The following is a 54873-nucleotide window of genomic DNA, read 5'->3' on the forward strand; positions in this document are numbered from 1 at the left end:
CGCGAAAACCATCTCGTCACCGTCTGCGAAGAGGCGGGCTGCCCAAATATCGGCGAGTGCTGGTCGAAGAAGCACGCCACCATGATGATCATGGGCGATACATGCACGCGCGCCTGCGCCTTCTGCAATGTGAAGACGGGACTTCCCGGCGCGCTCGATCCGCATGAGCCCGAAAATGTCGCCAATGCCGTCGAGAAGCTCGGCCTTCAGCATGTCGTCATTACATCGGTCGATCGCGACGATCTCGAGGATGGCGGCGCCCAGCATTTCGTCGATGTGATAGGCGCGATCCGGCGCCGCTCGCCCGCAACAACGATCGAAATCCTGACGCCGGATTTCCTGCGCAAGGAAGGCGCGCTCGAAAAGGTCGTGGCGGCGAAGCCAGATGTCTTCAACCACAATCTGGAAACCGTGCCGCGGCTCTATCTCAACATTCGTCCGGGTGCGCGCTATTTCCATTCCATGCGCCTTCTCCAGCGCGTGAAGGAGATCGACCCCACGATCTTCACCAAGTCGGGCCTGATGGTCGGACTTGGCGAGACGCGCGAGGAAGTGCTGCAGGTCATGGACGATATGCGCTCGGCCAATGTCGACTTCCTGACGATCGGGCAATATCTGCAACCGACACGGAAGCACGCCGCCGTCGAGCGCTTCGTCACGCCGGATGAATTCAAGTCATATGAGGGGATCGCGCGCGCGAAGGGCTTCCTGCTCGTCTCCGCGAGCCCGCTGACGCGCTCGTCCTATCACGCCGATGCGGACTTCGCGCGGCTGCGCGCCGCCCGCAATGCGCTTCACGCCCAGGGTCAAGGATAGACATGCCCGCCACTCACCAGACGCAGGATGTTCCCTACGCCGCGGATGAGATGTTCGCGCTTGTTGCGGGCGTCGAGCTTTATCCCGAATTCCTGCCCTGGTGCGCCGGGGCGCGCATCCGCCGCCGCGAGGCGGACGGCCAGAACGAGGTTCTGATCGCCGACCTCATCGTCTCCTACAAGGTCTTCCGCGAACAGTTCACGAGCCGTGTGGTTCTCGACCGGGCGACCCGTACGGTCGATGTCCATTATGTGCAGGGGCCGTTTCGTCACCTGGCGAACAAATGGCATTTTGAGCCCTTGCCGGAAGGCGGCACGCGCATCCACTTCTTCATCGATTTCGAGTTCCGAAGCGCGACGCTGCAAAAACTGATGAACGGTGTCTTCAGCAAGGCCTTTGCGCGGATGATGCAGGCCTTCATCGACCGGGCGGACGCAGTTTACGGCAAGCCCGCGCCTGCGCTGGCGGCGGTTGCGCCGCTGCCGGAAGCGGAAGACCGCACGCAAGCAGGCTGAACGGTCAGATCATCCGCCGCAGGAGATCGAGCGCGACCTCGACGCTCTTGAGGCGGATTTCCTCCCGCCCGATATCGCCGAAGCGCTGCACCTCGTGAATGATGTTGCGGCCGCGCCGCGCCGCGCCGAAATGCACGAGCCCGACGGGCTTCATCGCCGTTCCGCCGCCGGGGCCGGCAACGCCGGTGACCGAAACGGAAATCTGCGCGCGGGAATTGTTGAGCGCGCCTTCGGCCATGGAGCGTGCCACCTGCTCGCTCACCGCGCCGAAATCGGCGATGAGATCGCCGGGCACGCCCAGCGCGTCGCGCTTGGCCTCGTTGGAATAGACGACGAAGCCGCGCTCCACCACATCTGACGAGCCCGGAATTTCGGTGAGCAGCGCGGCGATGAGGCCGCCCGTGCAGGATTCCGCCGTCGCGATCTTGAGCTTCGCGTCCCGGCAATCGGCGAGGAGGAGTTCAGCGCGTTGCAGAAGCGGACGGGGAAAGAGCGACATCACAGAACCTCGGTGAAGTTGCGGCAGATGAGGATGACGAGGATCGCATAGAGCGCGGCGACCATATCATCGGCCATGATGCCAAGCCCGCCCTTGAGCCTGCGATCGGCAAGGCCCACGGGCCACGGCTTGATGACATCGAAGCAGCGGAAGAGAAGAAACCCGGCAAGCCATGCAACTGGCGTGAGAGGCAGGATCGCCAGCACCAGCCACAGCGCCGCTACCTCGTCGATGACGACTTCGGAAGGATCGTCCTTCGCCGCCGCGGCCGCATAGCTGGCGGCGGCCCAAAGACCGAGCGCGAAGGCGAGGGCGGCACCTGCGACAAGCGCCCATGGCCCGCCGAGCCAGGCGAGGGCGAGGCCGGGCGGCAGCGCCGCAAGCGAGCCCCATGTGCCAGGCGCCCTGGGCAGAAGCCCCGAGCCGAACCAGGTTGCGGCAAGGGCAGCCGGATCGCTGAGGCGGAGGGAACCGGGGAGGGGAGTAAGGAAACCCATCGGCCGCGCTCCCGTCAGCCGAAGCTCAGTGTCGCGAGAGCCTGCGCCGCAAGCCCCTCGCCGCGCCCCGTGAAGCCGAGCCCTTCGGTCGTCGTGGCTTTGACGCTCACGCGGGACAGGTCGATCTCGAGAATGCCGGCGATGCGCGCGCGCATGGCATCGGCATGGGGACCGATCTTCGGCTGCTCGCAGATGAGCGTCACATCGACATGGACGATCCGGGCGCCGGCCTCATCGGCGAGGCGCGCGGCATGCGCGAGAAAGCGGTCGGAGGATGCGCCCTTCCATTGCGGATCGCTCGGCGGAAAGTGCCGTCCGATGTCGCCATTGCCAAGCGCGCCGAGAATGGCGTCGGTGAGCGCATGAAGACCGGCATCGGCGTCCGAATGTCCGACCAGCCCATGCGTATGCGGAACGCGGACGCCGCAGAGCATGACATGATCGCCGGGGCCGAAGCGGTGAACGTCGAAGCCCGAGCCTGTCCTGCTTTCGCGGCCTGCCGCGAGAAGGCGCCCGGCGCGCGCGAGATCCTCCGCGCTCGTGATCTTCATGTTGGTTTCGTCCCCCTCGATCGTCGCGACCGCCATGCCCGCCGCCGCCGCCACGGCGACATCGTCGGTCAGCTCGCCGCCCGCCGCCTTGCGGTGCGCATCGAGTATCGCATCGAAATGAAAGGATTGCGGCGTCTGCGCGCGCCAGAGACCGTCGCGGGGAACGGTCTCGCCCGCCATGCCATCGGATACGCGGCGGATCGTATCCGTCACCGGCACGGCGACGAGCGCGCCCTTGTGGCGATCGAGCGCCTGGATGCTCCGCGAGATGATGTCCGGCTTCACCAGCGGCCGGGCGCCGTCATGGATGAGAACCCGGCCGGGCTTGTGAGCGGCGAGCGCCTCGAGCCCGCGCAGGACCGAGGCCTGCCGCGTCGGCCCGCCTTCGCAAGCGGGTGCGAGCCGGGGAAGGCCGGCCGAGGCGGCCTCATAGGCTTCCCGGTCATCGGGATGGATCACCGCCATGACGAGGTCGATTTCGGGATGAAGGCAGAAGGCCCGCAGCGTCCGCCGCAGCACGGGCTCGCCGGCAAGCTGACGATATTGTTTGGGAGCGCCCGGCCCGGCGCGCGTGCCCCGGCCAGCCGCAACGATGAGTGCCACGACGGTCATGGCTTGGTTTTGCATGAGCAGGCTCGTTACGGAAAGCGGAATCAAGCGTCTTGCAGCTTATAAAGCATGCGACTAAACTGACCAATGATTAAGCATTTCCGGAAAGTGCCTAAATTTTGTCCATAGATATCGGCCCTCATCGCCTCAGGACCAACGTGCTCCTCGCGCCCATGGCGGGCATCACCGATCTGCCGTTTCGCCGCATTGCCCATGAGCTGGGCGCGGGGCTCGTGGTTTCGGAGATGGTCGCAAGCGACGAACTGGTGAGGGCGCGTCCCGATGTCGTGCGCCGCGCAGCCGGCGCGGGCGAGGTCGAGCCGCTGACGATCCAGCTTGCCGGGCGCGAGGCGCGCTGGATGGGCGAGGGCGCGCGCATTGCCGAGGCCGCCGGCGCGGACATCATCGACATCAATATGGGCTGCCCGGCGAAGACCGTGACCTCCGGCCTTTCCGGCTCCGCCCTCATGCGCAATCTCGATCACGCGCTGAGCCTGATCGAGGCGACGATCGCCGCCGTTTCCGTGCCCGTCACGCTCAAGATGCGCACGGGCTGGGACGAGGGGACCCGCAATGCGCCCGAGCTTGCACGCCGCGCCGAGGAGGCCGGCGTAAGCATGGTGACGGTTCACGGGCGCACGCGCTGCCAGTTCTACAAGGGCCGCGCCGACTGGGGTTTCATCGCCCGGGTGAAGGAGGCGGTGTCCATTCCCGTCATCGGCAATGGCGATGTGACGAGCCTTGAAGATGCGCGCGCCATTCTCGATGCCTCGGGAGCCGATGGCGTGATGGTCGGGCGCGGCGCGCAAGGCCGCCCCTGGTTTCTCGCGCAGGTCGCCCATTTCCTCCAGACCGGCGAGCGCGTTCCCGATCCGTCATGGGACGAACAGAAGCGCATCGTCATCAGCCATTATCGCGGCATGATCGAGCATTACGGCGTCGCGCTCGGCGTGCGCGTCGCCCGCAAGCATCTCGTCTGGTATCTGGAGCACGCCGCCCGTTTCTTGCCCGAAGAAGCGATCGCGGCGAAGAACGCGCTCGTCCGCCTCAGCGATCCGGAGGAGGTGCTGGCCGTCATTGCCCGCTTCTACGAGACGGCCGCCGCAAGGTCCGATGCGGCAGCCAGAGAGGCCGCATGATGGCAAGCGCCGCAGGCTCCGCGCAGGTCGCAAGAAAGCCGGAGGCGGCAGCCATTCTCGACGCGCTTCCACATCCCGTCATCATGATCGATCGGGATTTGCAGATCGGCTATGTGAACGACAGCGCGGAGCAGTTCTTCGCCGCGAGCGCCGCCGTTCTGCTGCGCCACCGACTCAGCGATTTCGTCGCCTTCGGAAGCCCGGTTCTCTCGCTCATCCAGCAGGTGCTGGAGGATGGCGCATCGGTCAACGAATATGGCATCGAGGTGGGCACGCCGCGCGGCGGCGACCGCGCCGTCGATATTCAGGTCACGCCCGTCGGCGAATATCCTGACCATGTGCTGCTGATCCTTCAGCTCCGCACCATGGCGCACAAGATGGATCGGCAGCTCACCCATCGAAGCGCCGCCCGCTCCGTGACCGGCATGGCGGCGATCCTCGCGCATGAGATCAAGAACCCGCTTTCCGGCATTCGCGGCGCGGCGCAGCTTCTCGAACTTTCAGCCCCCGCCGAGGACCGGACGCTGACGCGCCTCATCTGCGACGAGACGGACCGCATCTGCAAGCTGGTCGATCGCATGGAGGTCTTTTCCGACGAGCGCCCCGTTCCGCGCGAGCCGGTGAACATCCATCTCGTGCTCGGCCACGTGAAGCAGCTCGCGCAGACGGGCTTTGCCCGGGGCATCAGGATCGTCGAGGAATACGACCCCTCGCTTCCGCCCGTTCTGGGCGACAAGGACCAGCTCATCCAGGTCTTCCTCAATCTTGTGAAGAACGCCGCCGAAGCCACGACAACAGAAGGCGAAATTCTCTTGACGACAGCCTACAGGCCGGGCGTCCGCCTCTCCATGCCCGGCAGCCGCGACAGGGTGAGCCTGCCGCTCGAAATCTGCGTCATCGACGACGGGCCGGGCGTGCCCGAGGACCTGCTTCCGCATCTCTTCGATCCGTTCGTGACGACGAAATCCAGCGGCACGGGCCTCGGCCTTGCGCTGGTGGCCAAGATCGTCGGCGACCATGGCGGCATCGTGGAATGCGAGAGCCAGCCGCGCCGGACGGTGCTGCGCGTCCTGTTGCCGATGCATACCGGCGAGCCCGAGTAAGAGGAGCCAATGCCAAGCGGAACGATACTTCTGGCCGATGACGATGCCGCCATCCGCACCGTGCTCAATCAGGCGCTGGGGCGGGCCGGCTACGATGTGCGGGCGACGAGCAACGCCGCGACGCTCTGGCGCTGGGTGAGCCAGGGCGATGGCGACCTCATCATCACCGATGTGGTCATGCCGGATGAAAACGCCTTCGATCTCATTCCCCGCATCAAGCGGCTGCGGCCCAAGATACCGATCATCGTCATGAGCGCGCAGAACACGCTCAAGACGGCGATCACCGCCGCCGAACGGGGCGCCTATGAATATCTCCCCAAGCCCTTCGATCTGAACGAGCTGATCCGCGTCGTCGATCGCGCCATGAAGGCGCAGCGCGAGGGGGCATCGCCGCTTCCGGCCGCGCATGAGGACGAGAATATCCCCCTTATCGGCCGCTCGCCGGCGATGCAGGACATCTACCGCGTGCTGGCGCGGCTGATGCAGACGGACCTGACCGTGATGATCTCGGGCGAAAGCGGCACCGGAAAGGAACTCGTCGCCCGCGCGCTTCACGATTACGGCAAGCGGCGCAACGGGCCTTTCGTCGCGATCAACATGGCCGCCATCCCGCGCGAGCTGATCGAGAGCGAGCTTTTCGGGCACGAGAAGGGCGCCTTCACCGGCGCGAGCCAGCGCGCGACCGGCCGCTTCGAGCAGGCGGAGGGCGGCACCCTTTTCCTCGACGAGATCGGCGACATGCCCATGGAAGCCCAGACGCGGCTGCTTCGCGTTCTCCAGCAAGGCGAATACACGACGGTCGGAGGGCGGACACCCATCAAGACCGATGTCCGCATCGTCGCCGCCACCAATCGCGATCTCCGGCAGCTCATCAATCTCGGCCTCTTCCGCGAAGACCTCTTCTATCGCCTCAACGTCGTTCCGATCCGCCTTCCGCCGCTGCATGAGCGGACCGAGGATATTCCCGACCTCGTGCGCCACTTTCTCGCGCAGGCCGAACAGGAGGGCCTGCCGCCCAAGACCATCGACAGTGAGGGCATGGAGCTTCTGAAGCGCTACCGCTGGCCGGGCAATGTGCGCGAGCTCGAAAATCTCGTCCGGCGCCTTGCCGCGCTCTATACGGAGGAAACGATCGGCGCCTCGATACTCGCGGCCGAACTCGCCGAGCCGGAGTTCGAGAATACGCTGGAGCAGGCGCCGGCCGACGAACCTCTTTCCGTCGCGGTCGAGCGCACGCTCACGCGGCTCTTCGCGGCCCATGGCGACGAGCTGCCGCCGCCCGGCCTCTATGACAGCATCCTTCGGGAGGTCGAGAAGCCGCTCTTCGGAATGGCGCTGGCGGCGACGCGCGGCAATCAGATCAAGGCGGCTCACCTTCTCGGCATCAACCGCAACACGCTGCGCAAGAAGTTGAAAGAACTCGATGTTCAGGTCATCCGCGGCATCAGATAGCTGCCACGAAGGTGATGTAATGCGGCAACATTGTTGTTGATTGGCCGCGCCCCTCACGCCAGAATGACGGTCCCGCCGCGCCTGCGTGGCGCATTGGGCACATAGCGACAATGACACCGGCGTCGGGAGGCGGATCGCGATCTCCCCCTGCCCGTCGCCAGGAAGAGGGCATGGCAACGAGCGACCGAATGGAGAGGGCGAGCTGGGACAGCCATCTGTGGGGACTGTTTTCTCGCCGCGGATTCTCGGGGACGCTCGCGATCGGCCTTGTGATGGCCGCGATCTTCCTCGGCTCCTTCACCTATATGATCCTGACCGGCCTGACGCCTCTGGCGCCGACGCGCGGGCTCGTGATCACGCTGCTCATCGGCAATCTGGCCGTCGTTCTGGTCCTGTTCGCGCTGATCGGCTGGCGCGTGGTGCGCATCATCATCGCCCGGGTGAGCGGCGTGGCGGGCGCGAAGCTCCATGCGCGGCTCATCGCCATGTTCGCGGTCGTGGCCGTCATGCCGGCGATCATCGTGGCCGTCTTCGCCGCCGTGACGCTCAATCGCGGCCTCGACTTCTGGTTCGGCCAGCGCACGCAGATCATCATCTCGAACGCCCAGACGGTCGCCGAAGCCTATCTCGATGAGCATCACCACGTCCTGCGGGGCGATGTGCTCGCCATGGCGACCGACCTCGACCGGGCGGCCCCCTATCTGGCGACGAGCCCTGAGCGTTTCCAGCAGCTCGTGGCGACCCAGGCCGCGCTGCGGTCACTGCCGGCGGCCTATCTCATCAATTCGGAAGGGCGCATCCTTGCCAAGGTCACGGCGAGCGTCGCGCCCGATATGGGGCTCCCCACGGCCGAGCAATTCACGCAGGCCCAGAAGGGCGAGGCGGTGCTCTGGACCGTTCAGGCCCACAACCAGATCAGGGCGCTGGTGAAGCTCGGTGCCATCGAGGACACCTATCTCTATGTCGGCCGCTTCGTGGATGCCCGGGTTCTCCAGCATCTGGCGCAGACGCGCGAAGCGGCGGACGAATATCGAAGCCTAGAGCAGCGCCGCATCACCTTTCAGGTGACCTTCGCCCTCATCTATGTCGCCGTCGCGCTCGTCACATTGCTTGCGGCGATCTGGCTCGGCCTCTGGGCGGCGAACCGCATCGTCGATCCCATCACCAAGCTCGTCCAGGCATCGGAGCGCATCACCATCGGCGATCTCGGGGTGCGCGTCGAACCGGGGGAGACGGGCGACGAACTCGACGTTCTGAGCAACGCCTTCAACCGGATGACGAGCCAGCTCGAAAGCCAGCGCAACGAGCTGGTCGCCGCGAACCATCAGCTCGATCTGCGCCGCCAGTTCACCGAGGCGGTGCTTTCAGGCGTGAGCGCGGGCGTCATCGGCCTCGACAATGAGGGACACATCAACCACGCCAACCGCGCGGCGCTGCGCTTCTTCGGCAAGAGCGAGAACGAACTGGTCGGCCACGACATCTTCGTCGCCATTCCGGAAATGGCCGAGGTCGTGCACGAGGCGCAGAACCACCCCGACCGCCGCGCCCAGAGCCAGAGCGTCATCATGCGCGACGGGCAGGAGCGCACATTGAGCATCCGGGTGACAAGCGAGGTCCGGGATTCGGGCGTCGGCGGCTTCGTGCTCACCTTCGACGACATCACCGAACTGGTGCGGGCGCAGCGCACCTCCGCCTGGGCGGATGTCGCCCGGCGCATCGCGCATGAGATCAAGAACCCGCTGACGCCGATCCAGCTTTCGGCCGAACGCCTGCGGCGGAAATACGGCAAGGAGATCCTGACCGACCCCGAAGTCTTCCAACAATGCACCGACACGATCATCCGCCAGGTGAACGATATCGGCCGCATGGTGGACGAGTTCTCCTCATTCGCGCGCATGCCCACCGCCGTTATCAAGCAGGTCGAGATCAACGAGATCGTGCGGCAGGGCGTGTTCCTTCAGCGCGTGGCTCATCCCGATATCGACTATGCGAGCGACATGCCCGCCGATCCGGTTCTGATCGAATGCGACGGCAGGCTTGTGAGCCAGGCGCTGACCAACATTCTGAAGAATGCCGCCGAGGCCATTCGCGGCCAGCACGAGGCTCGCCTACTGGACGAGGGCGAGGAGGAGAGCGGCGCCGGAGGCATGATCGGACGTATTCAGGTGGCGCTTGAAGAAACGCCCTCAACCGTCGCGATCGTCGTCACGGATTCAGGCTGCGGCCTGCCGAAGACGGACCGCACCCGCCTGACCGAGCCCTATATCACCACGCGCACAAAGGGCACCGGCCTCGGGCTCGCCATCGTGAACAAGGTCATGGAAGACCATGGAGGCACGCTCATCCTCGAGGACGCGCCGGCCTCGGAAGGATGGGAGAGCGGAGCGCGCGTGAAGCTGATCTTTCCGCGCATGCGCGAAGGCACCGACGAGGCGCAGCAGACTAAGACGAGCAAGATAGACGAGGCGATGAATGGCATCTGACATTCTGATTGTCGACGACGAAGCCGATATCCGTGAGCTGGTAGCGGGGATTCTGAACGATGAGGGCTATGACACGCGCGTCGCAGGCGACAGCGACAGCGCGCTCGCCGTGATCGAAGCGCGGCGCCCCGGCCTCGTCGTGCTCGACATCTGGTTGCAGGGAAGCCGCCTCGATGGCCTGGAACTGCTCGATGTGGTGCATGAGCGCTATCCCGACCTGCCGGTCGTCATCATCAGCGGCCATGGCAATGTCGAGACGGCCGTCTCGGCGATCAAGAAGGGGGCCTATGACTTCATTGAAAAGCCCTTCAAGGCCGACCGGCTGATCCTCGTCGTCCGCCGCGCCATCGAGGCTTACAGGCTGCGGCGCGAGAATGACGATCTGCGCACGCGCATCGGCGACGACATGGCGCTGATCGGCTCGTCGCCGGCCATCGCGCATGTGCGCCAGACGATCGAGAAAGTGGCGCCAACCGGAAGCCGCGTTCTCATTTCCGGCCCTTCGGGCTCGGGCAAGGAGGTCGTGGCGCGGCTCCTTCACGCGCGCTCGCGCCGCGCGGAAAGTCCCTTCATCGCGATCAATGCGGCGAGCATGGCGCCCGAACGCATGGAGATCGAGCTTTTCGGCACCGAAGTCTCGTCCAACGGGCCGCGCAAGGTCGGCGTCTTCGAGCAGGCGCATGGCGGCACGCTCTTTCTCGATGAGGTCGCCGAAATGCCGATCGAGACGCAGAGCAAGATCCTGCGCGTGCTGGTCGATCAGACCTTCGAGCGCGTCGGCGGCGGTCCTCGCGTCAAGGTCGATGTGCGCGTCGTGTCCTCGTCGAGCCGTGACCTGACCGATGAAATCGCCAAGGGCCGTTTTCGCGAGGATCTGTTTCACCGGCTCAATGTCGTGCCGATCCAGGTGCCGCCGCTTTCCACCCGCCGCGAGGACATTCCCTCTCTCGTGGAATATTTCATGTCGCAGATTTCCAAGGCGACGGGACTGCCGCCACGGCGCATCTCGGAAGATGCGATGGCGGCCCTTCAGGCGCATGACTGGCCCGGCAATGTGCGCCAGCTTCGCAACAATGTTGAGCGGCTGCTGATCCTGACGTCTGGCGATCCCACGGCCGTCGTCACCGCGGACATGCTTCCGGCGGAAGTGGGCTCGTCGGCGCAGATCACCGTCAACGGTTCGGGCGGCGAGCACATCATGGCGCTGCCTCTGCGCGAGGCGCGCGAGACTTTCGAGCGCGAATATCTCGTGGCGCAGATCAGCCGGTTCGGGGGCAATATCTCGCGCACCGCCGCCTTCATCGGCATGGAGCGCTCGGCGCTTCACCGCAAATTGAAATCTCTGGGCGTCGCCACGGGCGGCCGGCCCGACATGCCCATGTGACATGAACTCCGGGAGGCCCGCTTGTCCCGCATCGCCTATGTGAATGGCCGCTATGTCCGCCATGCGGAGGCGTGCGTGCATATCGAGGATCGCGGCTATCAGTTCGCAGACGGGGTCTATGAGGTCTGCGGCATACGCGACGGCCGGTTCATGGATGAGGAACTCCATCTCGCCCGGCTCCGGCGCTCGCTCGACGAAAGCCGAATCGGCCTGCCCATGCCGCTCTCCTCGCTGCGCCATGTGCTGCGCGAGGTGGTGCGCCGCAATCGCATCGTGAACGGCCTTGTCTATTTCCAGGTGACGCGGGGCGTCGCGCCGCGCGACCATCCGTTTCCGTCCGCCAGCGTGAAGCCCGCTCTTGTCGTGACCGCCAAGAGGATCAACGAGGCGCGCGTCCGGAACGCCGTCGAGAAGGGCGTTGCCATCGTGACCATGCCCGATCAGCGCTGGGCGCGGCGGGACATCAAATCGGTGGCGCTGCTGCCGAACATCCTCGCCAAGCAGGCCGCGCGCGAGGCCGGGGCCTATGAAGCCTGGCTGCTGGACACGGACGGATATGTGACCGAAGGCTCATCGACGAACGCATGGATCGTCGATCAGCAGGGCCGCCTCGTGACCCGGCCTGCGGGCCACGAAATCCTGAGCGGCGTCACGCGCCATGTGCTGCTCGAAACGGCGCGGCAGGAAGGCGTGGAAGTGGTCGAGCGTCTCTTCACGGCGGACGAGGCGAGGGCGGCGCGCGAGGCTTTCATCAGCGCCTCGTCCGCGATCATCATTCCGGTGGTCCGGATCGACGATGCGGCGATCGGCAATGGCGCGCCGGGCTCGCTTACCATGCGTCTCAGGGATGCCTATCTGACATACGGAAAACTGACCTGAGCGGGCTTCGACATGGAAGGCCGGCGAAAATAGTGCGGATAACCTCTCCGGAATGAGATTTCGCACTTGCAGCATGAAGAAAAAAGAACAGATTGTATGAGGACCGTCTCCTTCGTCCGCGTCCGGGGCGGGGGCAATCCGTTTGGATCGGCCGGGCGGTCGGGCCGACCCGATCAAATTTGACAAATGGGGCTTACCCATGAGTGAGAAGACACATAACTTGCAGGACACTTTCCTGAACCATGTTCGCAAGAACAAGACAACACTGACCATTTTCCTCGTGAACGGTGTCAAGCTTCAGGGCGTCGTGACCTGGTTCGATAATTTTTGTGTGCTGTTGCGTCGGGATGGCCACTCGCAATTGGTCTACAAGCACGCCATATCGACGATCATGCCCGCACAACCCGTTCAGCTTTTTGAACCGGGAAACGGGGAGGAGGCTTGAGACCGTTTCTTGAGTGATCAGCACGATGGCGGCGGCGAGGACAGCCGCCGCGCACAACGCCGTTCCGCAAAGCCGACGTTCCAGGTGAACCCCAAGGAACCGACGCGCGCCTTTGTGCTCGTGCCCTGGCTGAAGACAGCCGAGCAGGACGCGCGGCGCCGTGGCAAGCCCTATCGCTCCCAGTCGGCGCGCATGGAGGAAGCGGTCGGGCTCTCAGGCGCCATCAATCTCAATGTCGTCGGCCAGCAGGTCGCCGTGGTCGCGGAGCCGCGCCCGGCGACGCTTATCGGGGATGGCAAGGTGGAGGAGCTGAAGGGCCTCCTCGCCGAACTCGAGGTCGAACTCGTCATCGTCGACGGGCATCTGAGCCCCGTTCAGCAGCGCAATCTCGAAAAAGCCTGGAATCTCAAGATTCTCGACCGGACGGGCCTCATTCTCGAAATCTTCGGGGAGCGGGCTCATACGAGGGAAGGCGCGCTGCAGGTCGAGCTTGCCCATCTGAACTATCAGAAGAGCAGGCTCGTGCGCAGCTGGACCCATCTCGAGCGCCAGCGCGGCGGTTTCGGCTTTCTGGGCGGGCCCGGCGAAACGCAGATCGAGGCCGACCGGCGCGTCATCCAGGAGCGCATCACCAAGATCGAGCGCCAGCTCGAAACGGTGAAGCGCACGCGCGAGCTGCACCGCAAGACGCGCCGCGAGGTGCCCTATCCCGTGGTCGCGCTGGTGGGCTACACAAACGCCGGCAAATCGACGCTCTTCAACAGGCTGACCGAGGCCGGTGTCTTCGCCGAGAACCTGCTTTTCGCAACCCTCGATCCGACCATGCGCGCCGTCTCGCTCCCGAGCGGACGCAAGATCATATTGTCGGACACGGTGGGCTTCATTTCGGACCTGCCGACGCATCTGGTGGCCGCCTTCCGCGCCACTCTGGAAGAAGTGCTGGAGGCGGAGGTCATTCTTCATGTGCGCGACGCTTCGCATGAGGAAACCGCGATCCAGAAGGCGGATGTCGAGGCCGTCCTCGCATCGCTCGGCCTTGCGGGCGAGAAGGCGACGGAGCCGCAGCGCCCCATCGTCGAAGTCCTGAACAAGATCGACCTGCTGCCCGACGAGAGTCATGACGCAGTGATGAACGCGGCGGCGCGGAACCCGCTCTCCGTTGCCGTTTCGGCGCTGACGGGCGAGGGCGTCGATGAACTGCTTTCGCTCATCGACCGCCTCGTCGTCGACCGAGGCATTCTCCTCCACGCCACGCTCCGCCCCGACGAGGGCGACGTCATTGCATGGCTCTATGAAAACGGGCAGGTTCGCAAGAGAGAGACGGGCGACGACGGCTCGACGACGCTCGATGTGAATCTGCCGGCTGCGGCGGCGGGTCGCTTCGAGAAGCGCTTCCCCGCTCTCAAGGGGCGCGTCGTCGCGCGGCTGGCGAAGGCAGCGGAATAGAAAATGGCCGACCTTTCCGAAGATGTGGCGGCGCTGATGGCCGAGGCGGCGGCGCGCGAAATCATGCCGCGCTTCCGCATGCTGCGCGAAGGCGAGATCGAGGAAAAGTCGAAGGGCGATTTCGTTACCATCGCCGACCGCGAGGCGGAGCTGTGGCTGACGCCTTATCTCGAGGCGCTCATTCCCGGCTCGCATGTGCTGGGCGAGGAAGCCTGCGCAGCCGATCCGCGCCGCATGACGCTCATCGAGGGCGACGCGCCGGTCTGGACGCTCGACCCGGTCGATGGCACGGCGAATTTCATCGCCGGTGACGAAGCGTTCGGAATCATGGTCGCGCTGGTGGAGGGGGGCGAGACGCTGCGCGCCTGGATCTACTTGCCCGCAAGCGGTGGGCTCGCCATGGCGGAGCGCGGCGGCGGCGCATGGTGGCGTTCCGACGGCGCGACCGAGCGCATCAGCGCCGGCACTTCGCCCGCCTCGCTGGCCGATGTCACGGGCGCATTCAATGTGCGCTTCATGCCCGACGAATGGCGCCGCCGCATCGAGACTTTCGCCGGATGTGTCGGCCGCATCGCCAATGATCAGTGCTCGGCGGTCGATTACACATCGGTCGCACGCGGCCTCAAGGACTTCGTGACCTATCACCGCATGATGCCCTGGGATCATGTGCCCGGATCGCTGATCCTGCGCGAAGCGGGCGGCGTCATCCGCGATCTCGGAAACGGCGAAGACTACGTGCCGCGCCTGCTTGCTGGCCCGCATCTCGTCGCGCGCGACGCGGCGAGCTGGGAGCGCATCGCCGAAGCGATCAGGCGGGCCTAAAGCGTTCGCCGCAAAAGCGAAAACGCTTTTGCGGCTCGGAAACGCGACAACTCAAGAAGTGATCGCTGGTTTCGAGCCCGTCAAAGCGGAGGCTCTAGCCCATCTCACCGCGCTCCTCGCGCTTCGCCTCGTTCCAGAGCGCGTCCATTTCTTCCAATGTCGATTGCTCGGGCGTCGAGCCTCTGGCCGCGAGCTTTTCCTCTATGCGTGAAAAGCGGCGGCGGAACTTGGCATTGGCGCGACGTAGCGCCGCTTCCGGATCGACCTTGAGGTGGCGGGCGAGATTCGCATAGACGAAAAGCAGGTCGCCGAGCTCGTCCTCGATCCGGTCATGCTCGCCACCCTTTGCCAGCTCCTCGGAAAGTTCGAGCATTTCCTCGTTGAGCTTGTCGATGACCTCGGCGGTGCTTGGCCAGTCGAAGCCGACGCGGGCGGCGCGCGCCTGCAGCTTGACGGCGCGGGCGAGAGCGGGCAGCGCAAGCGGCACATCGTCGAGAATGCTTTTCTGGGCGGCGTTGCCCTTGGCGGCCTGTTCCTCGGCCTTTATCTCGTCCCAGCGGCCCTTGACCATGCCGGCCGAGCGCGCTTCCTCATCGCCGAAGACATGCGGGTGACGGCGGATCATCTTCTCGCAAATGGCGCGCACGACATCGGGAAAGCCGAAGAGCCCCGCTTCGCTTGCCATCTGGGCATGAAAGACGACCTGAAGCAGCAGGTCTCCAAGCTCCTCGCGCAGATCGGCCATGTCGCCGCGCTCTATGGCATCGGCGACCTCGAAGGCTTCCTCGATTGTGTAGGGCGCGATGGTCGAGAAATTCTGTTCGAGGTCCCACGGGCAGCCGCCATCGGGATCGCGCAGCCGCGCCATGATCCGAAGCAGCGCCTCGATCCGGTCGAGTTCGCCCATGCTCAATGGAGCCTCCCGAAGATCAGTACTCAGGCGAAGAGCTCGTCCGCCACAAAGGGATTGCCGCGCCGCTCGGCCCCGAATGTCGAAAGCGGCCCGTGCCCCGGCACGAAGGTCACATCGTCGCCAAGCGGCCAGAGCCTGCCGCGAATGGACGAGATGAGCGCCTGATGATCCCCGCGCGGAAAATCCGTGCGTCCGATCGAGCCCTGAAACAGCACGTCGCCGACAATGGCGAGCCGCGCCTCCTCATTGAAGAAGACGACATGGCCGGGCGTGTGGCCGGGGCAATGGCGGACAAGAAATGTCAGCCCCGCCACCTCGACCTTATCGCCATCCTCGAGCCAGCGGTCGGGCACGAAGGCGCCGCAGGATGGGAACCCGTATTTCTGCGCCTGCTCCGGCAGCGCCTCGATGAGAAAGAGATCGTCGCGATGCGGGCCTTCGATCGGTATGCCGAGCCGCTTTGCGAGATCGCCCGCGGCGGCCGCGTGATCGAGATGGCCGTGGGTGAGGAGGATCTTTTCGAGCGTAACGCCCAGCTCATCCACCGCCTGCATGATCCGGTCGAGATCGCCGCCCGGATCGCTGACGGCGCCGCGCATCGTCTCGTCGTTCCAGAGCAGCGTGCAGTTCTGCTGGAAGGGTGTGACCGGGAGAATCGCTGCTTTGAGGCTCATGTGACTGGTGCTTTATGAGTTTCGATATGCCGTGAAAGGTAGGGACGAGGGGGCGGAATGTCCAATGGTGACGGGCATCTTCGTCTCATGCGGTCGAAAATCTGTGCATAAAATCGACAGGGCGGGCGAAATAAGCCTTGGGGCGCAGCAAACTCTTGGCGTTTTCCGCAAACTTGTGAAAGATAACGTCAGGTTCCACCTAAGGACGAATCACGAATCATGGCCACAAAACCCGCAGCCAAAACCGCAGCCCAAGCCACCATTCCGATGTCGAAGATCATCGCGGAGCTCGCCGAGAAGCACGGCCTCACGAAGAAGGCGGCGGCTGCCTTGTTCGAGGACTTCGTCGGTATCACCGTGAAGAACCTGAAGAAGGGCAACAAGGTCCGTCTCACGGGTCTGGGCATCCTCCAGGTCAAGAAGCGCGCTGCCCGCATGGGTCGTAACCCGGCCACCGGCGAGCAGATCAAGATCAAGGCGTCGAAGAAGGTCGCCTTCCGCGTTGCCAAGGATCTCAAGGAAGCCATCTGATTCCGCTTCCACGATCCGGCTGGTACGGAGTGTAAAGAAACACGGCAGCATTCGTCTGTTGTCGCGAAAGGCGATCCTTAGGGGTCGCCTTTTCGTTTGCGGGTGCCTGTTCCGCGCTGCTATCAAATCCGCCTCTTGGCACTGCGTCGTACAGGGAGGAACGGAAGATGACGATCAGGCGAATTGGCATCGGCAAGCGGCTGAGCGAAGCCGTGGTGCATGGCGATCGCGTCTATCTCGCGGGGCAGGTGGCGGAAGACGCCTCGCAGCCCATTCGCGGGCAGGCGGAGCAGATTCTCGGGCAGATCGATGCGCTGCTCGCCGAGGCGGGGACGGACAAGTCGAAGCTCCTCTTCGCGCAGATCTGGCTTGCCGACATGAACGACTTTGCCGCCTTCAACGAGGTTTGGGACACCTGGATCGATCCGGCCAATCCGCCGGCCCGCGCCTGCGTGCAGTCGCCGCTGGTGAAGCCGGAGTGGAAAGCCGAAGTGCAGGTGACGGCTGCAATCTGATCGGCCACAATCGCACCCCTGACCATCCGGGGAGGGGGGCATGGCGGTGTCGGAGAGCTTTTCGGATATCGAGTGCCGCTTCGTTGGCCTGACGTCGCCCACGGCGCCGCGCGCCCGGCATGGAACGCATCCCTGCCAGGGCCTCTACTGGACGAGGCGCGGCGAGCGGCCTCGCGTCGCCGCCATCGCCACGCATTACAACGTCGATTTCAGCGAGCACTATCTTGCGCCGCTCTTTGCCGCGCGGGGCATCGGCTTTCTCGGCTGGAACACGCGCTATCGCGGCGCCGAGGATCAGTTCATCCTCGAGCATGCCCTGATCGACATCGGGGAAGGCGTCAGATGGCTCCGCGAGAAGGCGGGCGTCGAGACCGTCGTGCTGCTCGGCAATTCGGGCGGCGGATCGCTGATGGCCGCCTATCAGGCCGAAGCGTCGCAGCCGACGCTCACCGCAGGCGCGAATGAGGCCACGCGAAGGGCACTCGAGGCTCTGGGGCAGGGCGATCTCTATATCTCGCTCAACGCGCACAAGGGGCGGCCGGAGGTTCTGACCGACTGGATGGACGCCTCGGTCGTCGATGAGCGCGACCCGGCCGCGACCGATGCTGCGCTCAACCCCTTCAATCCGGAAAACGGGCCGCCTTATTCGACCGACTTCGTGAGCCGCTACAGGGCGGCGCAGCGCGCCCGCAATCAGCGCATCACCGACTGGGCGAAGGAGGAGCTAAAGCGTCTCAATGCGGCGGGTATCCCGGATCGCGTCTTCCCGCTCTTCCGCGTCTGGGCCGATCTGCGTTTCATGGACCCCGCGCTCGACCCTTCGGACAGGCCATGCCCCGGCTGCTATGCCGGACTGCCCGCAATCGCCAACCGCAACCCGCTGGTCATCGGGCGCGCCAATACGATCCGCACCTGGCTTTCGATGTGGAGCCTCGAAACATCGAAATGTCAGGGAACGGAGCAGCTCGCAAAGCTCGCGCTGCCGGCGCTCGTGGTCCAGAGCATGGGAGATATGGGCGTCTTCCCGAGTGATGCGCGCGCAATCTTCGATGCCGTCGCCTCAGCCGACAAGAGGCTCGAATTCGTTCCCGGCGCTCATTACTTCGAGGACAGCGACGCACATCGCGACCGCGCCGCCGCGCTCATGCTCGACTGGATTGAGACGAAACTCTGAAGGGGCGGGCCTGCGCAACCGCCCCGCCGCCCGAACGTCAGACGAAGCTCACCTCGACATCGCCAAGCCCCTGATCGAAGCGGCAGACGATGTTGTCTCCGGCCTGCACGGGCATCGCCCGCACGAACGATCCCGTCAGGATCACATGGCCGGGCTCGAAAGTGACGCCGAACTCGCCGAGCTTGTTCGCGAGCCAGGCGACCGAGGTGACAGGATTGCCGAGAACGGCCGAAGCTTCTCCCGTCAGTTCAGTCTTGCCGTTGCGGATGACCGAGCCGTTCACGCGCCGCACGTCGATGGCATCGAGCGGCCTCGGATTGGCGCCGAGTACGACCGCACCGCAAAAGGCGAGATCGGCGACGCTGTCGATGATGTTGAGGCCGGGGGCGCGCGCGACCCGCATATCCACGAGTTCGATCGCGGGCAGCACGAAATCCGTCGCTCGGATGACATCGACCGGAAGGACACCCGGACCCTTGAGGGCATGCTTCATCACGAAAGCGATTTCGATCTCGATCATCGGCGTGAAGAAGCGCGACATCGGATAGCTGTCGCCTTCCGGCAGGAAGAGATCGTCGGTGATGGCGCTGAAATCCGGCTCGCTCGAACCGGCCATTTCCTGCATGGGCTTCGATGTGAGCCCGACCTTGTAGCCCTTGATGCAGCGGCCGGCGGCGACCCTGCGGCGGACAAATTCCTCCTGAATGCGGTACGCATCCTCGATGTTCATGCCGGGATAGGTCGCTGTCGGCAGAGCGATGGGCTTTCGGCTCTCATAGGCGCCGAGAAGGTCGTCAACGATCTTTGTACGGATTGATGGATCGAGCATGAGCCGGCCCCTATTGTCTGGCGCGAACGGCGTCGAGGTCGGCGCGCGTGGCTGCGGTCAAGGCAGCAATGTCCGTGGTCACGGAAATCATCTGAAAACCTTGGGAAATGCGCGTTGGGGCGACCCTGGCGTTCGACAGCACGGCCGTGGCAACGCCCGCGCGCCTGGCGGCGGCCGCAACCCTGGCGATTGCCTCGTCGAAGGCCGGTTGCCCGTCATTGTCACCGGGCGGCAGGCCAAGCGCGACAGAAAGATCGAAGGGGCCGACGAAAAGCGCGTCCACGCCGGGCACGCTTGCGATCTCCTCGACGGAAGCCAGCGCCTCCGCCGTCTCGATCATGGGGATGACGGCCACGCGGCCATTGGCCTCGGAGAAGTAGCGTGGGCCGTCCCGCATGCCGACGCGCACCGGGCCGAAGCTGCGACGGCCCGCCGGCGGATAGAGGCAAGCCTCGACGGCCCGGCGCGCATCCTCGGCCGTCTGGATCATGGGAATGACGACGCCGAGGGCGCCTGCGTCGAGCACCCGGCCGATAATGCCGGGATCATTCCAGGGAACACGGACGATGGGGACGGCGGGCGTCAGGTCGATCGCGCGGATCATGGCGAGCGCCGTCTCGTAATCCATGCAGCCATGCTGCATATCGACGAGAACCCAGTCGAAGCCGTTCCGGGCGAGCGCCTCGGCGCTCAAGGCCTCGGGGATCATGCACCATGCGCCGAGCGTAACCTCGCCCGAAGCCCAACGGGATTTCAGGGAAACGCTCATCGACAACTCCCTTGTGGCGTGTGCGCATCATTCGGCGCGGCTTCATGCATATAAATGAGTGTCATCATAATTGATGAAAGTCAACAATATGCGCGGGCCGCGCTACGCCTTGCGCGACGCCTTGGCTCGCGGCGCCGGTGCCTCTCGCCGGTCCGCGGCCAGGCCCTCGATAGCGAGAGTGAGCATGGGACGCAGGCGGGCGAGAAGCTGCCTCTTCGTCGTCAAGCCGCCGAGCCAGCCGATCAGGTTGATGTAATAGATGCCGAACAGGTTCTCCGCCGCGCGCTGCGGATCGACATTCGCGCGTATCTTGCCCGCCTTCTGTCCGGAGACGATGAGCTCGCCGATGCCGTCATAGATGGTCTGCATGAGCTCGCGCAGATCGTTGCGCCGCTCGGGGCTCGCCAGAATGGTGATCTCCTTGATCAGCACCTTTGCGAGGCCGACATCACGATTGTGGTAGGCGATCATGGAGCCGAAGACTTCCATGAGCTGGTCTATGAACGAGGGCGTCGCGGAAATCTTCCGGAATGCCGCCTGCGAGGTCTCGATCATCTCGTCCTTGAAGACCATGATGAGAAGGTCTTCCTTCGACTTCGCATAGAGAAAGAGCGTGCCGGTGCCGATGTCGGCGCGCTCGGCGATCTCCTGCGTGGTCGTCTGGGCGAAGCCCTTGGTGGCAAACAGCTCCTTCGCTGCGGCGGTGATCCGTCTCAGCTTCTCCAGCTTGTTGCGTTCGCGCCGGCCCATGGGCGCGGGCTCGCGGCCTGCCTGGGAGCGTGCCGCCGCTGGCTTCCTTTTCCGCTGTTCCGTCACCGGCCGTTACCTCTCCATTCATGTCCCGATCGGGCTGAAGACAGAACATGTCGTTTGGGAAGGCTTTGTCAATCCGGTTCCGGTCGTGGGCAAAACGAACATCGGGAGCCTCATGCGGCTTCGCTTGACAGGTCGCCGCCGGAATATAAACTGAGTGTAGTCATTATTGGCGCTCGGTCATAATCGCGCCAGATGCCGGGGAGGCATCGGGACGGAAGAAGCCCGGACCATCGGGCCAGATCACGGGAGGGATCTCATATGCCAGCTCGCACGGCAGAGCAGTTTTTGCGTGGCCTGAAAGGCGCGCGCAACATCTGGGTAGGCTCGGACAAGGTTGAAGATGTGACGTGCCACCCGGCCTTCGCAGGCGCGGCGGAGGGCCTCGCCAAGATCTTCGATCTTCAGCACGAGTTCGCCGACGATTGCCTGATGCCCGATCCCGAAACGGGCGAACCGATCAATGTCAGCCACATGATCCCGCGCTCGAAGGATGACATCCTTCGCCGCCACAAGGGGCTTGAAAGGATTGCCGAATACACCGTCGGTGTGATGGGCCGCTCGCCCGACTACATGAACGTGACCTATGCCGGGTTTGCCGGACGCGCCGACGAGTGGGGCGCCAATGGCAACGAGGAGGGGGCCGAGAACCTCGTCAATTATCAGAAGTTTCTTCGCCGCAACGACATTGCGCTGACCCATACGATCATCCAGCCGACGATCGACAAGGCGCAGGGCGACGCGCCCCGCCCGGGAAACACGGTCGCGCTCCACAAGGTCGGCGAGACGGAGCACGGTATCATCGTGCGCGGCGCGCGCATCCTCGCGACGCTCGCGCCATTTGCCGACGAGCTTGCCGTCTATCCGGCCGCGCCCTTGCCAGAAGGCGCCGATGCCTACGCGCTCGCCTTCTGCATTCCAATGTCGGCGCCGGGTCTCAAGTTCATCTGCCGCGACAGCTGCGCCGGAACGCGCAACATTCACGACCATCCACTTTCAGCGCGCTTCGACGAACAGGACGCCTTCGTCATCTTCGACGATGTGGAAGTGCCCTGGGACCGACTGCACATCAACTGTAACCTGCCTGTCTATAATCAGGTGATGACGACAGGCTGGTTCCCGAACATCATGCAGCAGACGATGATCCGGGCACAGACCAAGCTCGAATTCGCCTGGGGTGTGGCCACGCGCATGTCGGAGGCCATCAACGGCCTGCAGCCACCCGCCGTTCAGATGCTCGGCGAAATGTGGACATTTTGCGAGTTTGCCCGCGCCTGCATTCAGACAGCGGAAGCGAATGCGCATGAATTCGGGAACGGCGTCTGGTTCCCGCAAGGCGCGCCGCTTGTCGCTCTCCGCGCGACATTGCCGACATGGTTCCCGCGCGTGAACGAGATTATCCGCCTTCTTGGGTCGCACAATCTGCTCGCGGCGCCGACACAGGCACAGCTCGCAGACCCCGAGCTGCGGCCGCTCATCGATCAGTTCATGCATGGCGCGGGCAATGTGAGCGCCGAGGCGCGCAGCCGCATCTTCCGCCTTGCATGGGATTTCGTCGGCAGCGCGCTTGCCAGCCGCAACGAGCAATATGAGCGCTTCTATCTGGCCTCCGGCGCGCGCAACCAGCAACTGGCGCATCTGCTGGCTGAGCGTGCGCGGGCGGACCGGCTGGTCGACCGCTTTATGACGGAAAAGACCGGCACCGAGGAAAACACAAACCAGCGTATCGCGGAGAAGGCATGATGAGCGGCAATATGGCAACGGTCGCAGGCGTTGAGGTTTCGACCGACCACTGGATCGACGGGCGGCGCGTTTCCTCGCCGCGGCGCTTTGCGAATATCTCGCCGATCGACGGCTCGCATATCGCCGACGTCGCGGCTGGCGGCAAGGCGGAAGTGGATCAGGCTGTCGCCGCGGCGCGCAAGGCCTTTCCGGCATGGGCAGCCCTGGGCCCCAAGGGACGGCTGCCGATCCTCAAGCGCTTTGCCGAAGGCATCAAGGCGCGCGCGAACGAGCTTGCCGCGGTCGAGACCATGGACAATGGCTCGCTGCTGCTCGGCAATGTGCATCGCGTTGTCCCGCGCGCCGCGCAGAACATCGAATTCTTTGCCGAATGGGCGCTGACGCTCGAGGGGCACTCCATCGACTCGCCCGAAGTCGTCAATCATGTGAAATACGATCCGGCGGGCGTTGCGGCACTCATCACGCCATGGAACGCGCCGCTCATGCTGACCACATGGAAGGTCGGCCCGGCGCTCGCCGCCGGCAACACAGTCGTCGTGAAGCCGCCGGAGTGGGCGCCGCTCACCTGTTCGCTCATGGCCGATATCGCGCATGCGGCCGGCATTCCGGCCGGCGTGCTCAATGTCGTGCAGGGCATCGGCGAAGAGGCCGGCGACGCGCTCGTCAACCATCCCGATGTCGACCGCATCAGCTTCACCGGCTCGACCGATACGGCGAAGATCATCGGACAGGCGGCCGCGCGCTCCATCACGCCGCTGAGCGCGGAACTCGGCGGCAAGTCGCCCTTCATCGTTTGCGCCGATGCCGATCTCGACGCGGCCGCGCAGACAGTCGCCGCGCAATACATGAATGCCGGTCAGGTCTGCCTCGCGGGCACGCGCATCATGGTCGAGAAGTCCATCGAGGAAGGCTTTCTCGAAAAGGTTCGCGCCGCTTCGAGCCACATGATCGTCGGCGATCCGCGCGACAAGGACACGCGCGTCGGGCCGCTCATTCACAAGGAGCATTTCGAGCGCGTGGCGGGTTTTGTCGAAAGGGCGAAGGCGGATGGCGCGGTGCCGCTCTGGGGCGGCTCGCGCGCGAATTTCGGCGATCTCTATTTCCAGCCCACGCTCTTTGCCCATGTCGATCCGTTTCTCGAGATCGCGCAGCGGGAGGTTTTCGGCCCGGTTCTTACCTGGCAGAGCTTCAGCTCCGACGACGAGGTGATCGAACTCGCCAACAATACGAAGTATGGCCTTGCCGCGACGCTTTTCAGCCGCAACGAGGCACGCGCCACGCGCATCGCCTCGCAGGTCGTCGCCGGCACGGTATGGGTCAACTGCTTCTTCATCCGCGATCTTGCAGCGCCATTTGGTGGCAGCCGGGATTCCGGAATCGGGCGCGAAGGCGGGAGCTGGAGCTTCGATTTCTATTCCGACATCAAGAACATATCGGTGCGCAAGGGCTCCTTCGCCTGACGGGGCGCGCGGAAATGAATTTCAGAACAAGAATGAACCAGGGGAGATGTGAATGTCGGTTTTGAACGGACCACGCGAGGAATGGCGCCGGATCCTCTATCAAGGAACGCCCGTCTGGGTTCGCCCCGAAGGCGACATGCTGCGGCTTGGCGACGGCCGGACGGTGGCGGAGGCCGACGCGACCTACCTTCCGCCTTGCGATCCGACAAAGATCATCTGCATTCACCTGAACTACGACAGCCGCCGCGTCGAGTTCAAGGCGCCGCCGCTCGTCACGCCGACCTATTTCCAGAAGCCGCTGACGACGCTCAATTCTCATCGCGGCTTCCTCAATCGCCCCGCCGACTGCCAGTATCTCAACTATGAAGGCGAGATCGCGGCGATCGTCGGCAAGCCGATGCGCAATGTCGCGCGGGAGGATGTCTGGGATCATCTCGCGGGCTTCGCCCCCGCAAACGATGTCGGCGCGCAGGATTTCCGCGATACGGACGCAGGTTCCATGCTGCGCGTAAAGGGACAGGACGGCTTCTGTCCCGTCGGGCCCGGCATCGTCAGAGGTGTCGATATCCGCAAGGAGCGCGTGCGCACCTATATCAATGGCAAGGTCGTTCAGGATGGGCCGGTCAGCGAGATGGTGTTTCCCATCGACTACATCTTCGCCGACCTCTCGCGGCACATCACCTTTCTGCCGGGCGATATCGTGCTCACCGGCACGCCCGCCAATTCGCGGCCGATGAACCCGGGCGATGTCGTCGAGATCGAGGTGACGGGCGTCGGCAAGCTCACCAACACGGTGCAGAGCGTTCCGGCTCCGGCGCACAAGGTCGGTCACCAGCCGACGGATTCCGACGCCGTTCGTCGCGTCGCTCTGGGGCAATTCTGAGACGGAAATCGAAGAGGCAAGCGCATCGGCGGAACGAAAACCGCCGATGCCTTTGCGCATGCGCTTGCGATAGACTGCGGGAATGCAACGAACTCAGGAATGCAATCCCGAATGAAAACTGTTCCCTCGCTTGCCGGCTACAAGGCCGTCTCCCGTATCTATAATGCGCTGATGACCGGACTTGTGCTGACACTCGTCACGCGCAAGGGCGAAGATGCGGCGGCGCAATTCGTCCTCGGTCATTTCCGCCGACAGCATCTTGAAAAATTCCTGCCCGGCTTGAAAAAACTCGGCCTGGACGGACTTCCCGACGCGGTGGCCTGCGCGCAATATCACTACTTCTCCAACGCGCTTGGCGGCGTCAAAACCGAGTATATGCCAGAGTCGGATCGCAAGGCCTGGGTGCGCTATCCGCCGCCGCGCTGGATCTGGCAGGGCGCGTCGATCTGCGCCGTTCCGGCCAAGGTCAATGAAGCCATGCTGCATGGCTGGCATGGGCACAATGGCGTCTCGCTCGGAAATCCCCGCCTCGGATTCGTCTGCACCGGACAAACCGTCGAGGGCGCGCCGGGGCTTGAGGGCTATTACTACGATTATGGTCGCGAGATTTCGGAGAGCGAGCGCGTGCGCTTCGCGCCGGATGAGCGCGCTCCCGATTTCGATGCGGCGAAGGCGCCGAAGCTCGATAGCGCAAGCTGGCCGGAAGAGAGGCTGAAGAAGGTCGAGCGCGCCTATGCGATGGAATATGTCCGCTCGCTGGTGCCGACCATGCTCTCGCTCTTCGGCCCCGAGGAAACGCGCGCGCATCTCGGCCGCGCGGCGCGGCTCATCGGCATGCAGTTCTATGACGAGACTGCGGAGCTTCTGGGCATTGCGCCGGGAGAAGCACGCTCCTTCGCCGCCTATCTTGCTGCAATGGCTGCCGCGCAAGGCGAGCAGGTGGAGATCGCGGAGGAGGGGAACGAGGTGATCATCCGCCAGAGCGGCTGGCGCCTCATGGACGGGATCGAGCCGCATGCCGACGCCTTCGATGCCTGGAACCGGCTCTGGGAAGGAGCGCTCGCGGTCCATAATCGCAATCTGAAGCTCATCACGGCGCGAGATGACGAAGGCATTGTCTGGAGAGTGACGAGCTGACCCAAGCGGCGATCGCTCCGGCGCCTGATTTGATCCAGCGCCGGAGCGTTGCCATCTTACTATTCGACGCCTGCCGACTTCAGAAGGGCCGGTATCTCGTCCCAGGGCCGCTCCATCTGCGCCATCATGTGATCGAGCGCCAGATTGCGCGGCGCGCTCGCCAGATAGAAGCGCTCGTAAAGCTCCACGCGGCCGCCGAGAGCCGAGCCCGCAAAGTCCCAGGCCGTGCGAAAAAGCGTGGCGCGTTCGCGCGCGCTCATTCCGTTCGCGCCCGGCATGAACGTCCTGATCAGATCTCCGATCTCGGGATTGTCGATGGCGTCGAGAGAAGGCGTGGCGAGGAGGTTGTGCGAGCCTATGGTCTTGATGCAGTCGTTCGCCCTGACCATCCAGCCAGGCATCATGGAGCGCGTGGCGCGCAGCGGGCGGTCATCGCAGAAGAAGGCGCCATTCCCCCAATCCCGCGCGCCCGCCTCGGCGGCCATGATCGCCGAGCGGGTAAGCGTCGCATAACCCCAGAGTTCGCCGAGCATGGCGGCGACGTCGGGCCGCATCTCCGAATTGGTTGCCCGCGCCATGCGGGTGCAAAGCTCATAGGCGAATTCGAGCTTCACCGCGGCGCGAATGGCCGTCTGCTGCATGATGTTCGCGGCCCATCCGTGCCGCATCAGCCCGTTATAGACATCGAGGTCGCCGTCGATGAAGACGCGCTCGTTCGGGATCTCGACATCGTCGAAGATCATGAAGGCGTCCTGCTCATCGAAGCGGCTGGAGAAGGGCCGGTCGCCCACAGGCGCGGTGACGCCGCAGTGATCGCGGCAAAGCGTGATGAGGCCCTTGGTGTTCATCGGGATCGAGAAGGCGAGCAACACGTCGGGATTGGTGCCGGCCGGTTGCGGCTGGCCCGGATAGACGAAGAGCTCGTCCGCGAACGGCCCGAGCGTCGCGAGGATCTTGGCGCCTCGCACGACGATGCTGTCCTTGTTGCGGCGCACGACCTTGAGCGCAAGCTCGCGATTGATGCCCTGCGTATCGGGAATCGCCTTGTCGACGACGGGATGAATGATGGTGTGCGTCAGCGAGAGATCCTTTTCGACGACCTCGCGATAGAAGCGCCTGAGCCTGTTGGAATAGGTCCTGTCGCCGCTCGACTCGAAAATGTCGCTGCGCGCCACGAAGCCGGCGAGCGTGACATTCACATAGTCCGGCGTGCGGCCGAGCATGCCGGCGGAATACCGCGCGAAGCGGTCGAAAGCCTTGTGGCGGTGCTTCAGGTCGTCGGCGTTCTTCGGCACGATGAGGCTCGCGCTCATCGGCGCGCCCGTCTCCGGATCGGGCACGAGGCAGTCGTCTGCATGTTTGTTCTGCCAGTCGAAATAGCCGGCCATGCCCTTGACCGAGCCCGCGAAGACCGGATGGCTCAGAATGTCCACTTTCTCGTTGCCGAGCCACACCGTGCGGTCGTCGCGCAGCCCTTCGATATATTGCTTTCCCGTGCGTGCGGTCATGTTCTCTCCCTGCCGCTCCTTGCCGAGCGACTCCTCTCCCGTTCGCCTGCCGGCGATAGCCGAAGCAGGGCGCATTGATTTCATCTGTGAGTGTTGGTGCGCGCGCAGGCGCGAGAGTCCTGCGCACGCTTGGGCGAGGCCCGGCGCCTATTCGGCCGCGACTTCCATCGCGCCCTTCATGACGCCCAGCACCGGCTCATGCCCGTAAGTGTCGCGCTGGTAATATTCCGACTGGTGGGTGGCCGCCCGCGCGCCCCAGCCGATTTCGCACATCCAGCCCGACGGGTTCAGGAAGTAGAACGAATACATATGGTCGTTCGCGTGGCGTCCAGGCGCGATGGCGATCGGAATATTGTTCTGCTGCACGACTTCATAAGCGAGCCCGACATCGTCGAAATTCTCCACCTCGATCATGAGATGGTTGATCCGTTTTTCGCCGGGCGGGCCGAAGGCGAGCGTGTGGTCGCGGCTGTTGCAGTGCAGGAACATGAGTTCGAAGGGCCGGGGCAGGCCGGGAAGGGCGATCTTGTATTCCACGCCGCCGCGCATGCCGAGCAGCCTATAGAATTCATAGGTCTTCTCGAAGCCGACCGTCTCGCGCTGGATCAGATGTCCGAGGCCGCCATCGCCGGTCTTGAACCGGCCATGCATCCGCCGCCCGGGGTGAAACGGCTTGTCCGCCTGAACCTGCGGCCCATGAAATATCTCAATGGGAAATCCGCTCGCGTCGTTGAGCTTCATCACCTCGAGAACGCGGCGTTCGTCCGCTTCCTCCGGCGAGCCGATGTGTACCTTGATCCCGGCTTCGGTGAGCTGCCTGTGCATCTGCCGGAATTCCTCCGTGCCGGCGACGCGAAAGCCGAGATAGTTGAGATCGTCCGTACCGTCCTCATCGACGATGAAGCGGTGATGCCAGTAATCCATGCGGAAATAGCACCGGCCGGACTCGCCTTCGTCCGTCACCTCCAGGCCGAGAATTTTTGAAGCGAAGTCTTTCCACTGGGCGAGATTTTTGACCCCGAGCCCCATATAGCCAAGTTCAGTGACCTGAACCATCTGCGCGTCCTCCCATATCCCATCCCGGTTGTCCGATCCGTCGGCAAAGCTTGCCTGACCGGCCCTCGGCGTCCGGGTTTCCTCGGTAGCTAACTGTAAACCTGGCCATCGAAAGCGCAAGAATAAAATGAGGGTACTCAGTTTTGTAAGTGCCGCGGCGAATTGGACGGCGGGGAGGCCCCGGCAGAACGAGGGGGTACGAAGCCACGTAGGCGGAATGTCGGGTGCAGTGCCTCGCCGAACAATAAGTCCTTATACGGACTTATGTGCGCCTCCGCGTCGTGTGGGCCCGCTGCGCCCGGCCTTCTGCCTGGGTGAGGGACGCCGGACAATTCACCTGTAACCGGCGCGAGGATGCTTTCGTGAGGATCGGACCAGTGCAACGATGCGAAAGAAGTAGAGCCATAAAGATCGGCGCCCGCGCTGCAACAGCTTCTAACGCGGTGCCTGATAGTGCTACGCTGAAGCCTCTGCGCTGAACCGTAACCCGGACGTCAGCCGGGCGATGCGTAATGGGAAGGATCAAGACAATGGTCGCGCTTCCCTTGCCGAAATTGCCGAGCGAAATCTCCATCCTGCAGTCGCTCGCGCTCGATCTGCGCTGGACATGGAGCCATGAGGGCGATGCCCTGTGGTCCTATGTCAACGAGCCTTTATGGGAACGGACGCATAACCCCTGGGTCGTTCTCCAGAGCACGCCAGCGGAGCGGCTCAACTCGCTTGCCTGCGACCAGAAATTCCTCGACGAGCTTTCGACCTTTGTCGCGGCGAGAGAGCGCTATCTGCAGACGCCGGGCTGGTTCCGCCAGACCCATGCCGCGTCGGACCTTGGAGGCGTCGCCTATTTCAGCATGGAATTTGGCCTTGGAGCGGCCTTGCCGCTTTATGCGGGCGGCCTGGGCGTACTTGCCGGCGACTTTCTCAAAACGGCGAGCGATCTCGACATTCCGGCCATCGGCATCGGGTTGCTCTATCAGGAAGGATATTTCCGCCAGATCGTGGACACCGAAGGCGCGCAGCAGGAGTTCTATCCCTTTAACGAACCGGCCGCGATGCCCATCGAGCCCGTCGTCCTGCCGGAAGGTGGATGGCTGCGCGTCTCGCTCGAACTGCCCGGACGCACGGTGCTGCTGCGCGTTTGGCAGGCGGCTGTCGGCCGTGTGAAGCTCTATCTGCTGGACAGCAACGATCTCCTCAACACGCCCCCCGATCGAGGCATCACCGCGAAGCTTTATGGCGGCGGCACGGAAATCCGCCTCATGCAGGAAATAGCGCTCGGCGTCGGCGGCTGGCGCGTCGTAGACAGGCTGCATCCGGAAATCGAGATCTGCCATGTCAATGAAGGTCACGCCGCATTCGCGATCATCGAACGCGCGCGCCAGCTCGCCGTAAAGGAAAACATCAATTTCTGGGAAGCACTGTGGGCGACGAGGGCCGGCAATGTCTTCACCACGCATACGCCGGTGGCCGCAGGCTTCGACCAGTTCCATGCGGGACTTCTGCGCAAATATCTTCCCTATGTCGAGGGCGATGTGGCCGGGCGCGGCGTCAGGATGAATGACGTGCTGGCGCTTGGTCGCGCCAATGCGAATGACGACCATGAACCCTTCAACATGGCCTATCTCGCATTGCGGGGATCGGGCATGTGCATGGGGGTGAGCCGCCTTCATGGCGAATTCAGCCGCAGAATTTTTCAGACACTTTTTCCGCGCTGGCCTTCCTGCGAAGTGCCTGTCGACTACATCACCAATGGCGTTCATGTTCCCACATGGGACTCCGCCGAGGCCGATCGCATCTGGACCGAAGCCTGCGGGAAGGAGCGATGGCGCGCGCCGCTAATTGCCCGCTGCGAGAACATGACGAGCGTATCGGACGAGGAACTGTGGGCAATGCGCGGCAAGGGGCGCGAAGGCGTGGTGAAGATCGCGCGCCGCAATCTGGCCAGACAGCTCAGGGAACGCGGAGCGGACTCGGAAACCGTGCAGATGGCGGATGCCGCGCTCGATGCGAATGTACTGACGATAGGCTTCGCGCGCCGCTTCACCGAGTACAAGCGAACGAACCTTCTTCTTCGCGATCAGGAACGCCTTGGCCGGATGCTCCTGAACGAAAGCCAGCCCGTGCAGATCATCGTGGCGGGCAAGGCGCATCCCGCCGATCTTGCCGGCAAGAGCATGATCCGGGAATGGATCGACTTTGCGCATCAGCCGCGCTTCCGCCGCCATGTCATCTATCTAGAGGATTACGATCTCGACCTTGCGCAGCATCTGGTGCAGGGCGTCGATGTCTGGATCAATACGCCGCGCCGGCCCTGGGAAGCCTGCGGCACGAGCGGCATGAAAGTTCTCGTCAATGGCGGCTTGAACTGCTCGATCCTCGATGGATGGTGGGATGAGGCTTATGACCATGGCCTCGGCTGGGCCATTGGCGATGGAGGCGGTGGAGCCATCGGGCGCGTCGATGCGTTAGATGCGGAAAGCCTTTACGACCTGCTCGAGCGGGAGATCATCCCCGAATTCTACGATTTCGATGCGACGGGCCTTCCTCGCAACTGGCTGAAAAGGATCAGGCGGAGCATGTATGAGCTGACCCCCCAGTTCAACGGCGCCCGCATGATCCGGGAATATGTGGAGAAGGCCTATTTTCCTCTCTCCAGAAGCATCCGTAGCCGGATGAATGAGCACTGCGCGAACGCGAAGGCCATGAACCAGTGGTCGCGCTCGCTTCACATGCGCTGGCCGACGCTTCACATAGGAAATGTGACGATCAACCGGAATGGCGAATCCTGGAACGTGATCGTGCCGGTTTACATGGGCGAGGTAATACCGTCATCGGTTCAGGTCGAACTTTTCGCGGATGCGAGCAACGGGCTCGATCCTGAAGTTGTGCTCCTGCATCAGGAGCAGGCAATCCCCGGTTCCAACAATGGTTACGTTTATGCGGGCGCCGTAGCGACATCACGCCCGTCGGATGATTACACCGTGCGCGTGGTGCCTCATCACCCGGACGTTTTTCTCCCGTCCGAATTGCCGCTCATTTCCTGGCAGCGTTAGGCGGCGATGTGCGGTGAGAGATCCGCACGGAGATGCTCTTGCACGGCGGCGACGAGACCGGCACGCGCGGCATGACATAGGCCGCGGGCTTGTCGAGCGCCTGGGCGCAGCGCATTTCGGCTTCGATCTCTTCTCTTGCGCGCCGCCAATGTTCGGCTTCGTTGCCTTGCGGGCAACCTGCGCGCTTCCAGATCAGGTAGCTGCGCATTCTGATGGTTTCTTCGGGGATATCGGTCAGGTCGAAGCGGGCCATGGGGCGCTCCTCTGGATGAACTCGAACCATTGCCCCCATCAAGCCATTCGCTGACATCACCCCTTCAGCGGCGCCGGACAAACGAACTGCGCCCAGTTAGCTTGCAACCTGTCGAACAGATTGCAAAGCGCTATCTTCCGACCGGACATCATAACGCAGGCGGGGCGCCGGCGCGCCGGCAAGGTCGTTGTAGTAGGCCGCATATTGCGCGGCACTATTGCGCCAGCTGAAGTCCTGACGCATCGCCTGCGCCTGAAGCCGCCGCCAGATGAGCGGCTCCCGGTAGCAGGTGAGAGCGCGATCAAGCGCTGTAATGAGGCTGATTAGATTCGCATTATCAAAAACGAAGCCTGTCGCCGTCCGGTCGATGATCGTGGCGGCATTTGTATCGACGACCGTGTCGGCAAGCCCGCCGGTGCGCCGGACGACAGGCAGAGTTCCGTAGCGCAGCGCGTAGAGCTGCGTGAGGCCGCAAGGCTCGTAGCGCGCCGGCGCAAGCAGGATGTCGCTGCCGGCCTGAAGGCGATGCGCCAGCGCCTCGTCATAGGCGACATGCGCCGAGACATGTCCGGCATGGTTCGCCTCCGCGATCGCGAATGCTTTTTCCAGTTCGGGGTTTCCCTGACCGAGCAGAACGAACTGCGCATCCCACTCGACGATCCGGGGCAGGGCGTCCAGAATGACATCGGCCATTTTCTGGTGGGTGAGGCGGCTCACGAAGCCGATCAGCGGCACATCGGCGCGGACGGGCAGGCCGAATTCCCGCTGTAGCTCTGCCTTGCAGATTTTCTTGCCCGCAATATCACCCGCGCGGAACAGGTGAGGCAGATAGGGATCGCTCGCGGGATCCCATGACGCGTCGTCGATGCCATTGAGGATGCCCGAAAAGCTGATGGATCTCGTGCGCAGAAGCCCATCGAGCCCGCAGCCGAATTCTGGCGTTATGACCTCCTTCGCATAGGTCGGGCTCACGGTGGTCAGCCTGTCGCCATAGCGCAGACCCGCTTTCAGAAATGATGCCTGCCCGTAATACTCGATGTCGCCGCTGAGGAAGCAGTCGGCGGGCACGCCGATGGCGGGCAGGATTTCCGGCGAGAAATTTCCTTGGAACGCCATGTTATGCACGGTGAATACCGTTTTTGGTCTCGCGCCGCTTTCAAGGGAGAGCAGGAGCGGCAGAAGCCCCGTATGCCAGTCATTCGCATGCACGACATCCGGCTGCCAGCCAAGACGCGTTCGCTCCATCGCGAGTTCGGCGCCCACATGGGAGAGAAAGGCGAAGCGCAGCGCATTGTCCGGCCACTCCTGCCCGTCGCCGCACTGATAGAGGCCGCCTTCGCGCCGGTAGAGCGAAGGCGAGTCGATGAGAAAGACCGGAACATCCGAGTTTGGAAGGCGCCCCGCAACAAGCGTCGCGTCGGAAATGCCAAGCAGGGGCGCGAGCCTAGCGACTGTGCGCGGCCTTTCGATCTGCGCCAGCGCGCTCGGGTAGCCAGGCAGAAGCAATCGCACATCTATGTCTTGCTTCTTGAGAGCTATTGGAAGGGCTCTTGAAACATCGGCAAGGCCGCCAGTTTTCGCCAATGAACAAACTTCTGACGTGACGAAAAGCACTCGCATGTCTGTACCGCGCAGGTTTGGGTTGCTCAGCTTAAGCGGCCGTCGTCCCCCCGCGATTGATCGAAATCATGTCCAGTTGAAATTTTCTGATCGTAGAATGCCGCACGCGCACGAGGCTCGATATGCCCGTCTTTCCAGAGTCAGGAATTCCCATGCGACGGAGCAGGCGGCGATCCCGATCTTTATTTGCATCACATTGCGATCGGATCGCCTCGCTCGTCAACGGCGATGAATGCGATCCGTTCTCTTTCCTGGGCATGCACAGGAAGGAGAGCGGCGAACTCGTGCTGCGCGCCTTTCACCCCGGCGCTACCGCCATCTCGGTCATCGATCGGAAAACGGGCGCTGAACTCGCCGAATTCATTTGCGTAGATTCTGCGGGCTTTTTCGAGGCAAGCTTCAGCCCGGAGTGCGCATTCTTCTCCTATCGATTACGGGTAAGTACGGGCAAGACATCGCGCACAATCGACGATCCCTATTCCTTTGCGCCACTCCTGACCGCAACGGATATCTACCTTCATGCCGAAGGAAACTATCTCTCGGCCTATGAGAAGATGGGCGCGCATCCGCTTGTCGTCGATGGCGTGGCAGGCACGAATTTCGTCGTCTGGGCGCCGAATGCGCGGCGCGTGAGCGTCGTCGGCGATTTCAACGATTGGGACGGGCGGCGCCTCCCCATGCGACTGCATCCGGGAGCGGGGCTCTGGGAAATATTTTTACCCGGTGTCGGCGCGGGCGCGCTCTACAAGTACGAGATCAGGACGAAAGCGGGAGACACACTCCTCAAGGCAGATCCGTTTGCCTTCGAGGCCGAGCGCCCGCCGAAAACCGCGTCGGTGATTTCCGCCGCGCTGCCTGAGCCGCGCCGCGCGCCGCATGCTGCGCTGCGCGCCGACCGCCATGCCCCGGTCTCGATCTATGAGGTGCATCCGGGTTCATGGCGTCGCGTGATGGAGGAGGGCGCTCGCTCCCTCAGCTATCTGGAACTGGCGGATACGCTCGTTCCATATGTGAAGGATATGGGCTTCACCCATATCGAGCTGATGCCTGTCAGCGAGCATCCCTTCGATGGCTCATGGGGCTATCAGCCGACGAGCCTTTTCGCGCCGACGAGCCGATACGGAACGCCATCTGAATTCAGGCAATTCGTCGAACGCTGTCACAACGAAGGTATCGGCGTGATCCTCGACTGGGTCGCGGGTCATTTTCCGAACGACCCGCATGGACTTTCCAATTTCGACGGCACGCATCTCTACGAGCATCAGGACCCGAGGGAAGGGCTGCATCCGGACTGGAACACCCATATCTACAATTATGGGCGCAATGAAGTGCGCGGCTACCTCTTGTCGAATGCGCTTTTCTGGCTATCCCGATATGGCGTCGATGGGTTGCGCGCCGATGCCGTCGCCTCGATGCTCTATCGCAATTACAGCCGGAAAGAGGGCGAGTGGATTCCGAATATCCATGGCGGCCCTGAAAATCTGGAAGCGATCGGGTTTCTTCACCGCCTCAACGAAGCCGTCTATGAGCGGCACCCGGAGGCCGTCACCATCGCGGAAGAGTCGACGGCGTGGCCGATGGTGTCGCGCCCGACATATCTCGGCGGGCTCGGCTTCGGCTACAAGTGGAACCTCGGCTGGATGCATGACACGCTCTCGTACATGTCGAAGGAGCCGGTCCATCGCAAATATCATCACGACTGGCTGACCTTCGGTCTGCTCTATGCCTTCAGCGAGAATTTCATTCTGCCGCTCTCGCATGACGAGGTCGTCCACGGCAAGGGCTCGCTCCTCGGAAAGATGCCCGGCGATCGCTGGCAGAAATTCGCCAATTTGCGCGCCTATCTTGCCTTCATGTTCACGCAGCCGGGCAAAAAGCTTCTATTCATGGGTGGCGAGTTCGCGCAGGTGCGCGAATGGAACCATGACGAAAGTCTGGACTGGGACCTGCTGGAAGATGAGATGCATGCAGGCGTCCAGACGCTGGTGCGCGACCTGAACCATCTTTATCGCAATGCGCGGGCGCTTCATGAACGCGATTGCGAGGCGGAAGGCTTTTCCTGGATCGACTGCAACGACGCCGAGGCGAGCGTCGTGTCCTATATTCGCCGCGCCGCCGACCCCGCCGATCTCATGGTGATCGTCTGCAATTTCACGCCGGTCGTGCGCCGCGGCTATGTCATTGGCGCGCCACGACGAGGCACTTATCGGGAAGTGCTCAATACCGATGGCCGCTGCTATGGCGGAAGCGGTGTCGGAAATTCAGGCAGGGTCGCGACGCGCGATGTGCCCGCGCATGGCATGGCGGCATCCCTGTCGCTCACCCTGCCGCCACTTGGCGTCCTCATATTGCAGCCGGAGGACGGAACGCCGTGAAGAAAAGTCTGGCGCTGGGAGAGGGGCAGGCTTACCCGCTGGGCGCAACGCCCGACCGGCGCGGCGTGAACTTCGCGATCTTTTCCGCCAATGCCGAGAAGATCGAACTCTGCCTTTTCGACAGTGCCGGGCAGCGTGAGGTGGCGCGACTCCCCCTGCCGGAACGCACAGGGGACATATGGCACGGGCATCTCGCGGATGGCCGGCCGGGTTTGCTCTATGGCTATCGCGTATATGGTCCTTACGATCCTTGGAACGGTCATCGCTTCAACCCGAACAAGCTCCTGATCGACCCCTATGCACGATCGCTCGACCGCTCTTTCGAGTGGAACGACATTCACTGTGGCTGCATTCCCGGCGACTCTCGCGAGGATTTGTCATTCGATACGCGCGACAATGCGGCGCTAATGCCGAAGTGCCGGATCATCGATCCGACCTTCTCATGGTCGAGCGAGTCAGGACCGCTTACGCCACCGGCGCGCACCGTCATCTATGAGCTTCATGCGCGCGGCTACACCATGCTTCACCCCGCCATCGAGAAGAGCATGCGCGGGACCATGGCGGCGCTGCGCCAGCCGGAGATCATCAGCCACTTGCGCAGCCTCGGGATAACGGCCGTCGAATTTCTTCCAGTTCATCCGGCCGCGACGACGCGCGTTCTGGCGCGAAACGGATTGCACGAATTCTGGGGATATAATTCGATCAACTTCTTCGCGCTCGATCCCCGCTTCCTGATGAACGGCGAGCTCGACGATTTCCGAAAAACCGTTCGCGCTTTTCATGAGGCGGGCATCGAGGTCATACTCGATGTCGTCTTGAACCACACGGGCGAGGGAGACGAGTTTGGCCCCACGCTTTCCTTTCGTGGCATCGACAATGCCTCCTATTACTGCCTTGCGGAAGAGAAGCGCCGCTATGTCGATGTCACCGGCTGTCACAACACACTCAATTTCGAGCATCCGCGCGTTCTGCAAATGGTGCTGGATTCCCTTCGCTACTGGGTGAAGGAGATGCATGTCGACGGCTTTCGTTTCGATCTCGCCGTCAGCCTTGCGCGCAAGCATCATCATTTTTCGCAACAAGCACCGTTCTTCGATTGGGTGATGCAAGACCCGACACTTGCGCATGCGAAGCTCATCGCGGAGCCCTGGGATCTCGGGACGGATGGCTATCAGCTCGGCGCGTTCCCGCCGCCCTGGAGCGAGTGGAACGACAAATATCGCGACGGCGTGCGGAAATTCTGGCGCGGCGAGCCGGGCGTCGTCGGCGATCTCGCATTCCGTCTGTCCGGCTCGAGCGACATATTCGGCGGGCGAGGGCGCCGGCCGACCGCGAGCGTGAACTTCATCACCGCGCATGATGGCTTCACGCTCGAAGACCTCGTTACCTATGAGCGGAAGCACAATCTCGCCAACAGGGAAGACAATGCCGACGGCACGAACGCCAATTACAGCTGGAATTGCGGTGTGGAAGGGCCGACCGAAGATCGGGCGATTGTCGAACTGCGCCAGCGGCAGAAGCGCAATCTGATGGCGACGCTTCTCCTCTCGCAGGGAATTCCGATGCTTCTCGCGGGCGACGAATTCGGGCGAACCCAGCACGGCAACAACAACGCCTATTGCCAGGATAACGAGATCGGCTGGGTCGACTGGACGAAGCTCGACAAGGGCCGGCCCTTCCTCGCATTTGTCCAGAAGTTGATAGCGCTGCGTGCTGCGCACCCGGTCTTCCGGCGAAATCGCTTCTTTCATGGTGATCACATCGACGGCGGCGGCATGCGGGACATTACCTGGCTCTCAGCCGCGGGAACTGAAATGGCGGACGATGATTGGCGCAAGGCCGACCTTCGCTGCCTCGGTGTTCTCTATGCGATACCGCCCGATCAGAGAACAGCCGCCGACCAAGAACCGGCGGACAGGCACGCATTCCTGCTCTTGATGAATGCGCAGGACAGCGCGGCGAGCTTCGTGCTGCCCGAGGCGCAGCCCGACAGGATCTGGGATTGCCTGCTCGACACAAGGTCGAACGAAGAACCACCGAGCGCCCGCCTCAATCCGGGCTCGGCATTTCCTCTCGCCGCCCACTCGCTTGCGCTTCTCGCCAGCGAAAACTGAGGATCTCTCCTCATGCACCCTGACGAAACCCTGATCCGTCTGGCCGATGAAGCGGGCATAGAGCCGCGCTATTGGGATATTCAGGGGCGCTTGCACGAGGCAACATCCGAGACGCTGCGCGCGCTGCTCGAAGCGCTGGGAATTCCGGCGCAGACCAATGCGGAAGCGGCGGCGAGCCTGTCCCGCCTGATCGCGGAACCGTGGCGAAGCGTGCTCGCTCCGGTGATCGTCGCGCGCGAACATGGCGAGATCGACGTGCCGTTCAGATTGCCGGCCGCGGAAACCGCCAGAACGATCAGGTGGCGCATAAGACTCGAAACGGGCGAGATCGAAGTGGGGGAAGCGGCCCTCGCCGACATGCCGGTCGAGGAAACCGGAACGGTGGATGGTGCGCCGATCAACCTGCGCCGCTTGCGGCTTCCGCCGCTCCCGCCCGGCTATCACGAGTTTCATATGGAGGCATCGGGTGAGGCCGCAACCACGCTCATCGTTGCGCCATTGCGCTGCCATTTACCGGCAAAGTTCGCGTCGGCGCGGTGCTGGGGCCTTACTACGCAGCTCTATTCTCTCAATACGCAGGCGAACTGGGGCATGGGAGATTTTGGCGACATCCGTATGCTGATCGAAAATACTGCACCTCTCGGCGTCGATGCAATCGGTCTCAATCCATTGCACGCGCTCTTTCTCGACACGCCGGAGCAAGCAAGTCCTTATTCGCCGAACAGTCGCCTTTTCCGCAATCCGCTTTATCTCGACCCAAGCTCCATGCCGGATTTTTCGGAATCGAGCGAGGCACGCGCGCTCTTCGACATGCCGGACATGATACGCGCGCTCTCGATTGCGCGCGACGGGCCGCTCGTCAACTACAAGGCGGTAGCCGCTCTCAAGCTCGCGCTGCTTCAGCTCATGCGCCGAAGTTTCGAGGAAAAGCACCTGTCCGAAGAAAACGGGCGGGGGCAGGAATATCGAAATTATGTCGAGCGAGCGGAGGAAGCGCTCGAGCGCTTCGCGACCTATCAGGCCCTGGCCGAACATCTGGGTACGCATGACTGGCGGCAATGGCCCGATGGCTATAGAGATTGCGCCTCGCGCGAGGTGCGCGTCTTTCAGGAGGCTCAGTCGGGACGAATTTCCTTCTTCAAATATCTTCAATGGCTCTGCGAAGAGGCATTTTCCGGGGCGGCGAAACTCGCGCGCGCGCGCGGCATGGCGGTCGGCCTATGCAACGATCTCGCCATCAGCGTCGATGCTTCCAGCGCCGATCACTGGGCCAATCGCGATCTCTTTGCCGGTCAGGCTCGCGTCGGCGCGCCGCCCGATCCGTTTAACGAGCTTGGGCAGGAATGGGGCGTCGTTCCACTCATTCCGCATCGGCTCAAGGCCACCGGCTATGCCCATTTCATAGCGCTTCTGCGCGCCAACATGCGGCATGCGGGCGCCTTGCGCATCGACCACATCATGGGCTGGCAACGGCTGTTCATGATCCCGGCCGGAGCTTCGCCCGCGGATGGCGCCTATGTGAGATTTCCGCTGGACGAGCTGATGGCGATCGCCGCTCTGGAAAGCCAGCGCAACGAGTGCCTCATCATTGGCGAGGATCTCGGCACCGTTCCCGCGGGCTTTCGCGAGCGCATGTCTGGCGCCAACATGCTTTCATGCCGCGTTCTCTATTTTGAGCGCGGCCATGACCGCTTTCACCAGCCCGAGGAATATCCCGCGCTCGCATCCGTCTCCGCCTCGACACATGACCTGGCGACATTGCACGGCTTCTGGACCGGCGACGACATAGCGGCAAAGGCGCAGCTCGGAGCGCTGGCGACGGCGGAGGAAGAGGCAAGGGCGCGGGCGGAGAGGGCGCATGACAAGCGGCTTCTGCTACAGGCGCTCGCGGATGAAGGCTTGCTGCCGCAGGGCGCCGACCCCTCCGACGCGGATCGCACTGCCTGGTCGCCGGAACTCGGCTCCGCGCTTCATCTCTATCTTGCGCGGACGCCGGCCTGTCTCGTCATGGTGCAGCTCGATGATCTTGCAGGCGAAGAGCATCAGGCAAATTTGCCGGGCAGCACGACCCAATATCCGAACTGGCGTCGGCGTCTTTCGCGGGACCTGTCGGAACTCCTCAATGATCCCGCCATCCGCTGTCAGATGGAAGAAATCACCGCCGAGCGCGCCCGTCGCCTGTAATTGCCGGTTGGCATCGGAGACGAATCTTGCCAATGGGTGTGCAGCGCTGTGATGACCAAATGAGCGCCAAGGTTCTGCCTTGAGCGATCCACGGTCGACGGCCTCCAAACTTTGTCTGTTGCTTCTGCCGCTTACCGGAAACCATGACGAAATTCAAACGGCTGCCGATGATTGCCTTCAGCCTGCTTGCGGCTTCCTTCCATCCTGCAATCGCCGCCGACCGCGCGGACGATATGGTAGCCACCGAAGCGGGCGGGGGCATCGTCCTGCTCGGCGGCATTGGCTATACGTGGCTCAAGGGCACCGAGCTCGTCTATTCGTCAGCGGGCAACCGGATCAGCCAACTGGACTGGGAAACGCAGGCTCCGGCACTGACCGGGACCGTGAAAGGCAGGCTGAGCGACTTCTGGACGGTTTCGGGCGCCGCAACGATCGGCTTTTCCGGCGACAGCCATATGGAAGACCGCGACTGGCTGGCGCCGTTTTCACCGAGCTTCGAATTCGACGACTGGTCGGATCTCTCGATCCATTCGGAGACGAAGCTGGATCGCTATATCGACCTCAGCGTTGCCGTCGGCCGGGATTTCGCGATCAGCGACAACGCGATGATCAATCTGCATGGTGGTCTCAAATACACCGATGTGAAATGGACCGCTTATGGCGGCTCCTTCATCTACAGCACCAACGGCTTCCGGGACGATGTCTTCAATCTCGCCAATGGCACGCGGAACATCACATTCGAACAGCGCTATCCGGGCGTCTTCCTCGGAGCTGAAACGACCGTCACCGGCGGCCGGTGGGTGTTCACGGGGCTGCTGCGCGGAGGCATGACGGTCGGCGCGACAGACACGGACCATCACTGGCTGCGTGATCTGCGCTTCGAAGACGAATACGGCGCCATTTCATTTCTGTCGCTGGGCGCGAGGGTGGATTACAGCGTACGGAGCGAGACGCACATCTTCCTTGCGGCGAATTACGACAAGTATTTTCGCAAAATCGGCAACTCCGAGTACTACGACATCAATACGGGCGAGCATCTCGGAGCCGGCAAGAAAGGCGCCGGCATGAAGTTCGAGTCTTTCACCGTCTCATCCGGCGTAAAGATCGCTTTCTGAGTGCTGCTTGCTATCGACCTGATTGGCCGTCCATGATTTCCGATGCAACGACGCGATCGGCCATCGCGGGAGAGGGCGCTCGAGGTCGCGCGAAGCGGCTTCAAAGCCGGGCTGAGGGCGAGGGGAGGTTCGGCCATCCGAGAAGAGCATCGCCCTCTATTTGCCGATCTCCATCGGCATATCGGGGTCCCGAGACCATTCCGCCATCGAACCATCATATACAGCGACCGATGGATGCCCGAGCCGTGTGAGGGCAAGGGCGTTCATCGTCGCCGAGATGCCACCACCGCAATAGCAAATCACGCGAGGCTTTTCCAACGCGCCGATGGCTGTAAAAAGCGCACGCAGTTCGGGCTCATCACGATACGTTCCATCAGCCTTGAGCAGCGACGCATAAGGCACGTTGCAGCTTCCCTTTATATGACCTTTGCGGCCATAGCTCATGGGCGACTCGCCACTATGCACGCTCGGCGACAGCGCGTTTATGGTGCACACCGCGCCGTCGTCGATCGCTGCAAGCACGGCCCGCTTGTCGGCCCATGCGCCGGGGCGGGCGGTAAGGGAGATATCCGTTGGTGGATAATGCCGCGGCGTGACCTCCACCGGTCGGCCTTCGGCTGTCCATTTTTCAAACCCACCGTCAAGAACGGCGACGTCGTCGAAACCGGAAGCTCGCAACATCCACCAGAGCCGTGTTGCCCACATGGGCGACGTTGTGGTGTAGGCGACGACGCGCGTTCCGCGTCCGATACCAGCCGCTCCGAGCGCATGCGCTAGCCGATCGATAGGAGGCATCGTAAAGGGCAGCGGCGCGGCTGCGTCGGACAACTCGCCGGCGAGATCGATGAATGCCGCACCGGGTATATGAGCGGCATCGTAGTCCGCGCGTCCGCTCTCGATTACATATGGCCCCGGCGTTGCCGGTCTTAGGTGAACGGTCGTGTCGAAAATCCGCAAGTCCGGGTCGCGAAGATGTTTCGCGAGCCAATCGGTCGATACAAGGCCTCGCCGGTCCCACTCGGTCATGATCTTCTCCATGTGTTGCAATCCAGGGCGCTCCAGCCTTGCATTGCAACTCAGTGAAGGCAATACGCAGCACCGAAGGGCCTGGCGCTTCACTTATGTCGCCGCGAGTGACTTCGTCGCTCTTTAAATATGCATATACAATGCACCTTATTTCGCTTTAGATATGAAATGTTGGCCCTGATGTTCACCCCGATCAGCATTGTATCTCCGGGCAATCAGAGGCTTGCGGAGGATCTAATCCAGCACATCCATTTCTTTTGTTCCCGCGCTAAAAGGAGGCGCTACGATCATGAGCGAATCCCTATATCCCAAGGCGACGAAGGCACTCTCAGACAAGCGTCATGAACTGGCACCGGAAGCCGAAGCGGCCTTTCGCGCGTTCAGCCAGGCCGTGTTCAAGGACGGTGCGTTGTCTCGAAAGACGAAGCAATTGATCGCTGTCGCGGTTGCCCATGTGACGCAGTGCCCATACTGCATTCAAGGCCACACCAAAGGTGCGACCAGAGAAGGCGCGACACCTCAGGAAATCATGGAGGCCATCTGGGTCGCCGCCGAGATGCGCGCGGGTGGAGCGGTGGCCCATTCCACAATCGCGCTGGCAGAGCTCGACGGAGGCTCCTCTTAAACGCGGTGGCGATGAGTTGCAGTCTCGTCATTTATCGCGACGATTCCGTCAGCCAGTTCGGACTTCCTCGACGCCGAGGCCAGCGTTGGGGATAGACTTCTAAAAATCGTAACAGCGGTTGTCCGGGTATTCGACAGTGCAGCGGAAGAAGCGCGCATAGGCCGCGCCGACGGGCCGAGATCCGGGTAGCTCTACGCGCACAGCCTTCCAGCTAGAGCCAAGAGATGAAGAGGTCGCTCAGCGCGAAAGAAGACAGGCCATGAGCAACTTCTGGACTATCAGACATTTGGCGGTGGGCCCGATCAGGTGCTTGTTTGATCCCCATCAAAGTACCGTCCAAGCTGAATGATATTCTACAAAACAAAGCATGGAGAAACCGACGCCCCGGCTCAGGAGAAGGTCATGAACAAGATGCTCATTGCTATCGTTGCTGCCGGATTGTTGTTCGGTGCCACGAGCGCACAAGCTCATTGCGACGCTGTAGACGGGCCCGTCGCGAAGGCAGCGCAGAAGGCTCTGGAGAATGGAAATGTCAATCCGGTGCTGGCTTACGCGCCGGCAACGGCCGAGACGGAAATCCGCGCGGCTTTCGACAAATCGCGCAAGGTGCGTGGTCTGGGCGGCGAGGCGAGGGCACTCGCAGACCAAGCCTTCATGGAAACGGTCATACGGCTGCACCGCGCCGGCGAAGGTGCGGCCTATACAGGGTTGAAGGCCGCCGGCGGCGACTATGGCCCCGTTATTCCGGCTGCGGAACACGCGGTAGAAAGTGGTGATCTGACCAAGCTCAAGGCCGTACTCGCCGAGCAGATCGAACACGCATTGAGTGAACGGCTAGCGCATGTACGGGAGCTTCAGAAAGCCCCGCAGGAGCCCAGGACCGCTGCTGAAGTTCCGTCCGCGCGTGAGCGCATTAGCGCTGAGCTTGGATTGATCACCTTCGCCGAGACGGTGCACCAGGCGATACAAGGAAAGGGTTCCGAGCACCATGTCGATTAGGGCGATGATATTGATCGTGCAGATTCATTTTCCATGCGAACCGACAACGAGCGGCGGCGGCCGGAATCCGGCCATAACATTTATCCGATAATATATATTATGGCAATTATTTTATCAGCTCGGACGAGGAAAAACGGCGGAATTCCGACATTTTCGTCTTCAGAGATCGAATTCCAGAACCATTCCGTCATATGCCGGCACGACATGATCCGGCAGCTCCGACATGAGCTTGCGGTAGTCGAGATCGATGTGGAGGTTCGTGAGCACGCCCTGGGACGCCGTCGAGCGCGCCAGCCATTCGAGCGCCATATCGACATGCGCATGTGTCGGATGCGGCGCATACCGCAAGGCATCGACGATCCAGCTCTCGATGCCATCGAGAATGGCGAAGCTCTCGTCGGGAATGCCGACGACATCGCTTGAGTATGCAAGCGGCCCGAAGCGGAAGCCCAGGGAACGCACCTGGCCGTGATCCTGGTCGAACGGGATCGCCTCGATGGTGCCGCCAGCGCCTTCGACACGGATGGGAGTGCCCATGTCCTCGATGCGATGCGCGTTGAGGATCGCCGGATAGCCGGAGCCTTCTTCCTGCTCGAAGCAGTAGCGAAAGCGCGATGTGAGCGTCCGGGCCGTCGCCGCATCCATCCAGACATCGACACGGCGATGCCCGTTATGCGCCACCATGCGCAGATCGTCGATGCCGTGGCACTGGTCGGCGTGGTCATGCGTGAAGAGAACGCCGTCGATCCATTGCACGCGCGCGTCGATGAGCTGCTCGCGCATGTCCGGCGACGTGTCGATGAGCACGGTCGTTCTCTGATGCGGGTCCTTGTCCCATTGCTCGATCAGCAGCGAGCAACGGCGGCGCCGGTTCTTCGGCTCCTTCGGGTCGCAGGCGCCCCAGTGTCCGCCGATGCGCGGGACACCGCCGGACGAGCCGCAGCCGAGAATGGTGGCGCGCATTTTCATGAGCCGAACACCGCCTCGCGTGGAACGCGTGAAAAGAGCCTGAGGAAATTCTCGCTCGTTGTGCGCCCGAGCGTCTCGACGTCGACCTCCTTCAGCTCCGCGACCTTGGCGGCGGTATGCACGACGAAAGACGGCTCGTTGCGCTTGCCGCGCTTCGGGATCGGCGCGAGATAAGGCGAATCCGTTTCGACCAGAAGCCGGTCGAGCGGAATGCCACGCGCCGTTTGCTGAAGCTCGGCCGCGCTCTTGAAGGTCACGATGCCCGACAGCGAGATATAGAAGCCGAGGGAAAGCGCATGTTCGGCGAGCCGGGCGCTCGATGTGAAGCAATGGAGAAGGCCGGGAAAAGCACCCTTCCCCGTTTCCTCGCCGAGAATTCGCGCCGTATCGTCGTCGGCATCGCGCGTATGCACGATGAGCGGCAGCTTCGTCTCTCGCGCCGCCGCGATATGGGCACGGAACGACCTGATCTGCGCCTCGCGCGGTGCATGCTCGTAGAAATAGTCGAGGCCCGTCTCGCCGATGCCGACCACCTTTGGGTGCCTGGCAAGCTCGACAAGCCGTGCCGTATCGACCTCGGGCTCGCTTGCTGCCTCATGCGGATGAATGCCGACCGAGCAATAGACATTGGCAAATCTCTCGGCAATCGCGCGTATCCGGTCGAATTCCGACACTTTGGTCGAAATCGTTACCATGAGCCGCACGCCGGCCTGCTCGGCGCGCTCGACCACCTGATCGACTTCCGAGGAAAAATCCGGGAAGTCGAGATGGCAATGGCTATCGACAAGAATGGCCATTCGTCAGCCTTCTGACGGTTCGTCCACCAGGCGCGGGAAAACTCCCAGCGGCGCGGGCAGCGGAACTCCGGCTTTCAGGGGATGCGCCTCGATATGCTCGAATTGCCGATGGTCTTCCGGCACTGACAGAAGATCGAGAAGCCGCGCCGTCGAAGCGGGCATGACGGGCTGCAGCAGCAGCGCGGCGTGCCGCACCGTCTCTATGGTCACATAGAGAACGGTCGCCATGCGCGCGGGATCAGTCTTGCGCAGCGCCCAGGGCTCCTGCGAGGCAAAATACCGGTTCGCCGCGCTCACCACCTCGAACACGGAAGCGAGATAGGCGTGAATTTCGAGCCGCTCCATCTGCTCGCGCGTCGTTGCGAGCAATCCGACCGCCGCGTTCAGCAGCGCCATGTCCTCGTCGCTCAGCGCGCCCCGCGCGGGCACCTTGCCGTCGCAATTCTTCGCGATCATGGAGAGCGAGCGCTGCGCGAGATTGCCGAGATCGTTGGCGAGATCCGCATTGACGCGGTTCACGACCGTCTCGTGGCTGTAGCTTCCGTCCTGGCCGTAAGGCACCTCGCGGCAGAAGAAATAGCGGATCTGATCGACGCCATAAGCGTCGGTGAGCGTGAACGGGTCGATCACATTGCCAACCGACTTCGACATCTTCTCGCCGCGGTTATAGAGGAACCCGTGGCCGAAAACGCGCCTCGGCAGCGCGACGCCCGCCGACAGCAGCATCGCAGGCCAGATCACCGCGTGAAAGCGCACGATGTCCTTGCCGATGATGTGCACATCCGCCGGCCAGTAGCGCTTGAAGAGCTTGTTGTCCGTATCCGGATAACCTAGGCCGGTGATGTAGTTCGTCAGCGCGTCGACCCACACATACATCACATGATCGGGATCGCCGGGCACTTCGATGCCCCAATCGAGCTTCGAGCGCGCGCGCGAAATCGAAAGGTCCTTGAGGCCGCGCTTGACGAAGGCGACCACCTCGTTGCGCCGCGAGGCCGGCTGGATGAAGTCGGGATTCTTATCGTAAAGCTCGAGAAGTCTGTCCTGATAGGCCGACAAGCGGAAGAAGTAAGTCTCTTCCTCCATCCATTCGACGGGCGTGCCCGTGGGCGCGAGCTTCTGTCCGCCCTCGCCCGTTGTGAGTTCGTCCTCGCCATAGAAGGCTTCGTCGCGAACCGAATACCAGCCCGAATAGGAGCCGCGATAGACGTCGCCGCTCTCCGCCATCTTCGTCCAGATGTACTGGCAGGCCAGCGTCTGGCGATCTTCGATCGTGCGGATGAAGTCGTCATTCGACGCATTGAGCCGCTCGGCCATGGCCTTGAATTTCGGCGCCATCTCGTCGGCGAGTTCGCGGGCCGTGATGCCCTTCGCGCGCGCCGTCTGCACCATCTTCTGGCCGTGATCGTCGACGCCCGTGAGGAAGCGCACGTCATAGCCGTCGAGGCGCTTGTAGCGCGCGATGACGTCCGTCGTGATCAGCTCATAGGCGTGCCCGATATGGGGCGGCCCGTTCGGATAGGAGATGGCCGTGGTGATGTAGAAGGCCTTTGGCGCCGTCATGACGTTTCGCAAACCTGTCGAGATGAGCGCCGGTCAGGCGCCCGGCAGCTTCCGAGGATGTGAAATCCGGTTGCCGCCAAAAATGCGAGAATTCCAGAATACGGTGCAGATCATGCTCCGGTCCGTTCGCCGGCGACGCTTTCAAGCATCGAAAAAACGTTCAGGATCACGAGCTTGCGATCCGTGTTGAGCGTTTCCGCCCGGGCGACCGTCTGGCTGATCTTTTCCCACACCTCGACCCATCTATCAAGGCCGGCGCCGGCCGCGAGCCGCGCCATGGCGGCGCCCTCTCCGGCGACGAGATCGGGCCCGGCGCCCACGCCCGCGCCGCAGCGGACCAGACGCTGCAGCCAGTCGCCGAGAAGGTCGGTGAAGGTTTCGTAAGCGTCATCCGCGCCGCGCCTGCCCACCTTGTCGGCAAAGGCGTGAAGGCCCTTCACATCAAGCCTCGGCAGGGGCTTCAGAAGAGCCACAAGCTCCTTGTAGAGATCGAGGCCGCCACCCTCGGCAATGGAAAGCGCCCTGCCCGCGCTCCCCTCGGCTAGCCTGGCGATGGCCGCCCGCTCCTCCTCATTCGCCTTCACGTCATTGGCGGCCAGAACGCCGGCAATGTCCGCATCAGCGAGTGGCCTCATCGCGAGCGTGCGGCAGCGCGAGCGGATGGTCGGCAGCAGCCGTCCCGGCTGATGGCTGATGAGGATGAAGAGGCCGCGCGCCGGGGGCTCCTCCAGAATCTTGAGAAGCGCGTTCTCCGCGTTCACGTTCATGTCGTCGGCCGCATCGACGATGGCGACGCGCCAGCCATCCGCGCCCGCGCTCATGCCGAAAAAGCCCGCCGTTCGGCGCACCTCCTCGACGGTGATGACGGTCTTCAGCCGCTTGGCCTTCTCGTCATAGGGGCGGCGTATCACGAGAAGGTTCGGGTGGCTCAGCGCCGCGACCTGGCGGAAGACGGGCGAGTTCTCTGGCACCGACAGATCGCGCGCGCCAGCGGCCCGCGCGAGGTCGGGGGTTCCGTAGGCTTGAACGAAGCGCGCGATCCTGTAGGCGAGAGTCGCCTTGCCGATCCCCTTGGGGCCGGTCAGCAGCCAGGCGTGATGCATCCGCCCGCTCATGAAGGCATCGAAAACCGAGCGCTCGGCCTCCTCCTGGCCGATGATCCGCGCTGTCTCGCGCGGATGCGGAAAGGTGTCGAGCCGGTCGCTTTCGGGAAAATCGCTCATGCTCTTTGGTAGCACGGGCCGAGCCGGTCAGTCACCGGGCGCGGGCGGAAGCAGGCGCTCAGGGCTGGTCCGCCGCCTGGCTCAACTGGGCGACATAGGTCTTGAAGCGCGCGAGCGAGCCGCCATCGAGGTTCACCTGAACCATGACGTTCTGCAGCGGATCGACCTGCTTCTTGTCCACCAGCACCTCGTAATAAAGGTGGTTGCCCGTGGCGAGGCCCGATGCGCCGATATAGGCGATCACCTGGCCCTTTTTCACTCTGGAGCCGGGACGCAGGCCGGTCGCGAATTTCGACAGATGGGCATAGGCCGTTTCCACCCGGTCATTGTGCCGGACGCGGACATAGCGCCCGTAATTGCCGCGCCAGCCGAGATCCTCGATCGCGCCGTCTTCCGCCGCATAGACCGGCGTGCCCTTCGGCGCCGCGTAATCGACGCCCTTGTGGAACTTCCGCACCTTGAGAACGGGATGAATGCGCCAGCCCCAGGGGGAGGTCATCCGGGCGTTGCGCACCGGCGAGCCGAGCTCAAGCGGCATGTAGCCCCGCCCGCTTTCTTCCACGAAAGCGACCGCGCCCGTGCCGGTTTCATAGCGATAGACGCGATGCTCCTGGCCGTAGACGGAGAGCTGCGCATAGCGCATCACATGCGTGGCGGAAGACGCGGCGCCCGGCGATGTTGTCTCATAGACGACCGTGAATTTCGCGCCCCTGGAAGGCATGGCCGGGGCGTCCGGATCGTAGCTGAAGGCCGCGATCACATCGTCGGCCACGCTTGCCGGGATCTTTGCCGCAATCAGGTCCTTCCTGAAATCATGCGTCACATGGCCGTTTCGCGTCGTGACGCCAACGGCCCAATCCTTCGCGGCCGCCTGCCTGTCGCCCAGCGGATGGAACTTGCCGTCATTGCCAGCGACGACCGTCAGGTCCTTCGCCGCGCCGGTCTGGACATGCAGCGCGACGAGCTGGCGTCTCGCCGGGTCCGTGCCGCGCACCGAAAATTCGATCCGCGATCCCGCAGCCAGCTTTTCGACATCGATGAAGTCGCCAAGCGCCCTCAGCGCCCCCTCGCGCTGATCCTTCGAGATGCCTTCGCGGAGCAGCACCTTCGACAGTGTATCGCCACGCGCGAGCGTCACCGTCCGGTTGGCGACGACGCCGAGGCGGCTTGCGGATGAATTGAGAATGGCCGCGCTCACATCGCCTTCCGTATCGGAAGAGACGTCCCCGGCAGGAATGCTCAGCGTACCGAGGGTATTCGCATGCGCCAGCGGAGCGCTCGCCAGGAAGAATGCGGAGGAGCAAAGAACCGCGCCGATGACGGGCAACAGATCGCGCTTCTTCTCTCGCTCTGTCATGCGCGGACTTCCCCTGCGATGGCGGCGAGCCTCAGTGTCCCCGGCCCGCGACGAATGTGCTTCTATAGGCGAAGGTTTCCGTCGCGGTCAAACAGGAATTTACCATGTTGGATCAATGGCTAGGGCGATAACCTTGAAGTCACACTGTGCCATATTTGCTGCGCCACCTCGGCCTCGCTCCGTGTCGCGTCTATGACGGCGCAGCGCTCGGGCTCGGCCTCGGCGATGGCGAGAAATGCGTTCCGTAATGTCTCGTGAAAGCGCATGTCCATTCGCTCATAGCGATCTTCCGCGACCTCCTCCGTGGACGACTTATCCACAGGGGCGCGGCCCTTGGCGCGCGCAAGGCCGATTTCCGGCGGCAGGTCGAGAATGAGCGTCAAGGCCGGCATATCCTCGCCGATCACCATGCGCGAGAGTGAGCGGACGACCTCCCCGCCGAGCCCCTGCGCCACGCCCTGATAGGCCAATGTGGAATCGACGAAGCGGTCGGAAACGACCCATGCCCCCCGCGCGAGCGCCGGTCTGATCGTCCGGGCAAGGTGGTCTTCGCGGGCGGCGAAATGGAGCAGCGCCTCGGAAAGCGGCGTCCAGCGGCCCGGCTCCCCCGTCACCAGGAGTTGCCGAATTGCCTCAGCCCCCGCAGCGCCGCCCGGTTCGCGTGTGATGACGACCTCGTGGCCCCGTTCGGCCAGTCGGACGGCGAGCGCGCGGATCTGGGTCGACTTGCCAGCCCCCTCGCCGCCCTCGAGCGTGATGAACCGTTGCCGGCCCAATGGGATCAGCTTCCGAAGATCATGTGGCGCAGCGCATGTGCCGCGCGGCCGAACATTCCGAGCCGGTCCACATTGGCGCCCGCGAGCAGAGGGATTTCCTGCATCGGCTTGTCCGGCACCTCGACGCGCAGCGTGCCGACGCGCTGGCCGGCCGCGATCGGCGCCGGGATGGGGGCGGAATAGTTCACCGAGACCTTCATGGCCTTGCGCTGGTCCGGCGTCATGATGAGGTTGACGTCGTTGGCGGAAACGAGCGGCACCTGGCCGTAATTGCCCTGCCAGACAGGCGCGTTCTCGATCACGGCGCCCGCGGCGAAGAGCTTGTACTGCTTGAAGGCGCGGAAACCCCAGTCGAGGATACGAACGCCTTCCTCGGCGCGCGCCTTCTCGCTCGTCAGTCCGTTGATCACGAGGATGAGGCGCCGGTCGCCCCGCTTGGCGGAAACGACGAGGCCGTAGCCCGAGGCGGATGTGTGGCCGGTCTTCAGTCCGTCCACGGTCGGGTCGAGAAAGAGCGCCGGATTGCGGTTGTGCTGCGTGATGCCGTTCCAGGTGAACTCTTTCTCACTGAAGTAGTGATAGTACTCCGGGAAGTCGTAGATGATGTGCCGCGCCAGCCGGGCCAGATCATGCGCCGTCATCATCTGGTCGGGATCAGGCCATCCGGTCGAATTGGCGAAGGTCGAATTCGTCAGACCGATTTCCTTCGCCCGCTCCGTCATCGCATTCGCGAATTCGGGCTCCGAGCCCTTGAGCGCTTCGGCGACCGCGATGCAGGCATCGTTGCCGGACTGGACGATGATGCCCTGAATGAGCGTCTCCACCGGAATGCGCGAGCCGAGCTGCGCGAACATGGTCGATGAGCCCGAGGCCGCGCCGCCCGCGCGCCAGGCGTGCTCGCTGACCGGGAATTCGTCGGTGAGCTTCACCGTTCCCGCCTTCAGCGCGTCGAACAGCATCGACAGCGTCATGAGCTTGCTCATGCTTGCCGGATGCATGCGCGTGTCGCCATCCTTGTCCCAGAGCACGTCGCCCGTCGCGCCATCCATCAGCACCGCATATTGCGCGGTCGTGTCGAAGGCCATGGCTGGCCGCGACACGAGCATCGCAACGGCAAAGGCCGCGGCGACAAGTGTGAGGATGGGCTTCAATCTCGTCATGGGTGACGCTCCCTCTTCCGGTCTCAAGAATACTCGCTGGCGGCTCCGGCCGCCCTCTCACTCGACAATGATCCGCGCCCCGGCATGGCCCTTGCCGATCACGTCCTGCAAGGAGGCGTCGGCGGAAGGCACGTCGGCGAGTGGCCCGACGCGCACGCGGTAATATCTGTTGCCATCGACCATGGTCGGTGTCACCTGCACATTGCGAACGCCCTCGGCGAGCAGACGCTGATGCACGGCTTCCGCATTGGCGAAGCTGCGGAAGGCGCCGGCCTGAATGAAGATGTTCGTTCCGGCGGGCACCGCCACATGCTGAACCGTTTCCGGCAGCGGCGCCGGATTGCTGCTTGCGACCTGCGTGTCCTCGCCGATCGGCCGCATCGTTGCCTTGCTCGAGGGCGTACCCGTCGCAACCGGCGAGGACGGGAGGGGCGATGCGGAAACCGGCGCCGACTTCACGCCGGTGGGCGCGGCAAGTTCGGTCGCGGTAACGGCGCCCGCTTTGGAGGCCATCGCGACCTTCCGTTCGCTCTCATCGGTGACGGGCTTCGGCGCAATGAAGCTGTCCTGGCTCGATGCGACTTCGGTGACATTCGTTCCGGGAATGCCGGGCAAGGGCGCGCGCCCGACATACTGCACACGCACCTTGGCCGTTCCCTTGCGGTCGTAGCCCAGAAGCTCCGCCGCCTTGCGCGACAGGTCGATTTCGCGGCCGTTCACGAAAGGCCCGCGATCGTTGACGCGCACGACGAGCGAGCGGCCGTTCTCGAGATTGGTCACGCGCACGAGCACCGGCATGGGCAGCGTCGGATGCGCGGCCGTCAGCGCCTCCTGATCGAAGACCTCGCCATTCGCGGTCGACTTGCCGTGAAACTGCGGGCCATACCAGGAGCCGATGCCCGTGGCGTCGTAATTTTCATCCTCATGCGGATAATACCAGATGCCGTTGATCTGGTAGGGCTTGCCCACCTTGTAGCTGCCGCCCTGCCCGACGACCGGAGGCTGCTTGCTCGTCGTGCAGGCCGCGAGCGCCAACGGCAGAAACAGGATAGCGGCCCATGCAAACGGCGTTCGGCCCCGTGCGATTTCCGCGCGGCAAGCCATTTCGGATACTGAACCGGTCATTCGGATACCCCTTGTTCCGCGCGAACATGTCGACCCGGAAGAGGCACGGCGGATCTCCTTCCGTCCCCCGACTCACGCGCACGAACATAAGGGAAGCTTATAGTCAGCCCTTCTTTTGGCGGCAAGCAGACCGGGCGAATTTGGCGCCAACGCGCCCGGGCTTTCCTTTGCGCCGCGCCCAAGTTAACGATTGGGGACCATAACTCTTCAGCGCCGACCGGAGACAAGATGACGAGCAACGCAGAGGCGGCCTCCGCCAGCATCGCGGAACAAGGAATGTCCCTGACGGAAGGGCTGGTCAGCCTCATTCGCGGGAAGCCGGTCGCATCCTCGGATCTCGAGAGCGCCGCCCTCTTCACCCTCGATGCTGTCGCCAACATTCTCGCCGGGCGGAATTCGGCCCCCGGCAAGGTGCTGCTCGCCTGGTGGCAGGACAAGTCGCGCTCGAATGTCGAACCCGATCCCGAACAGCTCGCCTTCCTGATGGGCGGCCTCTGCCACATTCTGGAAACAGACGACCTCCACCGGGAGTCCGTCGTTCATCCGGGCTGCGTGGTCGTCCCTGCGGCCTGGGCGCTCGCAGAGCGGCGGCGTGCGGATGGCCGCGCGCTTCTGGAGGCGGTGCTTCAGGGCTTCGAGGCGACGACGCGCGTCGGCATGGCGGTCGGGCCCGCGCATTACCGGATTTGGCATAACACGGCGACCTGCGGGCCTTATGGCTCGGCGATGGCGGGAGCCGCGCTTCTCGGCCTTTCGGACGAGGCGGCCGTTCACGCGCTTGGCAATGCGGGCAGCCAGTCGGCGGGGCTCTGGCAGTTTCTCGAGACCGGCGCGATGACGAAGCACCTCCATGCGGGGCACGCCGCCGAAGCGGGCCTCAAGGCCGCGCTTCTCGCCTCGTTCGGCTTCACTGGGCCCGCCCGCATCCTCGAGGGCGAAAAGGGCTTCTTTCGCGCGGCCTGCCCCGATGCCGATCCCGCTGCGGTCCTGCGCGCGCCGGACGCGCCCTGGCAGCTCGTGCGAACCTCGATCAAGCCATGGCCGTCCTGCCGCCACACCCATCCGGCCATCGACGCGGCCGAGGAACTGCGCAGCGCCATTGCCGGCCGAGAAATCGCCGCGGTCGAGGTCGACACCTATCAGGCCGCGCTCGATGTCTGCGACCGTCCCGTCGCCACGAGCGACTATGAGGCGAAGTTCTCGCTCCAGCATGCGGTGGCCGCCGCGCTGAGCCTGTCCATTGTCGACTTCGAGGCGTTCGGCCCCGCCGCGCGCGAGACATGCGCCGCCCTCGCGCTCAAGGTCGCGATCCATGCCCGCGATCCCTATCGCGCGGCCTACCCGAAAGCCTGGGGCGCGGAAGTGCGCGTCCGGCTAAGCGATGGCAGCGAGCTTTCCGCGCGGCGCGAGAACGCCAAGGGCGATCCGGAAGCGCCTCTGTCGCGCGAGGCGATGATCGCCAAGGCGCAGATGCTCCTCGCTCATGGCGGCGTCCGCGAGCCCGGCCGCATCATTGACGGGATCATGGAGCTTCCGTCCGGCGGCGCGCTCCCCGGCCTTGATCTCGCCTGATCGCGATCAGACCCCGGCCTTCTCGACCAGCGGCTTGATGATGTCGAGATAGGCCTGCCCCGCAAATCCGGCCATGAAGGGAAGCCAGATCCACGCCGTGCGCCAGAGGAGACGCGGCTTGCGCCTGGCGGGCGTTTCCTTCACCGCCATGACGGGAGCCGCGGGCGCGGCAGGAGCGGAAGGCGCAGCCGCAAAGCCCGGCTCGGCCGGCGCCGCTGCCGCCGCTGCGGCTTCGGCCGCCAGCAGCGCCCTGCTCTCGCGGCGTTCCTGCATGAACAGGAACACCATGTAGAGGCAAAGAACGCCAAGCAGGCTCAACGGA

General features: G+C 63.3%; 48 protein-coding genes. 26 read left to right on the forward strand and 22 right to left on the reverse strand.

Annotated elements, in window-relative coordinates; all coding sequences use genetic code 11:
* Both lipA and WBG82_RS03275 read left to right on the forward strand, forming a co-directional pair.
* A partial coding sequence (lipA, locus tag WBG82_RS03270; RefSeq protein WP_424421325.1) for a lipoyl synthase occupies window positions 1–816 on the forward strand: 816 nt, incomplete at its 5' end.
* Between the two features lie 2 nt (window positions 817–818).
* Window positions 819–1331, forward strand: coding sequence for a type II toxin-antitoxin system RatA family toxin (locus tag WBG82_RS03275; protein ID WP_424421328.1), 513 nt, complete (start codon window positions 819–821; stop codon window positions 1329–1331).
* Between the two features lie 4 nt (window positions 1332–1335).
* On the opposite strand, the gene WBG82_RS03280 is transcribed toward WBG82_RS03275, so the two are convergent.
* The 3 genes from WBG82_RS03280 to WBG82_RS03290 are packed head-to-tail and all read right to left on the reverse strand — an operon-like array spanning window position 1336 to window position 3505.
* Window positions 1336–1830 (reverse strand): CinA family protein, encoded by a 495-nt coding sequence (locus WBG82_RS03280; protein WP_424421331.1) that lies wholly within the window; start codon window positions 1828–1830, stop codon window positions 1336–1338.
* Entirely contained in the window at window positions 1830–2327 is a 498-nt protein-coding gene (locus WBG82_RS03285) for a phosphatidylglycerophosphatase A family protein (protein ID WP_424421333.1), read from the reverse strand. Before WBG82_RS03285 ends, WBG82_RS03280 begins: the two co-directional genes overlap by 1 nt.
* Before the next feature lie 14 nt (window positions 2328–2341).
* The gene (locus WBG82_RS03290; protein ID WP_424421336.1) at window positions 2342–3505 is read right to left on the reverse strand and encodes a bifunctional 2-C-methyl-D-erythritol 4-phosphate cytidylyltransferase/2-C-methyl-D-erythritol 2,4-cyclodiphosphate synthase; all 1164 of its coding nucleotides are present in this window, start codon (window positions 3503–3505) and stop codon (window positions 2342–2344) included.
* A 101-nt stretch (window positions 3506–3606) separates the two neighbouring features.
* Here WBG82_RS03290 and dusB point away from each other — a divergent pair, with 101 nt between their 5' ends.
* From dusB to WBG82_RS03335, 9 genes are all read left to right on the forward strand, one after another.
* Window positions 3607–4626, forward strand: a complete 1020-nt coding sequence (dusB, locus tag WBG82_RS03295; protein ID WP_424421338.1) for a tRNA dihydrouridine synthase DusB — start codon at window positions 3607–3609, stop codon at window positions 4624–4626.
* Entirely contained in the window at window positions 4626–5729 is a 1104-nt protein-coding gene (locus WBG82_RS03300; RefSeq protein WP_424421437.1) for a two-component system sensor histidine kinase NtrB, read from the forward strand. Before dusB ends, WBG82_RS03300 begins: the two co-directional genes overlap by 1 nt.
* Before the next feature lie 9 nt (window positions 5730–5738).
* A complete protein-coding gene (gene ntrC / locus WBG82_RS03305; protein ID WP_424421340.1) occupies window positions 5739–7181 on the forward strand; it encodes a nitrogen regulation protein NR(I) in 1443 nt (480 codons plus the stop codon).
* Window positions 7182–7351: 170 nt separating this feature from the next.
* Window positions 7352–9664: an ATP-binding protein gene (locus tag WBG82_RS03310; protein ID WP_424421342.1), complete on the forward strand. Its 2313-nt coding sequence runs from the start codon at window positions 7352–7354 to the stop codon at window positions 9662–9664.
* Entirely contained in the window at window positions 9654–11048 is a 1395-nt protein-coding gene (locus WBG82_RS03315; RefSeq protein WP_424421344.1) for a sigma-54-dependent transcriptional regulator, read from the forward strand. Before WBG82_RS03310 ends, WBG82_RS03315 begins: the two co-directional genes overlap by 11 nt.
* A 21-nt stretch (window positions 11049–11069) precedes the next feature.
* On the forward strand, window positions 11070–11927 hold the full coding sequence (locus WBG82_RS03320; protein WP_424421347.1) for a D-amino-acid transaminase: 858 nt from the start codon (window positions 11070–11072) through the stop codon (window positions 11925–11927).
* A 199-nt stretch (window positions 11928–12126) separates the two neighbouring features.
* A complete protein-coding gene (hfq, locus tag WBG82_RS03325; RefSeq protein WP_324298405.1) occupies window positions 12127–12372 on the forward strand; it encodes an RNA chaperone Hfq in 246 nt (81 codons plus the stop codon).
* Between the two features lie 84 nt (window positions 12373–12456).
* A complete protein-coding gene (gene hflX / locus WBG82_RS03330) occupies window positions 12457–13818 on the forward strand; it encodes a GTPase HflX (protein ID WP_424421440.1) in 1362 nt (453 codons plus the stop codon).
* 3 nt (window positions 13819–13821) lie between these two features.
* The gene (locus tag WBG82_RS03335; RefSeq protein ID WP_424421349.1) at window positions 13822–14640 is read left to right on the forward strand and encodes an inositol monophosphatase family protein; all 819 of its coding nucleotides are present in this window, start codon (window positions 13822–13824) and stop codon (window positions 14638–14640) included.
* Between the two features lie 94 nt (window positions 14641–14734).
* Here the strand turns inward: WBG82_RS03335 and mazG are convergent, their stop codons facing one another.
* Together mazG and WBG82_RS03345 are read right to left on the reverse strand one after the other, a co-directional pair.
* Window positions 14735–15547, reverse strand: a complete 813-nt coding sequence (mazG, locus tag WBG82_RS03340; protein ID WP_424421442.1) for a nucleoside triphosphate pyrophosphohydrolase — start codon at window positions 15545–15547, stop codon at window positions 14735–14737.
* A 29-nt stretch (window positions 15548–15576) separates the two neighbouring features.
* On the reverse strand, window positions 15577–16227 hold the full coding sequence (locus WBG82_RS03345) for an MBL fold metallo-hydrolase (protein WP_424421351.1): 651 nt from the start codon (window positions 16225–16227) through the stop codon (window positions 15577–15579).
* A gap of 219 nt (window positions 16228–16446) precedes the next feature.
* On the opposite strand from WBG82_RS03345, the gene WBG82_RS03350 reads away from it, so the two are divergent.
* The 3 genes from WBG82_RS03350 to WBG82_RS03360 all read left to right on the forward strand — a co-directional run bounded on the left by WBG82_RS03350 (window position 16447) and on the right by WBG82_RS03360 (window position 18447).
* Window positions 16447–16758 (forward strand): HU family DNA-binding protein, encoded by a 312-nt coding sequence (locus WBG82_RS03350; protein ID WP_424421354.1) that lies wholly within the window; start codon window positions 16447–16449, stop codon window positions 16756–16758.
* 167 nt (window positions 16759–16925) lie between these two features.
* Window positions 16926–17273, forward strand: a complete 348-nt coding sequence (locus WBG82_RS03355; RefSeq protein WP_424421357.1) for a RidA family protein — start codon at window positions 16926–16928, stop codon at window positions 17271–17273.
* A 40-nt stretch (window positions 17274–17313) separates the two neighbouring features.
* On the forward strand, window positions 17314–18447 hold the full coding sequence (locus WBG82_RS03360; protein WP_424421360.1) for a hypothetical protein: 1134 nt from the start codon (window positions 17314–17316) through the stop codon (window positions 18445–18447).
* A gap of 37 nt (window positions 18448–18484) precedes the next feature.
* On the opposite strand, the gene WBG82_RS03365 is transcribed toward WBG82_RS03360, so the two are convergent.
* From WBG82_RS03365 to WBG82_RS03375, 3 genes are all read right to left on the reverse strand, one after another.
* Window positions 18485–19276: a 2-keto-4-pentenoate hydratase gene (locus tag WBG82_RS03365; RefSeq protein ID WP_424421362.1), complete on the reverse strand. Its 792-nt coding sequence runs from the start codon at window positions 19274–19276 to the stop codon at window positions 18485–18487.
* 10 nt (window positions 19277–19286) lie between these two features.
* Window positions 19287–20045: an HpcH/HpaI aldolase family protein gene (locus tag WBG82_RS03370; protein ID WP_424421364.1), complete on the reverse strand. Its 759-nt coding sequence runs from the start codon at window positions 20043–20045 to the stop codon at window positions 19287–19289.
* A 102-nt stretch (window positions 20046–20147) separates the two neighbouring features.
* Window positions 20148–20795 carry a TetR/AcrR family transcriptional regulator gene (locus WBG82_RS03375; protein ID WP_424421367.1) on the reverse strand — a complete coding sequence of 216 codons (648 nt, stop codon included), beginning with the start codon at window positions 20793–20795 and terminating at the stop codon, window positions 20148–20150.
* A gap of 324 nt (window positions 20796–21119) precedes the next feature.
* Here WBG82_RS03375 and WBG82_RS03380 point away from each other — a divergent pair, with 324 nt between their 5' ends.
* The 4 genes from WBG82_RS03380 to WBG82_RS03395 all read left to right on the forward strand — a co-directional run bounded on the left by WBG82_RS03380 (window position 21120) and on the right by WBG82_RS03395 (window position 26081).
* Window positions 21120–22601 carry a 4-hydroxyphenylacetate 3-hydroxylase family protein gene (locus WBG82_RS03380; RefSeq protein ID WP_424421370.1) on the forward strand — a complete coding sequence of 494 codons (1482 nt, stop codon included), beginning with the start codon at window positions 21120–21122 and terminating at the stop codon, window positions 22599–22601.
* Window positions 22598–24061 carry an aldehyde dehydrogenase gene (locus WBG82_RS03385; protein ID WP_424421372.1) on the forward strand — a complete coding sequence of 488 codons (1464 nt, stop codon included), beginning with the start codon at window positions 22598–22600 and terminating at the stop codon, window positions 24059–24061. Before WBG82_RS03380 ends, WBG82_RS03385 begins: the two co-directional genes overlap by 4 nt.
* Window positions 24062–24113: 52 nt before the next feature.
* Window positions 24114–24944, forward strand: coding sequence for a fumarylacetoacetate hydrolase family protein (locus WBG82_RS03390; protein WP_424421375.1), 831 nt, complete (start codon window positions 24114–24116; stop codon window positions 24942–24944).
* 111 nt (window positions 24945–25055) lie between these two features.
* The gene (locus WBG82_RS03395) at window positions 25056–26081 is read left to right on the forward strand and encodes a hypothetical protein (RefSeq protein ID WP_424421378.1); all 1026 of its coding nucleotides are present in this window, start codon (window positions 25056–25058) and stop codon (window positions 26079–26081) included.
* A gap of 59 nt (window positions 26082–26140) precedes the next feature.
* Here the strand turns inward: WBG82_RS03395 and WBG82_RS03400 are convergent, their stop codons facing one another.
* Both WBG82_RS03400 and WBG82_RS03405 read right to left on the reverse strand, forming a co-directional pair.
* Window positions 26141–27589, reverse strand: coding sequence for a 4-hydroxyphenylacetate 3-hydroxylase N-terminal domain-containing protein (locus WBG82_RS03400; protein WP_424421381.1), 1449 nt, complete (start codon window positions 27587–27589; stop codon window positions 26141–26143).
* Between the two features lie 147 nt (window positions 27590–27736).
* A complete protein-coding gene (locus WBG82_RS03405; RefSeq protein WP_424421384.1) occupies window positions 27737–28645 on the reverse strand; it encodes a VOC family protein in 909 nt (302 codons plus the stop codon).
* A gap of 512 nt (window positions 28646–29157) precedes the next feature.
* On the opposite strand from WBG82_RS03405, the gene glgP reads away from it, so the two are divergent.
* Complete coding sequence (glgP, locus tag WBG82_RS03410; RefSeq protein ID WP_424421387.1) at window positions 29158–31698, forward strand: alpha-glucan family phosphorylase; 2541 nt, start codon at window positions 29158–29160, stop codon at window positions 31696–31698.
* On the opposite strand, the gene WBG82_RS03415 is transcribed toward glgP, so the two are convergent.
* Complete coding sequence (locus WBG82_RS03415; protein ID WP_424421390.1) at window positions 31679–31951, reverse strand: DUF2934 domain-containing protein; 273 nt, start codon at window positions 31949–31951, stop codon at window positions 31679–31681. The two genes, glgP and WBG82_RS03415, sit on opposite strands and share 20 nt — an antisense overlap.
* Window positions 31952–32047: 96 nt before the next feature.
* A complete protein-coding gene (gene glgA / locus WBG82_RS03420) occupies window positions 32048–33571 on the reverse strand; it encodes a glycogen synthase GlgA (protein ID WP_424421393.1) in 1524 nt (507 codons plus the stop codon).
* Between the two features lie 152 nt (window positions 33572–33723).
* Here glgA and glgB point away from each other — a divergent pair, with 152 nt between their 5' ends.
* The 4 genes from glgB (at window position 33724) to WBG82_RS03440 (ending at window position 41359) form a co-directional block, all read left to right on the forward strand.
* Window positions 33724–35946, forward strand: a complete 2223-nt coding sequence (gene glgB, locus WBG82_RS03425; protein WP_424421396.1) for a 1,4-alpha-glucan branching protein GlgB — start codon at window positions 33724–33726, stop codon at window positions 35944–35946.
* A complete protein-coding gene (gene glgX / locus WBG82_RS03430) occupies window positions 35943–38060 on the forward strand; it encodes a glycogen debranching protein GlgX (protein WP_424421398.1) in 2118 nt (705 codons plus the stop codon). The genes glgB and glgX overlap by 4 nt, the downstream gene beginning before the upstream one ends.
* 12 nt (window positions 38061–38072) lie before the next feature.
* Complete coding sequence (gene malQ, locus WBG82_RS03435; RefSeq protein WP_424421401.1) at window positions 38073–40244, forward strand: 4-alpha-glucanotransferase; 2172 nt, start codon at window positions 38073–38075, stop codon at window positions 40242–40244.
* Between the two features lie 143 nt (window positions 40245–40387).
* Complete coding sequence (locus WBG82_RS03440) at window positions 40388–41359, forward strand: omptin family outer membrane protease (protein WP_424421403.1); 972 nt, start codon at window positions 40388–40390, stop codon at window positions 41357–41359.
* Window positions 41360–41515: 156 nt separating this feature from the next.
* On the opposite strand, the gene WBG82_RS03445 is transcribed toward WBG82_RS03440, so the two are convergent.
* A complete protein-coding gene (locus WBG82_RS03445) occupies window positions 41516–42397 on the reverse strand; it encodes a sulfurtransferase (RefSeq protein ID WP_424421406.1) in 882 nt (293 codons plus the stop codon).
* A gap of 277 nt (window positions 42398–42674) precedes the next feature.
* On the opposite strand from WBG82_RS03445, the gene WBG82_RS03450 reads away from it, so the two are divergent.
* Together WBG82_RS03450 and WBG82_RS03455 are read left to right on the forward strand one after the other, a co-directional pair.
* On the forward strand, window positions 42675–43010 hold the full coding sequence (locus WBG82_RS03450) for a carboxymuconolactone decarboxylase family protein (RefSeq protein WP_424421409.1): 336 nt from the start codon (window positions 42675–42677) through the stop codon (window positions 43008–43010).
* A gap of 402 nt (window positions 43011–43412) precedes the next feature.
* Complete coding sequence (locus WBG82_RS03455; protein ID WP_424421412.1) at window positions 43413–44009, forward strand: DUF6448 family protein; 597 nt, start codon at window positions 43413–43415, stop codon at window positions 44007–44009.
* 159 nt (window positions 44010–44168) lie between these two features.
* Here WBG82_RS03455 and WBG82_RS03460 read toward each other — a convergent pair whose 3' ends face one another.
* From WBG82_RS03460 to WBG82_RS03495, 8 genes are all read right to left on the reverse strand, one after another.
* Entirely contained in the window at window positions 44169–44978 is an 810-nt protein-coding gene (locus WBG82_RS03460; protein WP_424421415.1) for an MBL fold metallo-hydrolase, read from the reverse strand.
* Entirely contained in the window at window positions 44975–45769 is a 795-nt protein-coding gene (locus WBG82_RS03465; RefSeq protein ID WP_424421444.1) for a TatD family hydrolase, read from the reverse strand. The genes WBG82_RS03460 and WBG82_RS03465 overlap by 4 nt, the downstream gene beginning before the upstream one ends.
* Before the next feature lie 9 nt (window positions 45770–45778).
* A complete protein-coding gene (gene metG, locus WBG82_RS03470) occupies window positions 45779–47338 on the reverse strand; it encodes a methionine--tRNA ligase (RefSeq protein ID WP_424421417.1) in 1560 nt (519 codons plus the stop codon).
* 110 nt (window positions 47339–47448) lie between these two features.
* Window positions 47449–48561, reverse strand: coding sequence for a DNA polymerase III subunit delta' (locus WBG82_RS03475; protein ID WP_424421420.1), 1113 nt, complete (start codon window positions 48559–48561; stop codon window positions 47449–47451).
* Between the two features lie 58 nt (window positions 48562–48619).
* A complete protein-coding gene (locus tag WBG82_RS03480; protein ID WP_424421423.1) occupies window positions 48620–49918 on the reverse strand; it encodes a M23 family metallopeptidase in 1299 nt (432 codons plus the stop codon).
* A gap of 119 nt (window positions 49919–50037) precedes the next feature.
* Window positions 50038–50694: a dTMP kinase gene (gene tmk, locus WBG82_RS03485; protein WP_424421425.1), complete on the reverse strand. Its 657-nt coding sequence runs from the start codon at window positions 50692–50694 to the stop codon at window positions 50038–50040.
* Between the two features lie 5 nt (window positions 50695–50699).
* Entirely contained in the window at window positions 50700–51854 is a 1155-nt protein-coding gene (locus WBG82_RS03490) for a D-alanyl-D-alanine carboxypeptidase family protein (protein WP_424421427.1), read from the reverse strand.
* A gap of 57 nt (window positions 51855–51911) precedes the next feature.
* Window positions 51912–52979, reverse strand: a complete 1068-nt coding sequence (locus tag WBG82_RS03495) for a septal ring lytic transglycosylase RlpA family protein (protein WP_424421429.1) — start codon at window positions 52977–52979, stop codon at window positions 51912–51914.
* A 228-nt stretch (window positions 52980–53207) separates the two neighbouring features.
* Here WBG82_RS03495 and WBG82_RS03500 point away from each other — a divergent pair, with 228 nt between their 5' ends.
* Window positions 53208–54551, forward strand: coding sequence for an MmgE/PrpD family protein (locus tag WBG82_RS03500; protein WP_424421431.1), 1344 nt, complete (start codon window positions 53208–53210; stop codon window positions 54549–54551).
* A 6-nt stretch (window positions 54552–54557) separates the two neighbouring features.
* Here the strand turns inward: WBG82_RS03500 and WBG82_RS03505 are convergent.
* On the reverse strand, window positions 54558–54873 hold a 316-nt coding region (locus WBG82_RS03505), incomplete at its 5' end, for a hypothetical protein (RefSeq protein ID WP_424421434.1).

The sequence above is a fragment of the Parvibaculum sp. genome, from assembly GCF_049671045.1.
GTDB lineage: Bacteria > Pseudomonadota > Alphaproteobacteria > Parvibaculales > Parvibaculaceae > Parvibaculum.

Coding starts and splice junctions, on each gene's coding strand:
- WBG82_RS03285 (WP_424421333.1), bottom strand. CDS start 2,327: ATGGGTTTCCTTACTCCCCTCCCCGGTTCCCTCCGCCTCAGCGATCCG.
- WBG82_RS03370 (WP_424421364.1), bottom strand. CDS start 20,045: ATGAGCGTTTCCCTGAAATCCCGTTGGGCTTCGGGCGAGGTTACGCTC.
- WBG82_RS03500 (WP_424421431.1), top strand. CDS start 53,208: ATGACGAGCAACGCAGAGGCGGCCTCCGCCAGCATCGCGGAACAAGGA.
- WBG82_RS03405 (WP_424421384.1), bottom strand. CDS start 28,645: ATGGTTCAGGTCACTGAACTTGGCTATATGGGGCTCGGGGTCAAAAAT.
- WBG82_RS03390 (WP_424421375.1), top strand. CDS start 24,114: ATGTCGGTTTTGAACGGACCACGCGAGGAATGGCGCCGGATCCTCTAT.
- WBG82_RS03455 (WP_424421412.1), top strand. CDS start 43,413: ATGAACAAGATGCTCATTGCTATCGTTGCTGCCGGATTGTTGTTCGGT.
- WBG82_RS03495 (WP_424421429.1), bottom strand. CDS start 52,979: ATGACCGGTTCAGTATCCGAAATGGCTTGCCGCGCGGAAATCGCACGG.
- glgA (WP_424421393.1), bottom strand. CDS start 33,571: ATGCGAGTGCTTTTCGTCACGTCAGAAGTTTGTTCATTGGCGAAAACT.
- WBG82_RS03490 (WP_424421427.1), bottom strand. CDS start 51,854: ATGACGAGATTGAAGCCCATCCTCACACTTGTCGCCGCGGCCTTTGCC.
- WBG82_RS03300 (WP_424421437.1), top strand. CDS start 4,626: ATGGCAAGCGCCGCAGGCTCCGCGCAGGTCGCAAGAAAGCCGGAGGCG.
- mazG (WP_424421442.1), bottom strand. CDS start 15,547: ATGGGCGAACTCGACCGGATCGAGGCGCTGCTTCGGATCATGGCGCGG.
- WBG82_RS03445 (WP_424421406.1), bottom strand. CDS start 42,397: ATGGAGAAGATCATGACCGAGTGGGACCGGCGAGGCCTTGTATCGACC.
- WBG82_RS03415 (WP_424421390.1), bottom strand. CDS start 31,951: ATGGCCCGCTTCGACCTGACCGATATCCCCGAAGAAACCATCAGAATG.
- WBG82_RS03375 (WP_424421367.1), bottom strand. CDS start 20,795: ATGGGCCGGCGCGAACGCAACAAGCTGGAGAAGCTGAGACGGATCACC.
- WBG82_RS03280 (WP_424421331.1), bottom strand. CDS start 1,830: ATGTCGCTCTTTCCCCGTCCGCTTCTGCAACGCGCTGAACTCCTCCTC.
- malQ (WP_424421401.1), top strand. CDS start 38,073: ATGCACCCTGACGAAACCCTGATCCGTCTGGCCGATGAAGCGGGCATA.
- WBG82_RS03310 (WP_424421342.1), top strand. CDS start 7,352: ATGGCAACGAGCGACCGAATGGAGAGGGCGAGCTGGGACAGCCATCTG.
- WBG82_RS03315 (WP_424421344.1), top strand. CDS start 9,654: ATGGCATCTGACATTCTGATTGTCGACGACGAAGCCGATATCCGTGAG.
- WBG82_RS03440 (WP_424421403.1), top strand. CDS start 40,388: ATGACGAAATTCAAACGGCTGCCGATGATTGCCTTCAGCCTGCTTGCG.
- glgB (WP_424421396.1), top strand. CDS start 33,724: ATGCGACGGAGCAGGCGGCGATCCCGATCTTTATTTGCATCACATTGC.
- ntrC (WP_424421340.1), top strand. CDS start 5,739: ATGCCAAGCGGAACGATACTTCTGGCCGATGACGATGCCGCCATCCGC.
- WBG82_RS03275 (WP_424421328.1), top strand. CDS start 819: ATGCCCGCCACTCACCAGACGCAGGATGTTCCCTACGCCGCGGATGAG.
- WBG82_RS03380 (WP_424421370.1), top strand. CDS start 21,120: ATGCCAGCTCGCACGGCAGAGCAGTTTTTGCGTGGCCTGAAAGGCGCG.
- WBG82_RS03360 (WP_424421360.1), top strand. CDS start 17,314: ATGGCGGTGTCGGAGAGCTTTTCGGATATCGAGTGCCGCTTCGTTGGC.
- WBG82_RS03290 (WP_424421336.1), bottom strand. CDS start 3,505: ATGCAAAACCAAGCCATGACCGTCGTGGCACTCATCGTTGCGGCTGGC.
- WBG82_RS03335 (WP_424421349.1), top strand. CDS start 13,822: ATGGCCGACCTTTCCGAAGATGTGGCGGCGCTGATGGCCGAGGCGGCG.
- WBG82_RS03355 (WP_424421357.1), top strand. CDS start 16,926: ATGACGATCAGGCGAATTGGCATCGGCAAGCGGCTGAGCGAAGCCGTG.
- WBG82_RS03460 (WP_424421415.1), bottom strand. CDS start 44,978: ATGAAAATGCGCGCCACCATTCTCGGCTGCGGCTCGTCCGGCGGTGTC.
- hfq (WP_324298405.1), top strand. CDS start 12,127: ATGAGTGAGAAGACACATAACTTGCAGGACACTTTCCTGAACCATGTT.
- metG (WP_424421417.1), bottom strand. CDS start 47,338: ATGACGGCGCCAAAGGCCTTCTACATCACCACGGCCATCTCCTATCCG.
- WBG82_RS03385 (WP_424421372.1), top strand. CDS start 22,598: ATGATGAGCGGCAATATGGCAACGGTCGCAGGCGTTGAGGTTTCGACC.
- WBG82_RS03450 (WP_424421409.1), top strand. CDS start 42,675: ATGAGCGAATCCCTATATCCCAAGGCGACGAAGGCACTCTCAGACAAG.
- WBG82_RS03350 (WP_424421354.1), top strand. CDS start 16,447: ATGGCCACAAAACCCGCAGCCAAAACCGCAGCCCAAGCCACCATTCCG.
- WBG82_RS03365 (WP_424421362.1), bottom strand. CDS start 19,276: ATGCTCGATCCATCAATCCGTACAAAGATCGTTGACGACCTTCTCGGC.
- WBG82_RS03480 (WP_424421423.1), bottom strand. CDS start 49,918: ATGACAGAGCGAGAGAAGAAGCGCGATCTGTTGCCCGTCATCGGCGCG.
- glgP (WP_424421387.1), top strand. CDS start 29,158: ATGGGAAGGATCAAGACAATGGTCGCGCTTCCCTTGCCGAAATTGCCG.
- WBG82_RS03345 (WP_424421351.1), bottom strand. CDS start 16,227: ATGAGCCTCAAAGCAGCGATTCTCCCGGTCACACCCTTCCAGCAGAAC.
- WBG82_RS03395 (WP_424421378.1), top strand. CDS start 25,056: ATGAAAACTGTTCCCTCGCTTGCCGGCTACAAGGCCGTCTCCCGTATC.
- WBG82_RS03400 (WP_424421381.1), bottom strand. CDS start 27,589: ATGACCGCACGCACGGGAAAGCAATATATCGAAGGGCTGCGCGACGAC.
- WBG82_RS03475 (WP_424421420.1), bottom strand. CDS start 48,561: ATGAGCGATTTTCCCGAAAGCGACCGGCTCGACACCTTTCCGCATCCG.